Origin of the sequence: Photorhabdus sp. RW14-46 (assembly GCF_963887965.1) — a bacterium.
GTDB classification, from domain to species: Bacteria; Pseudomonadota; Gammaproteobacteria; order Enterobacterales; family Enterobacteriaceae; genus Photorhabdus; species Photorhabdus laumondii.
Window position 1 is genome coordinate 1 of the sequence record NZ_CAWPHH010000035.1, and the last position, 49,345, is coordinate 49,345.

The following is a 49,345-nucleotide window of genomic DNA, read 5'->3' on the forward strand; positions in this document are numbered from 1 at the left end:
AACGAGGTTGTTTGCCCACTGGCCGCTACTATGGGGGCAGGCTTCAATGGGAAGAGCCGGATGAGCGGAGACGTTCACGTCCGGTTCCGTGAGCGCCTTGGGGGGAGGTTCCCCGGGGCGACTCGACTTGTCATTTCCGGGAGTTCGAAAGAAGTACTGGAAGAACGGGTGAAACCTGCTGTAGCTGCCTTTCTCAGAGAGCGGGGTCTGGAGCTCTCAGCAGAGAAAACCCGGATAACGCATATCGACGAGGGCTTTGATTTTCTCGGCTTCAACATATGCAAATACCGTGGCAAGTTGCTGATAAAACCAGCAAAAGGCGCAGTCAAACGTATGCTGAGGAATATACGAGAGCTGATCAAAACCAATGCAACCGCCAAAACGGAAAACCTGATCCGGCAACTCAACAGAAAGTTGAGAGGCTGGGCCAATTATTACCGTCATGTTGTGTCGAAAAAGACCTTTGCTTACGTTGACCATCAGGTGTTTCAGGCGCTGCTTATCTGGATAAATCGACGACATCCAAACAAATCAGCCCGATGGAAGCAAAAGCGTTACTTCCGTCGCCATGGTTTACGTCAATGGGTGTTCTTCTCGATGTTCAGGAATGTGAAGGGAGAACAGGGATATCTCGACCTGTTCTCAATGGCGAGTACCCCGATCGTCCGCCACATCAAGATCAGAGCTAATGCGACCCCTTATGATCCGACATACCGGCAGTACTTTGAGCGTCGTGCGCGGATCAGATAGCCCGAAGCGGAGCATAAGGGAAGGGATTTATCCAGGAGTAAAACACGTTGGGTTACCGGGTCATTATCAGGCCTTGGTAAGGCTTGAGCCGTGTGCGCTGAAAGGTGCACGCACGGTTCTTAGAGGGCTGGAGACAGGTAACTGTCTCTGGCTACTCTGCGAGCTTGCATTTACCTTTTTCGGCTTGCATTTCATTTCGACCGGCTCACAGTAACTGCAAATGAAATTTTCCGCTTAAACCAATCTATTGGATTGTATGGGTTTACCCCATAAAGACAATGCAATGAGACAGTTTTTGTGTCTTATTAGGGTCGATTTCGGTCACTATAAATCGACAACGCATGGAACTATATGGGAGCTAAACATTTATGCCACGGAGACAGATACTGAGTAATGAAGAGCAGGATCGCTTACTGGTTATTCCGGATGATGAGATTATTCTGACCAGAATGTGTTTTTTGAATGCAAATGATATTGCACTCATTAATAAACACCGACGGCCAGCAAATCGCCTAGGCTTTGCTGTATTACTTTGTTATCTGCGTGGCCCCGGGTTTCTGCCGGACAAAAACAATGCTCCTCACAATGGCGTTGTATCCAGAATAGCTTCCCAACTTAAAGTTTCGTCTGATTTATGGCATGAATATGCATCGAGAGAACAAACCCGCTGGGAACACCTAACTGAGCTTTATCGCTACCTCACTTGAAGAAAAACATAAATTAGCATTGGACAGCCTGCTTATATCGGAGGGTGAACAACCTTCCCGTCTGGCCTGGCTGCTTCAGCCGCCGGGTAAAATCAACGGTAAAAACGTCTTGCAACATATAGAGCGGCTTAATGCTATCTCAGCGCTGGGATTACCTGAAGGTATTACACTTTCCGTTCACCAAAACCGGCTACTTAAACTGGCACGTGAGGGCCGGAAAATGAGCAGCAGAGACCTGACAAAATTTGCCGATGCTAGACGTTACGCCACGCTGGTTTGTGTTATTCAGGAAGCCCGGGCTACATTGACTGACGAGATTAAGGCCCGTTGCTGTTCTGCATTGAACTTGTGTGGCACACCGGTCGGTTTTTATAACTGAAGCCATTGTGGTGCAGCCATTTATTCATGCCGGGAACGGTGTAACGGATATCCCACCACGCTTCGACAAGACGGATAACAGCCTGTGTGGTGGGCAGAAGATTCGCGGTCAGATAAGCGATAAGTTCCTGAGTCTGTGTTTCGCTGAGATAACTCTGAGAGCCGCCATTTTCGGGTTTCAGTTTGCGGTGATTAAGGTAATCGCTGATATGACGGTTAACGGTCGTTTCATGAAGACGCAGGGCCTGAGCGAATCACTGAACTCCAGCCTTCAGAGGCCAGCAGAACCGCTTTGATGCGATCACACTCCCTCTTATCACGGCAGGTGTGATGGAGATGTTCAAGTTCGGCTTTTTGTTCATCGGTAATGAATATTTTCATAGCGAGGATAATGATCTCCATTTCGGATAAAATCAAGCATCTTCAATGATTACGGGTATATATCATTTTCTGAACAAAACTTTTTTTGATTCATGCTCAAAAATTGACAAATCCTGGCGAAAAAGAAAAAGGTCAATAGACACAAAATTGATTGTTCTATTTCTCATGAAAATCATATCAGGGAAAAATAACCACGGATACTCTTATATTATTTCGGAAAATGATATTAATCACAGAGGTAACGATAGCGACTGCATTGATAGCAGAGAAAATAAACAGAAATTGAATTTCAAAAACTGTTTGTTTCTCGTTGTAAAACACTTGTCTTTGCTGATGCAGGGGATAAAAAAACATTTAAAATCATTTTATTGTGCTCTTTCAGAGGGACTTGCCGGAATGACTCAACGGGTGAAGCCTGGGAGACACTATCCACGAAAATCTATGCGTCCCAGAACCCGATGGAACTCTTTTGATGCCCCGGCAAGAGTTTAACCGAATGCCATTGTCCGGCGTAGAACCCCAACTGGATATTTTTTAACAGTGAAACTCAACCTTTCTTATTATATTTTTTCAGGAATTAAACTCCACAATCTATCAGATTTCTCAGGGCCCAAAATTGCACTTGGAATGTATGCAATTTGTGATGGTATACGCAAAGCCTGTTTTTCTTCACCCAGAACCCGAATAAAATAACGGTTATCTAGACCTACCACTGTAAAAGGTATGTATTGTCTCTCACTATCAAAAGCCAAATCTATAGCTTGATAATCAACTCCATTTATCTTCACGCTATGCTTGGAAGTCAAATGTAAATATTGTCCATTAATGGATATGCTTATTGGTCTCGCCTGAAGCCCATCCATTTTTTGATTTATAATCCAGATCGACCGAACATTATGAAGATTTATTTCTTGCTCAGAAAACCCACCAACAGTATAAGATCCATTATCATTCACTTTAACGCCTAGATAGTATTCTGATTCATTACTGAAGAGTCGAAAAGTAGCCATCATATACTCCTTAATACATTTAAATTCGACCATGCTCAATGTTTACTGAGTGGCCATCTAACAAAGAGAGTAAATTATACAGGACTCTGAATAGTCTCTGTACTACCAAAAAATATCCGCTTATTTCCATCTTCACCATTTTCCAGGACAATGGTGTTCTCCGTTTCATTTTCGATGGTTCTAATATGTGTTTTATTAGCTGTTTGATATTTCCTCTTAAAAAATAACATCACTATTTATTGATATGAATTTAGTAAATTCATATGTACAGTTTTTTTTCAACAGTGAAATTATAGATGATGACAATGAGAGTCTTAACCTCATTTAATGTCAGAGGGTTTGGGATAATAAATAACCTCAGCTTCGTTTAAAAATAGCGATCTCATTATCCCGTAGATTCAAGGGTTCTGTCGTATTAAGCAGTGTCCGGGTATCATGCCGTTTTTTTGTTGAGTGATTCACCGATGTCCCTTATCCGAAAAGCATTCAAATGTCTGCACTATCCTGTTGATATCATCGCTCAGTGTGTTCGCTGGTATCTGGCCTATGCACTGAGCCTGCGTGACCTGGAGGAAATGCTAGCTGAGCGGGGGATAACCGTCGATCATTCCACGCTCTCCCGCTGGGTTCATCGTCTGATCCCGTTGATGGTCAAACGCTATCGGCGGAGCAAGCCTGCTGTTGGGCGTCGGTGGCGAATGGACGAAACCTATATCAAAATCAAAGGGAAATGGAGTTACCTTGACTGTGCTGTGGATTCAGACGGCGATACGGTTGATTTTTTGTTGACAGCCCATCGAGATAAGGAGGCCGCCTTGCGTTTCTTTAAAAAGGCGATGCGTCAGCATGGACAACCCGACGTGGTGACGATGGATAAAAGTGGCACCAATAAAGCCGCAGTGGACGAGTTAAATCAGGGAAAACCTAAGGATAACGACATCATTATCCGGCAAAACAAATACCTTAATAATCTGATTGAACAGGATCACCGCAACATCAAACGGCGAACACGTCCTATGCTGGGGTTCAAAAACTTCAGACGGGCCCAGACCGTGTTGGCAGGGATTGAATTGGTCTGTATGTTGCGCAAAGGACAATACCGACAAAAAGAAGGGTGTCCGATTTCACCCGCGGCATTTTTCTATCAATTAGCTGAGTAAAAATCAATCACCTCATCTTCACTCGTACTTTCTTTGTTAATGCGACAGAATCGTACAGATAACTACCCGGGACAAGGGCAGAAGAAGCCTGTTTACTGACTGCCCGGCCTCCGGCACAGAGGTGGCGTGACCCAGCATCAGGCTTACGTGCGGAACGTGAGAACCTGTCATCTGAATGTTAAGGGAGCCACTCAAGCAGAAGACCTGCAAGAATCAGAGTACCAATGTCGGGTAGTACTTGAGTTGTTTGGTTTAGCGGGACGATTTGTTACGCCATTGATTTAGGCAACAATTAAACGCCTTGCAATTTACTATAGTTTGCACTATAAATTACAATAGTCCATGTGGGGAGTCCATAAAATGAAATTTATTGATTTTATTGAATTGATAAAAGATAAGACTGGTGAGAACTGGGAAAATGTTCAATTGGAAGTTCCAGATGAGTTTAACGGTGGCTGGCTCACGATTGAGCCAGAAAATGTTGTCGTAGATGAACTTCACCCTAGCTCAGGGAACCAGTTTATAAAGTTAGACTGTTGGAAAACATATCCAGAAGAGCAGAAAGAACAGTGAGTTTTCGTACCATTGAACGTCAACCCCTGAAGCGGGATTGTGAAATATTTAGAAATTGCGAGGTGACAACATGACTGAAACTATTGACCACGGCACCCTCTCCCATCTTGTTGAGGCCGGAGCCGTCAGAAGAGCGCACATTGTAGGCCAACTAGGTGGCTGGGCAGTCATGGTGCGCTATGGAATGCACGAGCGACCACTGGCTGCACAGCGCAGCCGTAATGTACGGCTGTTTCGCAAGTTCGAGACGCTGGTTTCCTACCTTAAAAAAATGGGCATTGTTTGCTTTGATGTGGATTCATCAAACTACGCCCCCGACACCCTCAATACCTCAAGGCCCGATCGAGCCGAAGCGCTCAAGCGTACCCACGAGGCCGCTGCCTATGATGCGTGGTTTCGTGAACAGGTGCAGCAAGCTATAGACGAACCTGGACCGGGTATCCCTCACGCTGATGTCAAGGCCAAATTTGCCGCCAAACGTGAAGCCTTGCGTAAACGCATTGTACAGGGTCGCACATGAAAATCATTTGGCGAAAGATCGCGGAAGCAGATCGGGAACGTATCTTTGATTACATCGCACAAAACAACCCTAAAGCCGCGCTTGAGCTTGACGCAGACTTTGATGCTAAAATAGAACTCACTACGCAGCAGCCTAAACTGTACCGCCCCGGTCGCATGCGCGGCACACGTGAAATCGTCGTGCGACCTAATTATGTGATTGTCTATCGCATCAAGGACAGAGGTACGATGGTTGTGCTTCGCGTGCTCCATGCTGCCCAGCAATGGCCCCTGACCAAGCCCTCACTCTCCTAACGAGCTTTAAGCTCAGAGCATAAATCAGGTTTAGCAAGTCACGGTCTTACCTGTCTTTGTCATCATTATCATTGCCTTAGCAATCTTTCTGCATTCATCCTTGTCATTAAAAGTGAAAGTTGATCAGTGAAACACCTCAGTAAGGTCTGACACTGATGTAATCTTTTTGGTATTCCTGCTGATGGGCGACCAATGCCCAAACGGTGCGAGCCAGCTTATTGGCCATCCCCACAATCGCCACACAGACCGGACGGCGTTTTTTTAGCGCCGTCACCCACGGCAGCGGGGTTTTCGTCAGTAAGGTGGTCACTCTTGCACCGTGAATAAACAGGGTTCTCAGGTAGGTATCTCCCCGTTTACTGATGCCCAGTAATTTGACCCGGCCTCCCGTTCCCGTTTGTTTCGGTACCAGGCCCAAATAGGCCGAAAATTCCCTGCCCGACCGAAATGCGCTGGGATCGCCCATCGTCGCGATGGCGGCGGTCGCAATCAGGACACCGACACCGGGAATTTTCATAATCCGCTGACAATCGGCATTCTGCTTTGCCCACGCCGTTAGTTGGTTTTCCATTTGTTCAATTTGTTCGTCGATTTCGGTCAAACGATGATATTGCTCTTCAAGCAGAGCAAGCAGGAACGGGGCCAGTTTTTTTCTGAGTCGCTCAAGTACCTCAGGCATGGCCTTATCCAGAGAAGCCCTGCCTTTATGCACGGTTTCACCAAATTCCAGTAGCAAACCATGCAGCGCATTGATTTGTGCGGTTCTGAATTTGACTAATTGGTGGCGCATTCGGTGTAATGACAGAATGGCCTGTTGCCCTTCATTTTTAATCGCGATCGATTTGCCGGGTTGCTGAACCGCCAGCCAAATGGCCCGGGCATCCTGAACATCGTTTTTATTTCCCATCCGGAACGCTTTAACAAATTTAGCCTGAAGCAAACGCACGTCATGCCCCAGCTTCCTCAGCTCCCGAGCCCAATAATGCGCACCGCCACAGGCTTCCATGCCAATCAGACAAGGTTCGCGGTTACTGAAGAACGTTAAAAAATCCGGCCTCCTCAGTTGCTTATCAATAAGTTCACCGGTGTATTCATCGACAAAATGAATTTGCATCAAATGTTTTGCAATATCGACGCCAAAAGGAGTAAATTTCATGGGTGGATCCTCCAGTCATCAGGGAGCAATAGTCTCCCGCTTTTAGGCACTATAAGGCCGGAAATCTGTGAGGATCCACATCTCATCTCTCAATTCCAGCACAATGCCAAAGGCTAAGTGGTTGGGATGCGTTCATTACATTCTCCTTCCACTGAGCGACAGACTCCTTATAAAATTACTATCGACGACTTCGAATTTGATATTGGTAATATATGTACAATTTTTTCGAGGGCATGAAGCCGAGGGGATATGAAGCGGAATGTATTGGATTACTGGCATTATTATAATTTTAACTCGCTTACACATAGCGAATAATCATTTATCGCCTATCGAATATGAAGTGTCCTTTAAAAAAGCGTCCGGTTTTTCTTGAGCAGAACATGGTGCAGGTATCTTCTGAAAATGACAGAGCTGTGTGTAGTTTATTCTTTTATGGAAAAGATTTCAATAATAGTGAGGTGGTAATTATTATGTGAATCCAAGGCGAGAAAATATTTCTCGCCTTATTTATTAGTGTTTCAAGTAATACAAAGAGAACTTTTAATTATCCATAAGTAGGAAAGGGGCGATACCAACAATTTTTTCTGTTATGAGATTATAATGCAGATTTACTGCAATAACAGAATAAATTATTGCTCCGTCGGGCGTGAGAGTCGCCGAACGTTTTGAACGAGAAAGAACCACCGTTGGTTGTAGTTTGGGTTCATAACCACCGCCAAGGCCGGTATCATGTACTGATTTCATATTTATTCTGTTCAATTCTTCACGACAGGCAACAAAGGTTATTTCATCATATTTTGCCATCCTTTCGTTGGTTTTCAGCAGCGTAAAAATATCGGACAATTTTTTACGATTCCCCGCTTCCGGGCTGACTAATAGTGCGTCATATTTATTGATATTCGTACTGTCTGTCCTATTTTTCCATACTGCCGCTTTCACTTCCTCATCAGGCATTTTCTCATAATATTTGATACCGTAATTTCTTACCCTACCATGATTAACTGTATTGGCTTCTACTCCAGTGGCTAGCAGATAATTTTCAATATCATTGGTAGCCATATTCTGAATATCGTTCACGGTAAACGTCTTATCATCTATTCTTACATTAGCCAGACTTGCTGTGTTGCCTGCTTTAATTGTTGCATAAGGTTGTACAGTCAAGCCGCTATTACCCAATGTAACATCAAAGGGAGAATTTAATGGATTTTCCGGTGATTCCAATAATGTCTGACCGTGGGGACCAAGAAATTGAATCGTTTTTCCCGCAGGGACTTGCGTCATTGCACTATCAGAGAAAAAATATCCATGTGAACTCAGCATTAAGCTATTCGCCGGTTCATTAGGTACTGTCCATAATTCGAATGCACCACCAAGCTCAATTTTTTGTGGTTCAAGTTGAGGATATTTTTTTTGTAAAATCTCAATTCTGAATTGTGCTTTTCTTTTTCTCATATCAGCTGATCCAATATCTATATCCATCCCTGGTTTTTTATTCCCTTTTCGCCATTCCTTCACTCTATTATGGTAATCAGTAGCTGATTCACCGGGCATTTTTTCAGGTTTTCCACTACCCACACCCATGACATTGCGGGATGATTCATTTGTGCTTATTCTAGTACTTGTTAATGGGATTTGACTATCTCCTTTACCATAATAAGGTTGAATAACATACTCGCTTTCACCTTTGAATATGGCATATTCTGCTCTGAATCTATTTTCAGTCAATAAAGCCGAATTGTTTTCTAATAAATAGCCAGAATTACTGAAATCAAATAACGTATTTTTATCATTGGCGTAATATTTTGTTCCCACAATGCGTGATTCTTCCAGCAAAGAAAAACCGCCACTGACTTTTTGATCAATTATTTTATTATCGATAGAAGTAAACCATGTTGGGTAACGATTATAATAGATATGTAGCATCTCATGATATAAAGCGATAGCAGGCTCACGGGAACGCCAAGGCTCCTCGACAAGTTTTTCTTCTGTGCCAATCAAGTGATTCTCTGGGTCAAAGGCAATACTGCTACCGGCGCTATTATGGGCATAAAATTGACCATTTTTCTCGCGTACAATGGCATCCATCGTTGGTGGTTGTATATTTAAACCCTGTTTTTCAAGCTCCTGAATAACGATATTTCCGGAAGGGATTTCACTTATTTCATCTAGTACGTGAGTGACTTGATTAATAAAGAGATCATTACCTGTTATTGTGATCCCGATAGGGGGAATATTTACGCGGTTACTCTCTATGGATGTGTATTGTATCGTTTTTTGGATATTACCCGAAGAGTATTTTGGCATCGGTGTGTTAGGTATTTCTTCAATAGCTAGGGCCATTTTATTGATTGCCGATGCATTAGGTAATTGATTTCCAACAGGATAGATTTCCCTCAATAGATAAGGTAGTTCGGTTTTGATGGCATTAATTTTTTCAGCCGAAATACTTAGGTTTTTTGGTAATAGATTGTTTTGTAATGGTAAGTTGACTTCACGTATCCAAGCTTGTTGGATATTCACTATCTCTGTGTTGAGTAGGGCTTGTTTATCTCCAAGTTTTAAAGATTTTTCCAAGAAATGGGTTAATGTATCAGTAATATCTGATAGTTTATCGATATCATACTTTTCATGATTTTTGAATGCGGTATTGATATGAATAAATGCATCCAATATTTTATCGTTATTAATATTACTGCGTGCTGCTTCAAGTTCCTGATCTATTTTTTTACTTTGCTCCAGGATAAGAAATTTATTAGATACATCGGTATGAGTAATCCAATGTCCATTTTTATCTAATTTCACCGCAGGCCAGTAACTAAATTGTTGCGGATAAGCTGGATTGGCTACGCGCCAGGTGTGGTTTGTTTCATCCCATTTGACTTGGTAATTAGCACCAGATTCCTTTATATAGTAGTTCTGTTTAATTTCGGTTTCCACATTAGCAGGGCGTATTGAATAGATTCCTTTATATATTCCCTCATTTGCATGAGCTACCATTCGGTCGAGTGAAATATTGCTGACTTGCCATTCATTTTTCAATTTACCAAGCCCTCTGGTGCTTTTGTTAAAAATATCGGCGAAACTTTTCTCAAGTTTAATGCTATTTTTTATCACACCTACTGCGCTTACGACTCCTCGGTAAGTTAAGGTCAATGTTGATCTAATGGGCAAAGGTTCGATTAAATCGATTAATCCACCGAGCAGAATGCGGGAAGATTGGCGTAAAGTGATTACGCCATGCTCTGGTAATGTTCGGATAACCGCTGTAATTAGAGCTCTTCCGGTCAGACCGGCTTGTCTGAGGCGTAATGTAGTTTGTGTGACTTTAGCGGCCATTGATTCAGTCAATGACATACCTAGGGTAGCAACAACTAACAGCACATTCGCGGTATCAAAGATAATTGAACCGACATCCTCTCCCGTTAATGTATATTCACTATCGGTTGTTGCTTTATAGATAACATTATAGAAAGGAATCAGAATGGTTGCCGCGATATGCCAACCAGAGGTAATATCCAGAGATTGTTTACTTTTTATTGCAATATCGTTTAAGCCTTTCTGCACTATCGTTGTGGTAACAGAAAGTAAGTTATCTTCTTTATAAAAATTAAATTTAGGTGAGCCTGTGAAACTAATTCCGACATTCATTCCTGAGGTTATACCATAATAATCATTCCAAAATGCGTCATAAGAATATTTATATCGGCTTGTTTCTGAGAAGCCGCTCAAGGTTTTGGCCCGTTCATAGCCAATCGGGAAAAGTCTTTTTCCTGTACGAACCATTCTATTTGCCATTAATATCCCCATGCCTATCTCTATTTTTTGCTCAATTAAAAATAGTGCATTGGGTCTAGACATAGCACGTAAGGTGGGCTGGCTATCAACTTGTTGTTGGGAATATTTTCTTGCCTTCACTCCTCCTTGTATTGTTGAGACAACCAACCAATTACCCTGATACATTTTTATCATGGCGACATTTCCCATACCCTGTTCGACTGAATAGAGAAAAGCTTCTTCTGGTGGATTAACAATCTCTTCGGTAGTTAATTGCGCAGCCGGAGATGAAAGTATTAATTTACTAAGTAAAATGGATTCATAATCACTGTATTTGTTTTTATAAACATTAAATTGCTCATTAAAATTATATTGTGAATCAAATTTATCTCTCTTTTTAAAATCGATAAAAGAAAAGTATCCTGCTGGCTTTACGTTGTTTTTATTGAAAGGATTAAGTTTTTGCTTGTCATTTTCAAATAATTTTATTGTTTCTAATGTAGAATACTTAAGTGCTTGTTCCACATTGGCATTCTCTTTTCTCATTCGATAAATGATTGCGGCTGTTAAAATAATACAGCCTTCCATTTCAATATGTTTTGATTCTTGATAAAGAACATGATCCGTATCATAGTGAATATTATTTTTTTTAAATAATAATTCAGCTTGATCTTGGGCAAAAATGATATCGCGATAATCACCATGACCTTGAGTCATTTTTCCGATTTTAGGAGCAATCTGATATAATAGGGCACCTAATGAAGATAAGACTAATAAATGATACTTAGCAGCTTGTAGAGTTTGCAGGTCAAGAATATCTTTCTGGCTATACTCGGTACGATGTTGTTTTTTTAATGCTACCTCTTCTTTGGCTAGTAGAGCTAATAGTATGTCATCTCCAATGCTGATACTTTGGTTTATTTCTGGATGAATAATGGGAATGCCTGGATTAATATTATTAGCAGAAATTAAACTATTCACCTTTTCAATACCTTCTTTATAGGATTTGAAAAGATCTTCTTTATCTTTGATTCGTTGGTTATAATCTGATTTTTCTTTATCATTTAATGCTACATTGCCATCTGACATAAAAGTTAGCAATGCATCTGAATAGACCTCATCATCGATATCTCCGGTAGAGAATGCCTGACGATATATTTTCAGCAAAGGTTCTTCTGCGTTAATCTCCAGATCCTGCCATATATCGACTTTAGTTTGATCTGAATCGACTTTATCCTTATTTATGCTTGCTAATTTTTCGTGAATTTCTATTTTTGATATTAAGATATTGATTGCTGTATCGATATCAGAGCTGTTATAATTTTTTATAAAGAAAAGGTTAAATATATTATTAATGTTATTCAGTAGCTCAGAATATTTTATTTCGGAATATTCATTGAAAACAGCGTCGACAGCTTGTTTCAAAGTCTGTTGTAATTTAGTTGAGTATTTATTATAAGAAAGTAAATTTTCTATAATATATAGAGCCATTTCTTTAATATCAGAGGTTATCCAAGTTGGATAGTCTTGATTGCCTTTCAGTAGGTGAATAAATGGCTTATTTTCATTTTCATCTCGCTTATACTCCCAATATTTTCCATTGACCGCAGTATATTCATTTTCTTTTAATTGATAGGTGTCGTTTTTATTTTCGATATCATATTCAAAATGTGACATATAATCCTCCAAGTTGATTAAATTTATTATTTATTTAGCTATATAGCGACTGTATCCATTTGATTTATAGAAATGATTGTTCATATAAAAATATTATTTTTTGATTTTAAAGTCACAATCATAAGGTAGGGTGATTATAGTTAATCTCAATTAATATAAAATATCAATTAATAACATTGTAAAATTATTAATTAGTATAACTATATATAACTATATATACCCAATGGATTTCAAGATGGATCGCGGCGGCAAGGGAACGAATCCCCGGGAGCATAGATAACGATGTGACCGGGGTGAGAGAGTGCAGCCAACAAAGAAGCAACTTGAAAGATGACGGGTATAAATATTTATTTATAGCTTTTTATAATTATGGTTAGGACAATGTATCTGCTGAGGCGTGGGCTGATAAGGTCTCTGTGGCTAATACGGGATGTTTATTAAAGGCCCTCCATAGCGAGTAGTAAACAGTAGAAATAGTAAATATTTGTAAAGAAATGGAAAGGGAAATGTTATCACTGTGAGGGGATGATGCTAATTATATCCAATGGATTTCAAGATGCATCGCGACGGCAAAGGAGTGAATCCCCGGGCGCATAGATAACGATGTGACCGGGGTGAGCGAGTGCAGCCAACAAAGAGGCAATTTGAGAGATAACGGGTATATAAGGCTTCAGTTTGGTGATTGTCCTAAAGAGATGAAAGTGGGATTTGGAGAACAGTGTTTCTATTAGTTAAGTGCACGTTGTAGGTTAGGATTTTTTAAGCTCGTAGTTGAAGACTTCAAATTGTTGTCCCAGACCGATTTCCAGGTTGTACCAAGATTTTGGCCAGAAATCGTCAGTGAACCAGCGAGAAAACGAAGTTATACTTGGGAAGCTGAATTCGCCGAAGTTGGGATCAAAGAAGATGACACCTTTCTGATCATTCACATAGGCCGCTACAGTATGTCCAGCCATTTTTCCGAGAAAACTAATTTTCTTGTAGCCTGAGCCTTTATCACCCGTATCCAGAATAGCGCGTAATAGGTCTGTTGTACCTTTGTTACCGGTTTGACCGACTACCTTGGATGAGTGTTCGTCCACATCGTTTTTTTGCATGATTGGCTGAATGCCTTGCGTACCAAGCCAGTACTCTGTCATGGTACTTTGTTCATCATCTAGATAACTGTCCATCTGTAACTGCTTAATGGAAACTAGTGAGTCGATATGAAATTTTCCCTTTTGTCCCCCGACATAGAGTTGGTCAAAGATGCTTTCACCCTTGGCATGGGCGCTTATCCAATGAGCAGATATAGACTCGCAGACACCGCCTGAGGTGTCTTTGTGTTTCATGATTTGGTCTAGGAAGGTCCCTTTGGTTTGGGCAAATTTGAAGGTGACTTGCCCCCCGTGTTTACTCGCCGAATTTCGGACTTTACCTAATCTGGTTCTGACCCCGAAATGCATCATTCTGTCCATTATCATGGCAGGGGAGAATCGACTTTCTTGGTTTTTCATGCCATCGGTGGTTAGCTCCCGATCGAGCATAGAATGGCCTGGCAGGTTGCGTTGCAAAGTGGTCGAGAAACGTTCCCGTAACCCAGCTCTTTTTCTGTTAGTGTATTGAGAATTAAGTTCCAATGGAGTCGTGGTATTTATATCCTCCTTATCATGTTCGATAGAATCCCTTAATTGTATTGGGCATTTTTGGGGTTTTTCTTTTTCACTGTATTCATGTTCCATATATATTACCTCTAAATTAATCTTCTAATTGTTGAATATTAGTTCTGATATTTCAAAAAAATAGTTTTTAAGGCTTGGTTTAGCTTGTTTTTTATCAACTTTCAGTGAGAGATCTTATATTTCTCGGTTTTTTGCGTTTTGGAAAAATAAATGATTCTGGCGATATATTGGCGTCACTGTCATGTTTATCGTATTCGTACACCATAATTATCACCTATGAGTTTTTAGTGAGAAGTGTTTATCTTGTGGCCTGTTATATTGATAATTGTACTGTAGCTAAGATGTTAATTGAATACGGGGTAATTCAACCACATCATCATAACGTTTGCGTTGGTTGATATTATCGACCTGAGCGGTAAAACGATTATTTTCATCTACCTTGAGAGCCGGTAAACCAAGACGATGGGTAATGCCGGGTAAAAAGTGATCAATACCTTCATGGGATTGCAAATGAGCATTACCATAAATGGCAACGAACTTCTCTCCCGCAGGCAATTGCCGTAAACGTTCAACCGCCACGTTATTAGCTGCCCCTGCACGATACATCAGGCCATGTTGTGTTCCTTCCACGGTAGGGCGAGTTGTGCTGTTGTTATCTAGTGCAATGATTTTCATCTGCTTGCTTCTGGCTTGTTCAAACAAATTCGCAGATAAATGTTTAGTCTTAAGCAGTGCGGCCAGTTCAGCAGGCATGGGTTCATTTCCACTTGCCAGGAATTTATCTATCAACGGTTGAGCTAAATCTGAGCGTAAGTGTTCCAGCCCAATGACTGTCACGCCATGCGCTTTTAATACTTCCATCTGCTCTTCGACAAAACGCAATCCGTTCAGATCTGAGCCATGACTTTCACCGATCAGTAGCCCTTGACGATCTTTAAGTAAAAGAGATAACTGGCTGTTCAGATCCACGGTGTTATTCAGTTGATGATTAAATTGCGTCAGCGCATCTGAGGCAAATTGCTGATCCCAGGCAGTCACATCAGTGTCATGAGAGCTGTGATATATTGCTTCTATTTGTGCCAATCTACTGTGTTCCAGTTGGGCCAGATAGGTAGGATTAGCAAACCGGTGGAGCAAAATGTCCTCTTGCGATTTAGTAGAACCCGGTTCGGCTTGTTTGGCAGCTTCTTTAAGGAAATAGACCGCCATTTGCACGCTTTCAACGCCAGTCATATCTAACAGCTCATTATAGCTGTAGCCAAGATGGACCTGTTTATTCTGTTCATCAAGCCGGGTATGAGTCAGCAATTCCTTACTCTGGGCGGTGTCCAACCACTTTTTAAAGTCATCAAATTGAGCACCTAGCTCCACGTGAAACTTAGGTTCAAAAGGTAGATCGTTGGGAATTTTTCCTTGATAGCCGGTTTTAGCAGCAAGATAGGGATCTTCTTTTACCCAGCGTACCATCAGATCGGTTAGCCCGGGGGTATTGCCTTTGACCTCTTCACGAGCAATCTGGTAGATATGCGATGCCATTTCAGGGCGAGTTTCCGCCATTTCCAACAACGAGTGGCGTATTTTCTGCAAAGTACCGGTAAACATCAGATCCCCAAACTGCGTTTGTGTCCTTCTCAGGGCAGTATTACGTTTAGAATCAGGATGTTCCTCTAGGTAACGGGTAATGCGTCGATGCAATTCGAAACCTGCCGCCAATTGCTCATTCCCACTTAGGTGATGGAGATGCTCAAGTTCATCCAGAATTTCCTGATAGGAGGGACCAATCCGTTTGGCAAAAACCGCAGCCTCTTTACGTAAATTATTGCTGGTAATGAGATCGTGGAGTAATGGATTATTTTGAGACAATTCTAATGCCTGTTCAGATGATTTTTCATTATTATTCAATTGTATCGACGGATTTCTTCTTCTTTCGATGGTTTTATCGTATTCATATACCATATTATCACCTGTTAATTTCCGGGAAGAGATATACCCGTCATCTTTCAAGTTGCTTCTTTGTTGGCTGCACTCACTCACCCCGGTCACATAGTTATCTATGCTCCCGGGGATTCGCTCCCTTGCCGCCGCGATGCATCTTGAAATCCATTGGGTATATGTTTGAGATAAATACTATATGGATTAACTATTGTCATTTTATTTTTCAAAAATAAAGTTAAGTATATTTTAATATATAAGTAAAGTTATTTTATAAAAAATTTTCAATTGGTGTTGTAATGTGTTTTTTTATAAATTAAAGGTTTTAAATTCCTATTAATTGATCATATTTATCTTCTGAAACAATAATACCAATGTCATTTATTCTGACAACGGCGCGATGACTATTTTTCCATGTTGTAAGAATACCTTTTACTCTAGGTAAATAATCCAAATGGATAATACCAGAAACTTCAAGTATGACGTTTTGATTATTTTGTTTTTCATTATTTTCCTTAGTCGGCTTGGTTGCCAGATTCATTTTCGCAAGGGCAAGGCGGACATCTTCTGTGCCACCTAAATTGGAGCACAATTTGGTAAATAAGGCTTGGTCTATTTGCGAATTATCCAGATTTGATTTTTGATCCACAGAAGTGGAGATTTGGCTAACGGGTTTTATGATATCTTTAATATTTTGTAGTTTTACTGGTGCGGTAATTGAATATAATAAAGAAAGGCGAGGGCGATTGCCGAGTGCTTGCCAAAAGTTACCTAAGCTATTTAGGTTTTCTTGTGGTGGAATGACTCTGGTATATGCGCCAGGAATTTTAGGTAATTGTCGGTTGTTAACCAGTGCATTTAAAATAGCTGTCATGACGCGTGCAGCTTGATTATTGGGCTGACTGTCAGGATTGGAGCCGTCTCCTGATGGTTGGTTTGAATGCCAGTAAGTAATTAAATAGTTATAATTAATATTTACCCACCCAGACAATAATGAGCTAGTAATAGGGTTATAACTCTTTGGCTCCGCAGAACGTAATTGTAGATCTTCATGTATATCATAAAGAAATACACTGACGGTAGGTTTAGCCGGAGTTGAGTTAATTTCCGGCAGATCAAAACGGATATCAATGATTTGGTTAGAGGTGTTTAGATGTTGAGATAAAATTTCATGCAATGCGGTATTAACTGCAATAATTGCATTATTAGGATCAATTATATTTGTCATATCGACTCCAATCTTATTAAACGTTTAAAAAAACAATCGGCCAGTTTTATTCAATTCGAGAATAATTGCCCGTTCTATGTGTTTATTGTCAATTTTTTCACTATTATCATTTGCGGCTAATATTGATGATAATAAAGCAATATTACGGATATTTGCACCTGTCAGATCTGTCTGTTTAGACAAATGGTCAAAATTAAGCTCATCTGATAAATTAAATTGCTTAGGCCAAATTGCTTGCCACATCTGTTTACGTAATATTTCATCGGGATAAGTAAAATGGGTAATAAAGGTAAAACGGCGATTAAAAGCACTGTCTAAATGGCTACGATTATTGGTGGCTAAAATCACTAATCCGGGATAATCTTCCAATCGTTGTAACAAATAAGAAACTTCAATATTGGCATGTCTGTCTTGAGCATCTTTGGTTTCACTGCGTTTACCAAATAAGGCGTCGGCTTCATCGAAAAACAGCACGCCGGAATCGGCTTCGGCCAGATCGAAAATTCGGGAGATATTTTTTTCCGTTTCACCAATATATTTATTCACCACGGTAGAGAGATCGACTTTAATCAGATCAACGCCAAGATGCCCGGCAATCACTTCTGCGGCCATGGTTTTTCCGGTACCTGACTCGCCGTAAAATAGGGCGCTAATACCGGTACCATAACCTATTTTCTCTTGAAAACCCGCGTTTAATATTTGGTTTCGGTAATTAATAGTGGCAATAATTTCTCTCAGTTGTTGAGTTAATCCCTCTGAAACGACCAAATCATTAAAACTGCGTTTGGGTGTTATCCGTTGAGCTAATTTACCGAAATTTTGTTGAGCGCGGAAATTTAATGCCTTACGCAAATCGATCTCCTTCAATTGGTCTTCCGGTTGCCGGAGTATTTGATATTGGCCGGCTTCTTTAATAATTAACGGTAATGTTTCCGGTGTAAATGAAAAACGTTGGCATAACTGAGTAAGATTAATTTCCCGATCAGCATTATTTGGCAGATTTTCTGTCAGTATCGCTTTTTTCTCTGCCAGTGTGGCTACTGGCATCTCAATTTGTACCATTGGTAAGTGTTGAATCCATACGAATGAATCTCCCGGTTCTACCAGACAAACTACACGTAATTTGGATTGATTCAGCAGGGTGGATAATTTGCTTAGCCATATTTGCTTTTCCTCTGCAAGTAAAGAAAAATTGCGGATTAATAAGCAGGCATCATGTAGCCGGGCTTCCCGTATTGCGTCTGTTAACAAACAAGGTTTAGTGTTGGTATTCTCTTCGTCTGGTAGATGAGCTAAATCGACAATTAAGGTACTGATATTATGCAATGCCATAATATTACTGACCGCTAATTCTCTGGCGCTGTCCTGTTTTCCTTTGAGGATCACCAGTGGGCATATTTCATCTATTTCATTTAATAATATCTTGTTAAGTGAATGATAAAGGGTTTGCGGATACCAAGTCTGTGAGGTAGAAGAGTGCCAATAAGCACAGGTTATCAGGGGAGGTAAAATAACCCGTTGGTCGGATAAAAAATGCCAGACAGCACTGTGCGTTAAAAATTGCGTTTGTAACCAAATGGGTTCCTCATGGTTATTAAGCCGTAATAGATGGTGATTGATTAATGGTGTTTGCGGTAGAAAGCTATTTTGCAGTAATTGCCAATCATTTTGGCGTTGGCTAAATAATTCAATTGCCAAAGCAAAACTCGGCCACTGTTTTTTACTGTTACCGTGCAGAAAAGCAAATAGTGCATGATAACGACTGTCAAAATGGGGTAATAAACCTAATAATAAGGTATCACGCTCAAATTCAGTCAGTTCAAAACGTTCTATTAATAATGATAATCTACCGGTGATGGGTTTATTCTCTATGTTCTTATAATCAATAATATCCCTCTGTTTTAACCAATGAGGCATGCCTAATGGTTTTACCAAACGTTGTTCTATTTCATCTTCGGTCAGTAAAAAACTCTCCGGTAAGGAGTCGTACCAATCTCTCTTTTGATAATAGTAGCGCTGTAATAGCAGATCAATACGCTCCAAATGGGGATAAATCCAATCTGATTCTACTGCCGTACAGTGGTTATTTTTCAGAGGAAAGTTCATATAAACCTTTTAAATGTTTTGCCAGTTGATTAATAAAGGACGATCCAGCCAAGGCAGTTTGGCGATATTTAATGGCCAGGGCCAGTCAGTTAATAGTGCATCAAACGGTTGATGTTGAATTGTGATGTTGATTTTCTGTTTATCTATTCGTAATTCTCCTGGCCGTTGTAAAAATAACTGGCGGGCATCATTGCGGCTTAATTTTTTCCAGGCAGGAAGTTGAGTGATAACCGTATCTAGCCATTGTTCTGTTGCCAACTGTTTTTCTGGTTCAATGGGTACTGACTCAATATTCTCATCAGCCATGAGTCCACATAAAATAGGATTTAATCCCTTGTGTTCTATTGGTGCCTTTTCGGTTCCCCAAATGAGATAATCAAGGAAGATAACGGCACTGAATTGAGCTTGACGATGGATAAATTTTTGCTTTTCAAGTAGACCGAGTTGATTAAACAGAGCCGGTAATATCGGCCATAAAACTAATATTCCAGCATTATTTACCTGACGTGGAGGAGAGTGTTCAGGCGATAAAACGGGTTCAGAAGACACGGATGGTTTTTTACTCGATTTATTTTTATCCCCGTGTTTAGGAATAAAGTATTCTGACAGATATTGGTATTCTTCAACCGATAGATATTTTTTACAGTATTGTGAAACGGGTGCTGTTTGCCAGAGTGGTTTTAACCAATTATTTAATGGAGAATTACGGGTTGCAGTCTGGTGAAATAGCGTAATAATAGATGCTATATTAATCGCTCCGTTATTAAGTTCAGTCGTGATACGTGAGATAATTTTTGCGTCGGGGTCAGGTATTTCTTGTGCATTATGTTGTTGTATATATCTCAAAGCATTCAGTATTAATTGCCAGGAGGAAACGGGTTCCTCCTGATGCTGCGGTGTGATTATGTTTTCCGATAACTTGTGATTAATGACAATTAACAAAGAGGGATCTCTGATAGCTAGAAGTTTTTTTAAACTATGCTCAGATAAACAGCTTTTTGCTAATAAGAGTGTCCAGTTTTTTTGTATCTGGGGTAATTGATTAATTAATTGTTTAATGTTGACATCAGTAATTTCACTATTCTTAATATCCTCTATTTGATTTGGTATGGAATTTTTTTGCTGTAAGTAATGAATAAATTTCTCAATATCAGTCTGATTATTTACCTGATATTGGTTTAATGCTTGACTTAATCTAGCATTAAGTCGAATAGGAAACAGTGAATTAAAATCTTGTAAATTTATTTCACCAAGGTTCAGAGTGAGTGTTTCTAAATAGATATTTTTGTTAATGATATATTGGTTGAAATGGGAGTTGATTAATTTATTTATATTGGATTGATTAAGCAGGGAGCCATGTAATACTTTTTTAGCTACCTGCGTGTTATTAGCTGTGATAGTAATAATAATTCGATTTAATAGATTTGGTTCTGAAACCATATTAATATTCTCTTTGTAATATTAGGCATCATATCATAATCCTTATGAAGCTATTATTTCTTCACTGTATGCTTCTATTGAAGCAGAAGGTTTCTTTCCTAGTGTTAATGTTTCTAGAATTTTATATGCGTGATCGCCTAAAGGAGCACCATTATTTTGCCAAAGTTTATAAGTACTGGCAAATTTTTTGAATTCTTCCGATGATAGCCAATGAATAACGAGTGAGATATGAGTAGGTAATTCAGCTAAAATTTCAGTTTTCACCCAAGATTCTAATTTGTAAAAATCAGTAGTACCGCTCCTAATGCGTTCTCGATTCAGTACTATGCTGACTACAAATGAAAAATGGTCAGATTGGATATATCTTTTTCCTGAGAAGTACCAGTAAGAGTGCGACTCATTGTTTTCCAATGGAAAATCATTTATTTGATCTATGTTTTTTTCAACTAATATTCGTTTCTCTATGCGATCAAATTCTTTTACCTGCGTTTTAAGTTCATAATCAGGGTCAAATTTTAGTGTTATTTCATCATCCGCTTCGAATATATCAAAAGGAAAACTATTGTAAGGAGTATCATCGGGTTGTTTTCTGATGGTAATCCAGAGTTCATTTTCATTTGAGGTTGTATCGGTAGAAATTAATTTACATGTGCGTTCCTCTCCGTATATGTAGTCATATCTTGTGTAGGACAAGCAATAGTGTGATATATATTCTCTTGGTGGAAATTTATTTTTTGAATTTATATCTTTTCTAAGTAATATCCGGTTATTAGCACTATCAAGTTGTACAATTTGGGTTGTAAGTTCATAATCGGACTTGGTTCTTATTGTGATTTCATCATTGTTTTCGATCATGGCAGGGAAGGAGTTTTGATCATTAAGGGTAATCCATCGTCTATTTTCGGTTTCTTCTTGACTCTTTTCACTGTCATAAACGAGTTGATAATCCATATCTTCTATCCACACGGCGCTATTGCACCAGTGCAGGCTATTGCGCTGCTTAAATGCGTTTTGCAATTTGTCCAGATTGTTTCTTAGATCATTATTGTTATTGGTATTAATAGTGAATGTATCTCCTGTCACTTCAGTGATCATTAGGTTCAGAAATTTGGATATATTGTAGCCTTCTCTAAATTCCAGATTAATAACTTGACCTTGCATTAAATGGCCTGCTGTATCAGTTTGTGTAATCATGACTTGATCATTTTTAATTTCTAGATTATCAGGTGTTTGGTCATTATTGAATTTTTCATTAGGTTTTATTGGTAAGAGTTGACGATGTTCAATTAAATAAAAAGGGAGTTTATCCAGTTCTGGTGTTTCTTTGAAACACTCTCCTCCCAGACCCAATCGGGCAGCAATGCGTTTTTGCAGTGCTGACACTTTATCAATACGAATATTATTACGTTGATAGGCTAAACTAGGTTGTTGAGAAAGATATTCGCGCTGAGTAGATAGAAAATCTTCCTGAGAATTTGAGTCTTGTGATAGAAGAGGGGTTGCACATTGCGCACCAAAATATCGCAATAGATAATCTAGTATTACCAACTCTTTAGTATAGTTTTTATCATTATTATTGATTTTAGCTTCATTATTCATTTGATTAATTAAATGAGGTTTTATGTTTTGATGAACATTTTGAGCGACAGTATTTTCTTTAAAAGGCCATTGAGCACCATGTACAGTATCTCCTCGTTGTTTAAAAGCCAATAGTTTTGGTAATAAGGCGAGATTGGCACAGTTATTAGCGAGAGTTTGTTCAAAAGGTAACATAAACTGATGTAATTGTATTTGCTGTTGGGTATTAGTTTGTAATCCATAGCAAGCGGGTAATTTATTTCTTATTGGATAGTAATCCAGGATCTTACGATATTTACCCCAATCCAGTAATTCAGGTTGTGTCTCAATCAGTGGCTCTACAATGAGCTTTTCCTCTACATCTTGTTTGGAAACAATAATTTTAACGCCACCTTTGGCTGTAATGGTGAGTGGGCTATTTGGTGAGGTGATCGATTGTAAGGGATCGTTGCCCCATAGTCTGGGATAGTACCCATGAACGATTGTCCAGGACCAATTATCGTTTGGTAGTCTAGTAATTCTTTCGTTATGCCCATCTAACGTGAATCGGGTAACTTTCTTGACTCCTTTGATTCTCAGTAATTGGTTAACTAAGGGACTTAAATTTAGTTCTTTAGATTTGGTGTAATCTTTAATTGAAGGCAATTGGGGGATCCAACCATGACGTAAATAGGGGCCATTAAAAATTTCTTCATTACTGTAACCCATTTCTTTCATCGCTTGGGTGGTATAACGTAACGGTTTTTCAAGAACCATTTGTTCTGCCGTTGTATAAACTTTAGCGAATATATCAGTGATATCTTTAACGTCATCATCAAGTTGAATATCAATCTTCAATGGTAGATCGATGGGTTCCAGCCAAATAATTTTACTGACTGACTCTCCTAAGTTGCGATTGTCCCTCAGAAAATTCTCCAACTTTTTTTGAGCTTGAATTTTATTATCTTGAATTTTTTCAGTTTCCCGGCTAGGGAGCAAATAAAGCCAATAGTTTCCCCTCAATGTTAATTTTAACTGTGTTGAATTGTTATATCGGTTTTTAATAATGAAACTGTATTGCCGTTCTTGTTGGTTATACCAGTATGTATAGCGTTGATTCTCAGGTTCACGAATAAGCTGGGCATCATTAAAGAAAAAATAGCCATCATTTTTGTCGTTGCTATGTAAATCCAATAAAGCTCGGCGATAATCTTCTTCAGTGATGGGGCCACAGGTTAATATTTGTTGTGGGCCAAACTCTTTAGGGAAAATACCGTCTCTGGATGTTTGTTCCTCTTGTTTAGGAGTAAGAAGATCTTTCAGGGGTAATGAATGGCGGTAGGCTAAATCAGATGCGCCATAACAACAAGCTTCTAATAAGGTGATACCCGGATCATTTTCCCCCATATCGTTCCAACATTGGCCGGATTGTTGCTCAATAACGGTTTTTGCCTGGGCAAGTAAAGTCTCAAAGGCAATATCATCTTTAACAATGGGAAATAGCATATTTCGATTATTCATTTGTGAACTCCTTCGTTTAGGGGTTTTTATTTCCAGACTAAAATCAATACTTCGTCATCGTCGGCTTCTACACTTTTACCTATGACATCAGTGGATGGACTGCCTTTTTTTAAAGTCAAACTAGTGACCCGTTCAACCCAAGGTGATTGTTGAATCGTGGCTAATAACTGGTAATAGTCAATGCGATTACCAGGTGTTACGCCAATAGCCGTATTTTCTCCCCACGGCATGTAGATTCGACTCAGCTCCTGTTGTAATTGATGGCGGCCGTAATCGGGATTAACTCCTGAAGCAAATATCAATTCATAGCTAATCGGGACATCAACGTATGTGGGATTATTAATTTCAATGGTTGTCCAAGGGCTGCTTAATCGATCTAACCATTCGACCATTTCAGTTAATCGGGCTTGGTTCAATTCTGGGCGGAGTGAATCACCATTATCTTTGTAACGATTATCAGGGATGACGATTAATTGGCGCTTTTCTGGCGCGGGTATTTTGGTTAATTCATTGGTAGAAGGATATTTGACATCAAATATGCTGATAAACCGCTCTTTTAGTAAGGTGACAATATCGCCCCAATTCAATGCTCGGTTACGATGGGACAGCCGTGCAGGAACCTGTTTCAGGAAGGTTTGCTCATCTTCTTTCGGACGACTATTCCAAGATGCCCAAGGTTGAGCCACTTCACTGATTGCAACGGATGAGTTCACCGGCTGTTTAATGCTGTTGGCGGCTAATCCGTTTAACAAGTGATCCGACGCAATGGTTTCTACGTTAATTAGAGTAGCGGTTATAGCGTTATACAGCAGACCTTTAATTTTTGGATAATTAGGCGATTTTTCACCAGATACCTTTGGTATCATTTCGGCTTTTAGCCAGTATTTATTTGTTGGCATGAGGGAGGTTTGATTTGAAGCATCCTGAGGTAATAGGGCACTCCAACTTCCTTTATCAAACAGATTGCGGGTTTGGTCATGAATTGGTTGAGTTAATGGCTGCCAAGTATTATTTTTATTAAGATAAAACCAAGATAAAGGGAGTTCTCTAATACCTTCTAATTGCCAGTACAGGGATAAAGTTTGCCCCGGTAATACATCGGTAAAACCTAAATAAAATGTGTCATGGGTTAACGACGATATATTTGCTTGGTCCCAGGTTTGGTCGCCTGATTGAATACTGGCATCATTGGATGTTTTACTAAAAAGTCGAATACCGTTTTCAGGTAATTCAATATTATCTGAGTCGCTTAATAGTATTGCTGATTTCCAGCTATCGTTATCTTTCCGATACCAACGTAGGTCGGTGAGTTTTCCCTGATTCGCCAGTAAATCAGCATCTGATGCATATTGTAATGGGTTTCCAGCGCTATCTTGCCCGGCATCAAACAGGGTTCCTTTAGGGATAAGATATTCTGCATTATCTGGATTTAAGGTAATGCCTAAAGCAACGTTATCCGCTTGGGCATTTCTGGGTTTTAAACCTAATAATTCCCGATAATAAAGATCACGATGTCGTGCCGGAAAAGTATTAAATAAAACTTTGGTTGTTTCTAACAGTTTTAAAAAAGCTAATATAAAAGCTTGATGAGCCGGTAAATGTCCATCCGCTTTATTAATGTTTTGGTAAATATCCGCTAATTTTTCAGGAGTATTTTCCTGAATAAAGTAGAAACTGTCCCAGAATTTATTTCTATCTTGATCAAAAGGGATTTTTGCCGCATATTCTTTAAGCCAGTTTAAAATATCCAGTGTACTTCTTTCATCAAGTTTAAAGTCTGTCTCTGGTACGATAGCGGCGAGTTTATTTTTTAATTCGGTAAGTCCCATATTATACCACCTGTTATTTGAATATATTGCTGATAGCTTTGTACAATAGGATGGTTATTTAATAATGAATTTTAAGGCGTTATTTATCCGGCACTGACAGCATATTGACTGGCAATAAAACGGCCTTTTCCCATACTGGGTGTTGTTATATCCGGTACGCCTGACGGATTAATCGCTGGTTGTGTCGGGGTAAAACGAGCAGTAAATTGTTGCCCGACAATAATCACTGAGTCAGGGCTACAGCAAAAGTTTACTTGCTGGCTGGTATCCAATTGGGCAATGGTGACTATACCCATACCGAGTGTTGGATGGCTGGAAGTAATGTATTGCGCTTGAAGTTGTACCTTTTTTTCATCACCCACAATGGCGATCTTTTTGCCCTGGATTTGCGCGTGTCCGCTGCCTTTAATAATTGCCGGTCCCAAAATGGTGACCTGCCGGTTACCAAATAATGGCTCAAATAGCAGACTATCACCATCGACGATGAGTTGTTTGCTCATAGACTCACCTTTGCCTGACCTTCGTTGATTTCGAGAATGCTTTCAAGTTGTTGAGTGATTGCGCTGCCTCTTAAAGCATAAGTCACTTGAATATGTAAGGTATTCGGTGAATTTGTTTTTTGGGTTACCTGAATATCGATGATTTCTGCGCGGGGTTCATAGCGTAATACGCGTTCTTCAATGCGGGTTTGAATCTCCGATAACAATTCATCACTGATATTTTCAAACATATAATCATTCAGACCACAACCATAATCTTCACGCATAATCCGCTCACCGGGTTCAGTTAAAAAAAGGATTTTCATACTTTGGCGAACATTTTCGGCTCCTTTGGCCATTTCTACGCCAGTCTCAAGAGAAAACTGTGGCGGAAATTTCCAGCCGCGACCATAAATATCGGCTAATATTTTGTTTGTCATTTCAATACCTCATTACTGTGTTAAGTTAATTTTCGCGCCTTTAATATCGACGCCAGATTTTCCCGTGGCCGACAGAGATTTTTCCGCTTGTATATTAATTTCTTGGGCTTGGGTGATGAGATTTTTCGTTGCATTGAGCGTAATATCTTTATCCTGTTGCAGAGAAACTTTATTTTCTCCGCTATTAAGTGCCACGGTGTTTTCTTTGTTATCGAATATTAATGCCTGTTGTTTATCTCCTTGCTTAATCACTAAGGTTTTCACCGGATTTTTTTCGCTGGGTTCTAACGGTGGTTTATTTTTCGGATTGTGCATGGAACCTAATATCACCGGAAAACGGGGATCACATTCAAAGAATCCGATAATTACTTCATCTCCCGGTTCTGGATAAAAGCAAAATCCACTTTCATGACTGGCATAAGGTTTACCTAGCCGGGCAAAAAGGACACCTTGAGTTAGGTTTAATGCCGGTATTTTGACCGGAATACGGCCAAGCGATTGGCTGTCTTGCTGGTATTTTTCCACGATACCGATATGTAACTCTTTCACTTGTGGCACCGGAGGTTCGATATCTGGCCGCATGCCTAAAGTTAATCGAGTGCGCCAGCCTTGCTTCTGATTAATTATCTGATTTATGCCAGTGATAATCCCTTGACCATCCATTCCTTGACCAAAGCCATTTAATGCCAGAATATCCCCCGGTTGATAACGGTGATTACCTTCGATTTCAAAACTACCGGATATATTATGACTGCGTAAGTTATCCATAATGCCTTGAGCAAGATGTTTGGCTTGTTCATTATCCAATGGATAGCTGTAAGCCCATTGCCACTCTTTATCGGCCGGTGCGGCGATGCTGTCCACGGCCAATTTATGACTGCCAAGCTTACTGTTTTGGCTATTGATTGCTTGAGAAAGCTTTTGTTGAGTAATATCCCAGGCACGGATACTCACCGTTTTAGGGCTGTATTGGTTATTCCACTGGAGATCCGCTTCAAATAGCACAATATCTTGAGCATTATTGGTATGTCGATGAAGGGTATGTACCGTTGATTTATTCAGGGCCTTGGGTGTTATCAAGGTAACCGATTCATTGCCGGGCAACAGCCAGGTGTTAGTGGCGGTCAATCGGCTTTTTAGAAATGCCCAGTCATTACAACGAAATTGCACCATTTGTTCATGAATGGTTTTGAGTTGTGGTGCCTGCTTTATCGTCGTTTGGATGCCATTCTGATTGAAGAGTTTTTTGATAATTGCTTCATCACTCTGTTTATTGAATAGCTGTGAGTGAAAGCTATGGGTTAATTTTTGCAGGTGATGTTTTGCTGTCAGGGTAATGATGCTGTCCTGACCTTTAAGCCCCAGTGTCTGCCGAACGATGATCCCCTTAAACAACACGGTTTTTTGCATTTGTACGATAACTTCATGGTTCGGGCGGCAGCTTGCCAATTCAGCCTGTGTCTTGGTGTCAAAAATAGGGTTGGCATCACCGGCGATACCTAGAGTGATGTTGGCCGAAGGGATACCATTGATGTGATGGTTGGTTGTCAAGCTGATTACGGTGAATTGGTTGAGTGTCTTACCACCTATTTTGAGGGTTACTGTGGGTATTTTCATGTATCCCCCCGAGCTTGTAGGGTCTGTCCGGGGGTAAAGTCATCAAGATTATCCAGACCGTTTTGCCATGCCAACGAGAGATAGTCGATACCCCCGGCCAGCGAAGCGCCAGCACCTAAGGCGATTAAGGGTAAGGAAAGCATGTCAGTCACGCTAACCGCAGTGGCCGGAGGCGATTTTAACTGTCGCTCGGTAGCCTGAATAACAAAGCTTTCGTCTGCCACCAGAGATAAGGTCGCACTGGCCCGTAATGGGGTGGCGTCTCGGTCAAATAAGGTGTAGCTGATGGCAAGGCCACTGGCCCGGCAGGCAAAATAACCCTTGTTTTCCCAACGCATTTTTCCCCATTTGATTTTAAGAAAGTGAGGTACTTTGGTGCTGGCATCAACCGCACACAGGGATTTCAGCGTTGCAAGCTGTGTTTCTATTGGTGTGTTATTGCCGGGCATTGATGCATCAAACAGCAGGACTAAGGATAATCCGGCGGGCTGAGATAGCACATAACGGCTGCTTTGGCTGGCACGATTAACACTTTCATCCTGTTGGTAACGGGTTTGGTAATCAAGCTGAATGGTATCGGGGTTATACATCGCCTGTAAGCTCCCCACGGAAACTTTTCCTTCCCGGTCTTTGAAGGCGGAAAGGGTGAGTCTGGATAAACCACGTTCAATTAAACTCATAAGCACCTCCTGTTTCACGTAATGCTTCTAATACCTCCCGTTTCACCATCTCAATTAAACGGGCGTTATCCAGTTTTTCCTGAGCTAATGTTCGGGGGGAGAGTTGATCACTCGTCGGATCGATGACTTTTGCCTGAATAATCAGTTCTTTAATTTCTACCGTCATGCTTTTACTCCTAACCAGCGCATATCCTGATAACGTAATTCCAGAGAGTTCACCAGTACGGTGTTGCTATTAGCATCGAAGTCGCTGGTGGACCAGCGAACGGGTAGCGCGTTACTGACCGCCCAGCTTGCTACGGGCAATGAATGTTCATTCAGTAGCATGATAACGACATCGGCATACATCGCTTTCTCACCACGCAGAACACGATCAAATATCAAGGTGAGCGGTGTGATGATCATGACACCACGCTCTAGCATCAGGCTGCCATGTTGGATCTTCTCGGCTAGCCAAATATTTCTGGCGTTTTCTCCACCTTGGCTGTGTTGGGTGGTTTGTAGTTCTCGGCTCAGGCCCGATATGCGCTGAAAGGCGATATCAAGTGGGCTGGGAATGCTGTTAAACAGAAAACTGGCGATAAAACGGTGCGATACTGATGGGGTGTATAAGTTGTGCATGTTTTTCCCCTGTTTGGATTAGTTACGGATATCAAACGTCAGACTCAGCTCAATAAATTCCGCCGGAATTAACAGGGCCAGCCTGATTTTCATGATCATCTTTCCGGCCAAGATATCGGTTTCACTCATTGATTCATTAACACCCAGTAACACCTCAAATGCTTGATCTTCCTGAGTGCCTCGTAATCCACCTTTTAGCCATAATTGACGTAACCAGTTGTGGGCCTGACCTTTAAATTTCATCCAGGTGATGGCGTTGTTGGATTCAAAGACAAAGGCTCGACCGAGTTGGGTTATATGAGTTTCGATATAGGAAACCAGACGGCGAATTTGGATATAGCGCCAAGGGGAACCCGGCGTGTTGTCCAGCGTGCGGCAGCCCCAGATTTTAATACCTTTGCCGGGGAAGCTGCGAACCAGATTCAACGAAGTGCCTTCTTGATTAAGATTAAGGAGGACACCTGCTTCAATGTAAGAGCGTACCGGGCTGATCACTTTGGCTAAAGCAACATTGGCGGGAGCAGTCCACACCCCTTTTTGATGGTCATTGCGTTGAATGACGGCGGCGATCGCAGCAGTAGGTGAAAGTACGATATGTTTATCTTCTTCCTGATAGGTACTTATCAGTCTTGGCCAGTATACGGCCCCCCATTGGCGATCACTTGAGGAAAAATCAGCCAGACAATCAGCAGCTAGTGTTGGATCGTCCGGGGCATCCAGTAACCCCATGATCCCGCGCCGACTTTTACAAAGTTCAAGTATTGATTGCCATGCTTGTTGCCAAAGGCTTTTTTGAGTGTCGGGATCATTAAAACGGGTAGTATCAGGCACAACAATCAATGTGATTTCACTTTCTGCGGAAATGGCTTGTTTTACCCATGCTTGTTGTAGGGTGGTGATCAATAGTTGGAAGTGGGTTGACGATTGATAATCACCCAATGACAGTGCATAGGCTTGTTGCCCGCCGTTTTCAAAGAAGTGACGCACGGAGTAGTACATTAATCCTGATTCACCAAATGCTTGGATAAATTCGGTCAGGCTGTTTAGTTTGACAGCGGTTTTATTGCTTGGGTTTTCTTGGGTATAACCAATGAAAACGGGGACACCGATAAATTCATTGTTTGGTGGCAGGGATATACGGCTTTCCGTTATCGTGACGCCCGGCTGTTTTGTCTCTGTTGTCATTATCATCTCCTCAATGATTGAATAGACGCGGTGTTAAACCGCGCCTCAATAAGGTTACTGTGCTACGTATTGTGAAAATTGAAGGATAATAAATTCAGCCGGAAGCACTGCGGCCATACCCACTTTGACGATCATTTTGCCTTGCTGAATGTCAGTGTCGGACATGGTGATACCTTTACCGATCTGGACAAAGTAGGCTTCCTGCGGCTTATTTCCCGCTAGGGCACCTTGTTGCCAAAGTTGATAGAGGTAGTTGTCAATGGCTGCTTGTACTCGTTTCCAGGTGGGTTGGCTGTTAGGCTCAAAGACGGCAAATCGCATTGCCCGCTTGATGTCTCGTTCCGCTGCATTAAATAAACGTCGTACTGGAATGTAGCGCCAGTTGTCTGTTTTATCTAACGTACGGGCCCCCCAAATTAGCGTACCTTTGCCGCTAAAAGCACGGATGGCATTAATACCGGCTTCATTCATGGTACCTTGCTTATCATCTGTGATCGGCTCGGATGGTTTGGCATTATTCAATGCCACATTAGCGGGGGCTTTCCAGACGCCACGACTGGCATCGGTCGCCGCATAAATACCCGCAACAGCGGCGCTTGGGGGTAAGGTAATTTTAGTGGACTTTAATTTGTCATCGACGGCTTTTTTAGCTTTAGTGTATTCCCCTAGAGAAGCCGTTTTCAGCTTGGCTAGAGTTTCAACACCGCCATAGCCATCTAGATTAATATCAGCATCTGCTGGTTGGCTATAAGTAAAAGAGGTCTCTAGATTAGGGTAATAGACAGCGGTTTTATCCGGTTGAGTAGTGGGTTTATTTTCCCCATCTGTACTATCAGCGAGTAGGAAGTAACCTACTTTTTGCTGTAATAAGGAGTTTACCGCACCGTAGACCTTTTGTTTTAGTGTTACATCTGTTTCAGGGCAGACCAATAAGGTGATCTCTTGTTGTTTTTCAATCAGGTCTGGCAGCTTTGCTAATTCTGATTCATCTGTCGTTATCAATGGCAACAGATAACAGACTCCACCACCATGACTAAAATAGTGCTGTACAGCAAAGGCACTGAGAGAAGTGGCTGTGACGGTAGCGGCGTAGGTATAGGTTTTTGCGGCATTTCCACCCACATTTGTAGCCTTTACTGATACGGCCGGTGAAAGTGAAAATTGTGAGATAAAATCTAACCAACTGGTGATTCTAATACAGCTTCCCTTTGCAGGTTGATTCCCGTCTTTGTCAAAAAATTTACCAATAAAGACGGGAATGGCGGTTGGACTATTGCTAATTGATAGCGATAGTGAAGCGTCCTCTTCAATATAAACGCCCGGTGTGGCATAGGTTGCGGAAGTCATGGGGTTTTCCTTAAATAGGATAAGTATGTGGTGATCTTGAATCGATTATTCGCCCCATTAAGATTGGGCAACATTTTGGGTAAATTGCAGAATAATAAATTCAGCAGGACTAACCGCGGCCATACCGACTTTGACAATCATTCTGCCCTGTTTGATATCGTCATCGGTCATGGTTATCCCTTTACCGATTTGAACAAAGTAAGCCTGTTCCGCTTTGTTACCGGCTAATCCCCCTTGTTGCCAGAGGGTATAAAGATAGTTATCGATCGCACGATGTACCGCTTTCCAAGTGGGTTGACTGTTAGGTTCAAATACCGCGAAACTCATGGCATTTTTAATATCTCGCTCTGCACTATTAAATAGACGGCGAACCGGGATATAACGCCAGTTATCACTATCATCAAGTGTGCGAGCGCCCCAGACGGTGACACCGGTATTTGGAAATTCACGGATCATATTGATGGCTTTACCGGTGTTATAGGTACCTTGCAAATCATCAGTGACTTTAAATTTCGGTTTCACCCCGCCTTGTAATACAACATTTGCCGGTGCTTTCCAGACACCTCGGCTGTTATCGACACTGGAATAAATACCGGCCATCACGGCGCTAGGTGGAATATCAACGCTGGCTTTATTTTCTCCCCATTCAGCGGTCAGCCAAGGGTAATAAACGGCGGCAAAAGAGCTTAGCTCATAATCATTTTGGGATGAGCCATTAGAATTTAACTCTGTGGTTGGACCATCTAGAATGGCGAATAATCCTTTGCCCGATTGGCAAAGTGTACTTACCGCATTTTTGATATCTTCTCCGGCAGCAACCAGTAAGGTGACATCATCCAGTTTTGGAATTTGGTTTGCTAAGTCGTTGGTTTTGACAAGATAGCCATATCCACCGCCGTTAATAAAATAGGCACGCAGTGAAATATCAAGTTTGTCGTTAGAATTAAATTGCCCGCTTTTTAGTGTCAAATATTCCAACCAACTATTAATTCGGATAAAAGGATGTTTTGATAATAATGAATTGCTATTTGCAACCGCAAAAACAGGCACTGCCGTTGCACTGGAACGAACGGAGAGTGATAGTGAGGCGTCCTCTTCAATATAAACGCCGGGATGGGTTGGTGTTATTGGCATATATTGCCTCCAATTATTGAGCGATATTTTGCATGAATGGTAGAATGATGAATTCAGCCGTTATTCTGGCGTTTTAGGCGGCCTGAATCATTACTCTATCCGCAGTGAGTTTTATCTCTTGAACTGCGATATCATTGCTGGTGGCATCAAAAGAAGGGGAGGTTAATGACGTTGGGAACGCATTTGCCACGCTCCAGCTCATTAAAATTTCGGTGCCGGCTTCATTGGTCAGGCTAATTGAAACATCTTTTTTCTCAACCTGATTAAGCTGAATGGAATTAAGCCAGTCAAAAAGTTTAGTATCCCCAGGGAATACCCCTTTACGCAGCGTAATATTGATCAACTGACGTTGGCCCGGCATTTTATAGTGATTACCGGTACCATCTTTATATTCTATTACATCATAAGTGATATCTAGCCCTGAAACGTTGTTGAAAGGGATTTGTTCATCACCAACGGAGACAACGAATCGATAAGTTGGTATTGGATAATCAACAGCAATTTGTTCTGTAGTTACGGACATAGTTTATTTCCTTAGGTTGGTAGGTCAGTGCGGTTATCGCTTTATTTCTCTTGGCATTTAGCGATAGACAATAGCTACCGCACTAACCTGTTTATATAGGAATGTTACTCGGTGAATTTAAGATCACATGATGATCACTTTGGATTATAGTTAACTCACGTTATTTTCAAACATCAATTATTAATATTTAAAATTATCAACCAATGAAATTATTTAAATATAAATCATTTCATAATCACATTGTTATATTTTTCTATGAAAGGATGAATAAATAGTGTGTTATAAATTTTGATATATAAATGATGATGCGTTTCAGAAAAGAGTTTTATTAACAGAAGGTTATGTATGCTTTTTTTATCGGATTTAATTTGTCAGATTATTGTATTTTAATAATGAGGTATGGGGATTAATGTTGTTATTTATACCCGTTATCTTTCAAGTTGCTTCTTTGTTGGCTGCACTCCCTCACCCCGGTCACATAGTTATCTATGCTCCCGGGGATTCGCTCCCTTGCCGCCGCGATCCATCTTGAAATCCATAGGGTATATACCCGTTATCTTTCAAGCTGCCTCTTTGTTGGCTGCACTCACTCACCTATAGGGTATAGTTTTCATATCATAGAAAATATTTTGCGTTGATTATAATAGAGATGACTTGGTTTTTTTGCTTATTTCAATATTACTATCTATTATTATCAGGCTATGGTTTATATTGTTTTGGTTTTTATGGGTAAAGTTATTTCTAGTTTTAATAATCTACCTGTCTAAAGGAATATTATCTTATGAATTACAAATACTTATTAACCATTTCAACTGCAATTTCCATTTTTAGTTCTTCATCATTGAGTCAAGATAAACTTGCCCTTCCTGCAACGGAAATTACTAAACAAGTTAATGCCATGATGGTATCAACTTTACCCTTCAGCGATAAATCTGATTTTGATGATGCGAAGCGAGGTCTGATCGCTAGGCCGGATTCTCTGATTATTCGTGATGATAAAGGTAAAGTTATATTAGATCTCGATAGTTATCGTAAATTTATTACGGATAAAACACCTGCACCGGACACGGTTAACCCCAGCTTATGGCGTAATGCACAACTTAATATGGAATATGGGCTGTTTAAAGTGACTGATCATATTTATCAAGTACGTGGTTATGACATAGCTAATGTTACTTTTGTTGCAGGAAATACCGGGTGGATTGTTTTAGATCCGGCTACATCCACGGAAACAGCAAAAGCAGCTTATGAGTTGGTCAGTAAACACTTGGGTAAAAGGCCGATAGTGAGTGTGATTTACAGTCATTCTCACGTTGATCATTACGGTGGGGTGCGCGGTATTGTCAACGAGGATGATGTCAAAGCCGGAAAAGTGCAAATTATTGCACCAGAAGGTTTTATGGAACAGGCTGCTAGTGAGAAGGTGATCGCCGGTAACGCGATGAGCCGTCGGGCTGTTTATATGTTTGGTTCTGTATTGCCGCGTACTCCGCAGGGGCATGTAGGGACGGGATTGAGTGCAGAAGTGGTGTCTGGAACGATAACGTTAATCCCGCCAACACGTATTATCAAACTCACGAGCGAAAAAATGACGGTTGATGGTGTGGATATGGTATTCCAGGTGACGCCCGGCACAGAAGCTCCAGCAGAAATGAATACATGGTTTCCACAGTGGAAAGCGATGTGGATGGCGGAAAATACGACTAATACCATGCATAATATTTTGTCGTTGCGAGGAGTCCAAGTACGCGATGCTTTAGCTTGGTCGAAATATATTGATCAAGTTATTGAGTTATATGGAGATCAGGTAGAGGTAAAATTTCAGAGTCACCAATGGCCGATGTGGGGTAAAGAGCGTGTAGTGGATTACTTTAAAAAACAACGCGATTTATACAAATATATTCATGATCAGACCGTGAATCTGATGAATAAAGGTTACATCGGTGAAGAAATTTCTGAGATGATCAAACTGCCATCAGAGCTTGCAAATTATTTTCCGAATCGAGGCTATCATGGCGCACTAAGCCATAACGTTCGTGCGGTTTATCAGTTCTATATGGGATGGTACAGTGGAAATCCTTCTGATTTAAATAACTTGCCTCCGAAACCTTCTGCGATTAAATATGTGGAATATATGGGAGGCGAAGCTGCATTAATAAAACGAGCACAAGCTGATTTTGATAAAGGAGAATACCGTTGGGTAGCACAAGTACTTAAGCATGTTGTTTTTGCTAACCCTGATAGTATGGCAGGAAAAGCATTACTAGCTAAAACCTATGAGCAATTAGGTTATCAATCTGAATCAAATTCCTGGCGTTCGATCTATTTGCAGGGTGCATCGGAACTGCGTCATGGTGTGCCTAAATCTGGTGGCCTGAATACTAGCAGCCCGGATACGATTCGTGCCATATCACCGGAGATGTTATTTGATTATTTGGCAGTGCGGTTGAATGGACCTAAAGCTGCCGGTAAGAAATTGGTAATGAATATTAATCTCACCGATCTCAATAAGCGTTATACACTGACCGTGGAAAATGGGGTACTGAATTATACGGATAAGCAGGTGGCACGTGCCGATGTCACATTGACGTTAACGAAAGTTGTTCTGGATAAGATGCAGTTGGGTAAAGAGGGATTTGACAGTGAGGTGCAAAAACAGAATGTGCAGATTACGGGAGACCGAGGCAAGTTTGATGAATTTATCGGTCTGCTGGACAGTTTCCCATTCTGGTTCAATATAGTGACACCCCGTATCGAACAGAACGAGATGTAAGGTTTCGTCCTTTTTAAAACAAACTACAGCAATTAAGCTGTAGTTTGACGCAGAAAAGGTTCGATTAAGAGAAATCAGGCTGTAGGGCGGGCGACAATATTACGCGTTTCCATTCTGACTTCATCAATACGAACATCAATAATATCGTTCAATTGGTAAGCGACTTCACCTTTGATAATCACAGTACCGGTCTCTTGGCTACATTGCAGTTCATCACGCACGGCATGCAGGAAGGGTGCTGGTATAAAGGCCACTGCACCGTTATCGGCCAGTCGGACACGTAAACCACCACGGGTGATATCAATGATTTCTGCGGTAAATCGTTGTTTGGTTCCTGCGTGTGGTTGCAGGAAGCGGGCATATAGCCAATCCCCCACATCACGTTCGGCCATACGATTCAGTCTGCGACGTTCAGCCAGTTGTAAACAGGTTTCTTCTGAGGGCTGTTCTACATCGGTTTTTTGAATAATCGCTTTCAGTAAACGATGGTTAATCATGTCGCTGTATTTACGGATCGGTGATGTCCAGGTGGCGTAAGCATCAAAACCGAGACCAAAATGAGGACCGGGTTCAGGTTTAATTTCTGCGAAAGTCTGGAAACGACGAATGCGACTATCAAGGAATTGTGTTGGTTTTTTATCCAATTCACGGCGTAATTTACAAAAGCCATCCAGAGTCAATAATTCTTCTGTTTTGGCATCAATATCATTTTCTTGCAGTAATTCAACCACTTGTTCGATTTGCAGTGGCTCAAAACCCATATGGACATTGTAAATACCAAAGCCTAACTTATCGCGCAGGATTTTTGCGGCGCACAGGTTAGAAGTGATCATGGCTTCTTCAACAATACGGTTGGCTGTACGGCGTTGTTCTACCACGATATCCAGTACGTAACCATTCTCATCGAGGATGAAGCGATAATCAGGACGATCTTTGAAAATAAGCGCATTTTGGTGGCGCCATTGGTTACGGCGATCACTCATTTCCTTCAAAAGCGTGATTTGAGTCTTAATCGCTTCGGAAGCGGGTTCCCAAGTCCCGGTTTTTTCCAGCCAGTCAGAAACTTCGTCGTAAACCAATTTAGCTTTTGATTCAACCCAGGTAGAGAAAAACGCAATATCATCACCTAGTTGACCATCTTCCAGAATAGAAACCTGACAAACTAATGCCGGCCGGCGGGCGTTAGGACGCAGAGAGCATAAATTCTCTGACAGGTCGCGTGGCAACATGGGGATATTAAAACCCGGCAGGTAGTTAGTGAAAGCACGTTGATGGGCGATTTGATCCAGCTCGCTGCCAGCCGCAATATAAGCGGTTGGATCAGCAATGGCGATACTGAGTTTCAGGCTACCGTCATCTTGCTTAGCAATATGCAAAGCATCGTCCATATCTTCTGTGGTTGCACTGTCAATAGTGACAAAATCCAGCGACGTTAAGTCAATACGCTCAAGATCGCCATCGTTCATCTGGCAATCGGCAGTCATCGCCGGAGCATCACGTTCCAGGTTATGGCGCGTGAGTGTTACCCACCAAGGGGCGTAGTGATTGTCGCTTTCAGTGATATAGCCGGTAATTTCTGCATGAAAACCCCGGCTGCCTTTCAATGGATGATGACGCATTTCAGCGACGGCCCAATCACCATGCTGAAATGGATGAGTGACCTGATTGGTCGGCCGGCAAGGGATAGCATCTTTTAGCAGTGGGTGATCAGGAATGATCCATAAACGGTTATCATTTTCTTTTTTCTGGATACGACCGACGAAGCGATTTAGAAATGGTTCAATCAATGTTTCTGGCTCGGCGATCTCTCTTTCTTTATCAGTATGAATAGCGGCAGTCACTCGATCGCCATGCATAACTTTTTTCATGTGTGGGGGAGGAATGAAATAACTTTTTTGCCCATCGACTTCTAAGAATCCGAATCCTTTTTCGGTACCTTTGACCAAACCTTCTACTCGAAGTGTTTGGGAATGAAGTTGCTGTTTTAGCTGTGCAAGCAGCGGGTTGTTTTGAAACATAATATCCGCGGAGAAAGTTGAGGGTTATTATCAGATAGTTTTTTGGAATAACAGTTTTACGCGAATTGATGGTGTCGAGCAAGCAACATCTGCAAAATAGCGTAAAACAGTACGGGAATTGCAATGAAAATTACAATAGTTACTCAGGGTAAATTTTTTCTTTAAATTCACATAGATCTTCAATAATACAGGAACCACAACGAGGTTTACGGGCTATGCAGGTATAACGACCGTGCAAAATAAGCCAATGATGACAATCAACTTTAAATTCGGCCGGGACAACTTGCAGTAATTTATTTTCGACTTCATTGACATTTTTACCGGGCGCGAATTGAGTACGATTACAAACACGAAAAATATGGGTATCGACTGCAATAGTCGGCCAGCCGAAAGCGGTATTTAACACCACATTGGCGGTCTTGCGGCCAACACCTGGCAATGCCTCCAATGCAGCACGATCTTCGGGAACTTCGCCAGCATGTTTTTCCAGTAATATCTGGCAGGTTTTAATGGTATTTTCCGCTTTGGTGTTATACAGACCGATAGTTTTTATATACTCTTTCAGCCCATCTACCCCCAGATTTAGAATTGCCTGAGGCGTATTTGCTACTGGATAGAGTTTCGCAGTGGCTTTATTAACACTGACATCTGTTGCTTGCGCTGAAAGCAGTACTGAAATAAGTAACTCAAATGGTGTTGTGAAAACTAATTCAGTGGTTGGCTTTGGGTTGTTATCCCGTAAACGCGTTAAAATTTCGATACGTTTCTGCTTGTTCATATCAAATAGAACTCTCCGATTCTGGTGACATTGTTATTGCACGGCTTTTTTCTTTTATTGCTCTCGTTTTCATTTTTTCATCAATAAGATATTTCACTGCCAGCATTAATCCCAAACCGATAAAAGCGCCGGGTGGTAAGATGGCTAATAGGAAAGGGGAATCCATATGAACGATTTCTATTCGTAATACCTTAGCCCAATTGCCCAGCAGTAAATCAGCGCCATCAAATAGGGTTCCATTGCCGAGAATTTCTCTAATAGCACCAAGAACAAACAGGGCAAAAGTGGCTCCTAATCCCATTGCTAAGCCATCAATCGCAGAGGGCATGATCGGATTTTTCGCGGCATAGGCTTCAGCACGGCCGATAACAATACAGTTAGTCACAATCAGTGGAATGAAAATCCCCAATGATTCATACAGACCAAAAGCGTAGGCGTTAATCAACATCTGGACAGTACTGACAACCGAAGCGATTATCATAACATAAATGGGAATACGGATCTCATTGGGTACCCAACGACGCAAGCTGGAAACCGCAATGTTGGTACAGACTAGAACCAGTGTCGTTGCCAGCCCTAAGCCGAGCGCATTGGTTGCAGTGGAAGAGACGGCTAACAGGGGGCACAATCCTAGCAGTTGTACTAAAGCGGAATTGTTTTTCCATAGCCCTTGGATAAATAAATTTTTGGTTTCACTCATGATTTTTCTCCACAGGATTCTAGAGAAGAGAGATGTTCAGGTATGGTCTGTAAATAAAGTGCAGTCCGTTTGACTGAGTTTACCACGGCGCGTGGGGTAATAGTGGCACCGGTAAATTGATCAAACTCACCGCCATCTTTTTTCACTGCCCAGTGCTGGTCATGATTGGATGTGATGGTTTTCCCTGAAAATACATTAATCCAGTTTGAAATCCGGGTTTCAATTTTATCCCCTAGCCCTGGGGTTTCATGATGTTCTGTAACCCGTACACCAAGCACTTTTCCTGAGAAATCTGCGCCAACCAGTAATTGGATAGCACCGGAATAACCATCCGGTGCAGTACTTTCTAGCGCTGCCGCCACGGGGTGACCATTTTTACGGGCCAGATAGAGACGATGAGGCAAGTTATTGCCCAGAGCATCCGCATTAACTAGATAACATTCGTTTTGTATGTCGTTGTCGTACAGGGCAGGCGGAATAACCTGATCAAGCAGCGACTTGTGCTGTAGGGCGGCTTGTTCTGCAATAGTACTTTTGGTGAGTGAATTCACGACAGCCGTTAGCCCGGTGGTAAGTGCCGCAAAAATGGCGAGTGTGATGCCGTGACGTCGCATGGTTTCTAACATAACGGCTCCTTATTTATGCCCGTAAACGCGGGGTTGGGTGTAATGGTCAATGAGTGGCACGGTGATATTCGCCAATAAGACCGCAAATGCTATGGCATCAGGATAACCACCATAAACACGGATAACCCAGACTAACAGGCCAATCATGGCACCAAAAACCAAACGACCTTTGGGTGTTGTGGAAGCACTGACGGGATCGGTTGCAATAAAGAATGCGCCTAGCATGGTTGCACCGGAAAACAGTTGTAATAATGGCGGCGAATAACGGGATGGATCAATCAACCAGCTAGTGAGTGCACATAAACCTAATACCAGGATAAATGCCACAGGAATTTGCCAGGTTATCACTTTTCTGTTCAGTAGAATCAGCCCACCAACAAGATAAGCAATGTTGACCCATTGCCAGCCGATGCCAGCCAGAGATCCTTGCAATATAGGTTGATGAAGAACGTCATCAATATGGTGAGTCAATAAACCGGTTTTGAAACTATCCAGCGGTGTAGCTTGGCTGATCCCATCGAAACCTTGTTGCAATTGCTGCAATGTTGTTCCATCGGGAGTCTGACCGGTGAAGATCACCATCAGACTGTCTAGCGGAGTGATTTGTGTTGCCAGTAAATCCATCGGTGGCAACCAGCCGGTCATTTGCACTGGGAATGATATTAGCAGTACGACATAACCGACCATTGCCGGATTGAATGGGTTTTGACCAAGGCCACCATATAAATGTTTGGCAATAATCACCGCAAAAGCAGTTCCCAATACAATCAGCCACCAAGGAGCCAGCGGTGGAAGGCTGATCCCTAAAAGTAAACCTGTCAGTAATGCAGAATTATCCTGCAAACGAGGCATAATTGCCTGTTTACGCAGAGATAGGGCAAATGATTCTGCAAGCAAGGCGGTAATCACTGCAAGCAGGAGCTGGAACAAGGTACCGTAACTAAAGAAGTAAGTTTGTACCGCAATACCGGGGATTGCTGCCAGCACAACCCACAGCATAATGCGGCTGGTACTTTGCTGATTGTGTGTAAAAGGCGAACTTGCGACTTTTAGTTTTTTATTGTCAGTCTGAACGGGTCTGAATTTCATTTATAACAATCACTATTCTATTGAAATTTTCTGTTGTTCCTGAGCGTCTTTTTTGGCCTTAACCCTAGCAATAGCGGCAGCGACAGCAGCTTTACGCGGATCGGTTTCTTCCGCTGGCGGTGTTTCTACCTGGGTTTCAGCTAATTGCTCTGTTTGGGCTTTTTTGGCTTTGACACGGGCAATAGCAGCTGCGACGGCAGCTTTACGTGGATCAGTTTCTTCCGCTGGCGGTGTTTCTGCCTGAGTTTCAGTTAATTGTTGAGTCTGAGCTTTCTTGGCTTTGACACGGGCAATGGCAGCCGCGACAGCAGCTTTACGCGGATCGGTTTCTTCCGCTGGCGGTGTTTCTGCCTGAGTTTCAGTTAATGGCTGTGTTTGGGCTTTTTTGGCTTTGACACGGGCAATGGCAGCCGCGGCGGCAGCTTTACGCGGATCGGTTTCTTCCGCTGGCGGTGTTTCTACCTGAGTTTCAGTTAATGGTTGAGTCTGCGCTTTCTTGGCTTTGACACGGGCAATGGCGGCAGCGACGGCAGCTTTACGTGGATCAGTTTCTTCCGCTGGCGGTGTTTCTGCCTGAGTTTCAGTTAATGGTTGAGTCTGAGCTTTCTTGGCTTTGACACGGGCAATGGCAGCCGCGACGGCAGCTTTACGTGGATCAGTTTCTTCCGCTGGCGGTGTTTCTGCCTGAGTTTCAGTTAATGGCTGTGTTTGGGCTTTTTTGGCTTTGACACGGGCAATAGCGGCAGCGACGGCATCTTTATGAAGATCTTGTTTTTCACTAGTAGTAGTTTCTGGTTCTCTCGCTTCCGGTGATGGTGTTTCTGACTGATTTTGAGCTGCTTTCTTCGCTTTAGCTCTGGCAATTGCTGCTGCTAATGCGGCTTTGCGTGGATCTTCTGCACTTGTTGGTTCAGATGGAGTAATACTCATATTTTCCACCGCCTGTTTTTCCGCCTGACGAGCGCGAAGCTGCTCTTTTCTTGCCTGACGAGCCGCTATTACTGCGGCATTATCAGGTAGTTGCCCCGGTTCTATAGCAACAACTTTACCCGCGTTAGCCTGTTTTTCCTTCACGCGGGAAAGCGCATCTTGCACAGCGCTCTTATCTTTATTATCAACTTGAACGGCCGATTTTTTGTGTCGTTCATCTCGGGCCAGTTTTTCTCGTTCCATACGGGCCTGCTTAGCTTCGAAACGAATTTTGGCTTCGGTTGAACGGCGGTTTTCCTGATCCAAGGCCCGAATTTCGGCTTTCTCTTGGCGATAATATTGCACCAGAGGAATATTGCTTGGGCAGACATAGGCACAGGCACCGCATTCAATACAGTCGAACAGATTGTGATCTCTGGCTTTTTCGTGCTCTTGCCCACGACTGAACCAATAGAGCTGCTGCGGCAATAAACGGGCAGGGCAGGCTTCCACACATAATCCACAACGGATACAAGCCTCTTCCGTTGTATTTGAATCCATTTCCTGATGGGATGGTGCCAGAATACAGTTACTGATCTTAACGATGGGCACGTTGAGGTCAGGCAGCGTGAATCCCATTAAGGGACCACCCATAATGACCATCTGTTCTGATTGTGGTGCAAAACCGGCTAACTGGAGAAGAAATTGTACCGGAGTACCAAGCCGCGCCCAAAAGTTACCCGGCGAGGTGACTGCTTCGCCGGTAATTGTGACGACGCGCTCAATTAAAGGTTCTCCATCAATAATGGCCCGTTTGATTGCAACCACTGTCCCCACGTTCTGCATCAGTACACCGATAGTAGAGGAACGGCCACCGGAGGGGACTTCTTTACCGGTCAGTATCTTAGTCAGTTGTTTGGCACCGCCGGAAGGATATTTGGTTGGGATAACTCGGACGATAATCGATTTATCGCCCTTTAGAACGGTTTTGAGTTTTTTTATGGCTGCTGGTTTATTATCTTCAATACCAATCAGGATCTGCTCCGGTTTAAGCAGATGTTCCAGAATACGAATGCCCTCAATAAGTTCGTTGGCATGCTCCTGCATCAGGCGGTCATCAGCGGTGATATAAGGTTCACATTCTGCGGCATTAATGATCAGTGTCTTAAGACCATGACGGCCGCTTTGTAGTTTGGCTGCGGTAGGAAAGCCAGCTCCACCTAAACCTGCGATACCGGCCTGATGGATTTGGTTAAGAATCGTATCTGCATCCAGTGATTGATAATCAGGTGTTTGAATGCGTTCACCCCATTGATCTTTCCCATCAGGGCGCAAACGAACGCATAACTCTTTCAACCCGGATGGGTGCGCGGTAATACACGGTTCAATGGCAATGATGGTGCCGGAAGTTGATGCATGAACCGGTACGGTACGACCCGTGCCAAATGTTAAGGGCTGGCCTTTAAGCACTTCATCACCCACTTTGACCAGCAACTCGCCTTCCGTCCCCAAATGTTGTTGCAATGGGATGATTAACTCTTCCGGTAGTGGCGTAATGCGTAAAGGGCTTTGGCTGGATTGCAGCTTCATTTCAGGTGGATGAATACCGCCGGCGAAATCCCAGATTTTATTTTTATTGAGCAAATTGAATAAATTAAACATGGTGTTCAGCCTCAATATTTTTGATCGGGATACTTTTAATGGAAATGGCGTGAGATGGCTGAACAGGAATATTTCTAACTGGAATGGTTTTTAAATCCCATTTCCAGTTGGAAGTGGTTGTTGCTACAGGGATCATCGTAATACAGTCGGTTGGACAAGGAGCAACGCACAGGTCACAACCAGTACATAAATCTTCAACAATGGTATGCATGGCGCGGGTAGCACCGACGATAGCGTCTACAGGACATGCTTGGATACATTTAGTGCAACCAATGCAATTCTCTTCATCAATAAAGGCGACTTTGCGTGCAGGGTTTTGTAGGTTTGCATCACCATCCAATGGTTGTGGATCGATACCGAGCAGCTCTGAAATTTTCAGCATGACTTGCTCACCACCCGGTGCACATTTATTAATCATCTCGCCATTGTTCGCTACAGCTTCAGCATAAGGGCGACAGCCTGGGTAACCGCATTGCCCACACTGGCTTTGCGGCAGAATATCATCAATGTTTTCAACAATGGGGTCCTCTTCCACCTGAAACCGGCGGGCAGCAAACCCTAGGATTAACCCAAAAATTAACCCTAGTGCACTGAGTGCACCAATAGCAATCCATAACGATGTCATCAGAATTTCACCAAACCACTAAAGCCCATAAAAGCCAAGGACATTAAACCCGCAGTAATAAGACCAATAGATGACCCCTTGAAAGGGGCGGGTACATCAGCAACAGCCAGACGTTCGCGAATAGCGGCAAACAGTACCATAACGAGAGAGAAACCGGCGGCAGCACCGAAACCATAGATAGCGGATTGTAAAAAATCGTGTGATTGATTGATATTCAGCAGCGCCACACCCAGTACAGCACAGTTCGTCGTAATCAACGGCAAGAAAATACCTAATAACCGGTATAACGTCGGGCTGGTTTTGCGTACAACAAGCTCTGTGAATTGCACCACGACCGCAATGACAAGAATAAAGCTCAGAGTACGCAAATAGATTAAGTCCAGTGGTAATAGAATAAAAGTATTCACCAGCCATGAACATACAGAGGCTAGTGTCATAACAAATGTTGTCGCAAATCCCATCCCGATGGCAGTTTCCAGCTTTTTAGATACGCCCATGAAAGGGCATAAGCCGAGGAATTTCACCAAGACGAAATTGTTAACCAATACGGTTCCGACAAATAAAAGAAAATAGTCAGTCATTGCTGTGCCTGAAAATGAGTTTGTTTACTTTTTATTAAATTGTTTACTTTTTATTAAATTATCAGTATGCCCTCGTTTTACTAGGGCAATCTATTGTTAATGATAACAACCAAAGAAAGTTGAGGTTATCGATCTTGTGTGAAAGTCATTTTGACTCGATGAGAGCGTTTAATGTAGGGGACAAAAATAGCGGCTGCCAATAGTGGCCATGCTAATGCACGCAAAGCCATTTGATCGGGAATAGGGGAGAAAGCGAAAGTTTTCAATGCAATTAATACGGTAACAATAAGCCAAATAATAAAAATGTGGGGAAATTTTTTTGATCGAATGAAAAGCAGTTTCAATACCCATAGGGTGAAACACCACATTACCGCAGTAATGGCGACAGAAAGAAACCACATTAAAGTAAAGTGATTATTCCCTGCGCTCAACATATTGTTTTGACTGAAAAATGTCATAATATATAGAGCGAGCATTACACTGGCACTGAGAAAGGTCATAATCAGATAAGCTGCCGGAGCCAGAACCCAACCATTAATTCGGTGATAATCATTGGTTTGATACATAAATCATTCCATTTGAAGCTATATGAAAAAAGAATAATAGGCGATTCGGATGGGTTAGGAAATAGATTGATTGAAAAATCTTCAAGGGTAGATTCAGAGATAATTTGCGAAATGGTCATCACCGATGATATTTTTTACGGATGCTGAATTGCTGCATATTATTAATGAGTTTGAGAGGCTGTTATGCGTGAGCTGTTAAAGGTTGGGTTGGTGGGGTATGGTTATGCGAGTAAAACGTTCCATGCACCATTAATTGCTGGCACTGCTGGTGTTAAATTGGCCGCTATTTCCAGTAGTGATGCTGAGAAAGTGAAATCAGATTGGCCAAATATCCCGGTGGTATCCCGCCCTGAGGATCTTTTTAATGATCCTGACATTGATTTAATCGTTATTCCGACACCTAATGATACGCATTATCCTCTGGCACAGAAGGCATTGGCAGCGGGTAAGCATGTGGTGGTGGATAAACCATTTACTATCACCGTTGAACAAGCTGAATCTTTAAAACAGCAGGCAGAGAAGGCGGATTTATTACTTTCTGTATTTCATAACCGGCGTTGGGATTCTGGTTTTCTAACGATAAAATCGTTAATTAAAGAGAATCGTCTAGGTAAATTAAAATATTTTGCATCTCATTTTGATCGTTATCGCCCGATTATCCGTCAAAGATGGCGTGAAGCGGCGGGGCAAGGAAGTGGTATTTGGTATGATTTAGGCCCTCACTTACTTGATCAGGCGGTTCAACTGTTTGGTAAACCGCAATCTATTACCGCTGATTTGGGAATGATCCGTCCACAAGCGGAAGCGGTAGATTATTTCCATGTACTGCTAAATTATCCAGATATCAAAGTAGTTCTTCATGCAACAACACTGGCAGCGGCTGAATCTGCTGTTTATACCTTGCATGGTATGGCAGGTAGTTACGTAAAATATGGTCTTGATCCTCAGGAAGAGCGATTGAAAGCGGGGGAAAGGCCGCCACATGCTGATTGGGGATATGATATTCGTGATGGTATTGTGACGCTGTCACATGGAGAGGAATTAGTGACTAAACACGTGCCGACTCTGCCTGGTAATTATTCTGCTTATTATGCGGCTATCCGTGATGCAATTATGCTCGGTAAACCTAATCCAGTTACGGCAAATGAAGCCATTCAAATTATGAAATTAATTGAGGCTGGTATTCAGTCGGCAGAACAACAACGTACAGTGGCAATTTAAGCCTATACCCGTCATCTTTCAAGTTGCTTCTTTGTTGGCTGCACTCGCTCACCCCGGTCACATCGTTATCTATGCTCCCGGGGATTCACTTCCTTGCCGTCGCGATGCATCTTGAAATCCATAGGGTATATATTTTGTTGAGACTTTTTATTTACTACTTAGCCTGGCTTGCCGGGCCTATTATTTGAAATAGCAAGGAAAATGATCAATGACTTGGTGGCAAAAATTAAAAATAGATCCTTTTTTGATGATATTAGTGACGGTAGTTGTTATTGCGACATTCTTTCCTTGTGAGGGGGAAATTAAAGTCTGGTTTCAACGATTAACCACAGCGGCTATTGCGCTGTTATTCTTTATGCATGGTGCTAAATTATCTCGTCAAGCCATTATTGCCGGCATGGCACATTGGCGGCTTCATCTGGTGGTCTTTCTCAGTACCTTTGTTTTATTCCCGATTATTGGATTAGGGTTGAATTTGCTCGTACCGGAAATCATGACATCAACAGTTTATTGGGGATTTCTCTATCTTTGTGCATTACCGGCAACGGTTCAGTCAGCTATTGCTTTTACCTCAGTTGCTGGTGGCAATGTTGCCGCTGCTATTTGCAGTGCTTCGGCGTCCAGTATTCTGGGCGTATTTTTATCGCCAATATTAGTCGGGTTGATGATCCATACACAAGGTGAAGGCAGCGCTGATACTCTGGAAGCCATAAAAGCCATAATTCTGCAATTGATGGTTCCCTTTATTATCGGACATCTATCGCGGCCATTGATTGCCCGTTGGGTAGAGAAACATAAAAAACTGCTTAATATGACTGACCGGTCATCGATTCTTTTGGTGGTTTATGTGGCTTTTAGTGAGGCGGTGGTAGAAGGTATTTGGCATAAGATTGATGGTTATTCACTCCTGACGATTGGGGTGGTTTGCTGTGTTTTATTGGCGGTTGTGTTGGTTATTAATACTTATATTGCTCGTTGGTTGGGTTTTAATAAAGAAGACGAAATTACGATTGTTTTTTGTGGTTCGAAGAAGAGTCTGGCTAATGGTGTGCCAATGGCAAATGTTTTATTCCCTGCGGCGACGGTTGGCGTAATGTTGTTGCCGTTGATGATTTTTCATCAAATTCAGTTGATGGTGTGTGCAGTATTGGCGCAACGTTATGCCAAAAGGTTAAAATAGAAATAGGTATAAATCTATGATAGGGAATTGTTGTAAATATATATTTATACCCGTCATCTTTCAAGTTGCTTCTTTGTTGGCTGCACTCACTCACCCCGGTCACATCGTTATCTATGCTCCCGGGGATTCGCTCCCTTGCCGCCGCGATGCATCTTGAAATCCATAGGGTATATATATTAATGATATTTACAACAATGTAATATTTGACTACGAAATTTAAATCGTAAACTTCTATTTGAATTTTATATTTCCCCAATGAATACAATTTCATATTTTAAATAGTTTTCTTTAGAAGTCTAAATCTTTGATTAAGATCACTAAAATAGTCGTTATGATGGATTTTTTAAATCTATACTTAATTTGCTGTGGTATATATTGGAACATTGTTAAATTAGACCTAGATAAATCGACGTTAATATTACTCAAGGTGATGATATGATTATTGTTAAAAATTCTTCAAATAAGGTGACTAAAGTTTCAATTAATAAGTGGGGGAAAGATGGTAATACAGGTTATTGGGATATTAATCCGGGAGATACAGCGAGTTGGAATCGCACTGATGGTCGTGGTTTTGTAATGTCAATAATACGTGAGAATGAGGACCAAAAGTCATATTTTGTCTTAGCAAATAGCAACATTATTATTTATGATAAAGATGCTACTGGTTACGGTAAAAATGTTCAGGATAATGGTCGTTGGATATATCCTTTAAATTGAATCATGAGAAAAAACTTATCATTTTTATTGTCATCCTAAAATCATCTCCTAGGGAGGTGGTCTTTTACATTCAGCTTAGTATTCAATTTTATTGGGTAGATTCACATAATAAGTGCAACATCGTTAATCTGGAAGTAAACATGTTCGTATTCCTTTAAATAATTCATTCGGGGTTTTCCCACCCCGTGTTTTTCGAGGGCGATTATTTAATCGGTTTACCA

Annotated in this window: 40 protein-coding genes and 2 pseudogenes; 12 read left to right on the top strand and 30 right to left on the bottom strand. The window is 41.6% G+C overall.

Going from position 1 to position 49,345, the window contains the following annotated elements:
• Both AACQ38_RS20055 and AACQ38_RS20060 read left to right on the top strand, forming a co-directional pair.
• Positions 1–750, top strand: a 750-nt coding sequence (locus AACQ38_RS20055) for a group II intron maturase-specific domain-containing protein (RefSeq protein ID WP_278249267.1), incomplete at its 5' end; no start/stop codon positions are given.
• Between the two features lie 368 nt (positions 751–1,118).
• Positions 1,119–1,776: pseudogene (locus tag AACQ38_RS20060) on the top strand (DUF4158 domain-containing protein); the annotation flags it as partial.
• Here AACQ38_RS20060 and AACQ38_RS20065 read toward each other — a convergent pair.
• Positions 1,773–2,216, bottom strand: a pseudogene (locus tag AACQ38_RS20065) (helix-turn-helix domain-containing protein); the annotation flags it as partial. The pseudogenes AACQ38_RS20060 and AACQ38_RS20065 overlap by 4 nt on opposite strands.
• Positions 2,217–2,776: 560 nt before the next feature.
• Positions 2,777–3,226 (bottom strand): hypothetical protein, encoded by a 450-nt coding sequence (locus AACQ38_RS20070; RefSeq protein ID WP_165578910.1) that lies wholly within the window; start codon positions 3,224–3,226, stop codon positions 2,777–2,779.
• A gap of 464 nt (positions 3,227–3,690) precedes the next feature.
• Between AACQ38_RS20070 and AACQ38_RS20075 the strand changes: the two genes are divergently transcribed.
• The 5 genes from AACQ38_RS20075 (at position 3,691) to AACQ38_RS20095 (ending at position 5,772) form a co-directional block, all read left to right on the top strand.
• On the top strand, positions 3,691–4,386 hold the full coding sequence (locus tag AACQ38_RS20075) for an IS6 family transposase (protein WP_165578935.1): 696 nt from the start codon (positions 3,691–3,693) through the stop codon (positions 4,384–4,386).
• Between the two features lie 126 nt (positions 4,387–4,512).
• Positions 4,513–4,671, top strand: a complete 159-nt coding sequence (locus AACQ38_RS20080) for a hypothetical protein (protein ID WP_207631939.1) — start codon at positions 4,513–4,515, stop codon at positions 4,669–4,671.
• 75 nt (positions 4,672–4,746) lie between these two features.
• The gene (locus AACQ38_RS20085; RefSeq protein WP_165578912.1) at positions 4,747–4,959 is read left to right on the top strand and encodes a hypothetical protein; all 213 of its coding nucleotides are present in this window, start codon (positions 4,747–4,749) and stop codon (positions 4,957–4,959) included.
• 70 nt (positions 4,960–5,029) lie between these two features.
• A complete protein-coding gene (locus tag AACQ38_RS20090) occupies positions 5,030–5,479 on the top strand; it encodes an antitoxin PaaA2 family protein (RefSeq protein WP_165578913.1) in 450 nt (149 codons plus the stop codon).
• Positions 5,476–5,772 carry a type II toxin-antitoxin system RelE/ParE family toxin gene (locus tag AACQ38_RS20095; RefSeq protein WP_165578914.1) on the top strand — a complete coding sequence of 99 codons (297 nt, stop codon included), beginning with the start codon at positions 5,476–5,478 and terminating at the stop codon, positions 5,770–5,772. The genes AACQ38_RS20090 and AACQ38_RS20095 overlap by 4 nt, the downstream gene beginning before the upstream one ends.
• A 136-nt stretch (positions 5,773–5,908) precedes the next feature.
• On the opposite strand, the gene AACQ38_RS20100 is transcribed toward AACQ38_RS20095, so the two are convergent.
• Both AACQ38_RS20100 and AACQ38_RS20105 read right to left on the bottom strand, forming a co-directional pair.
• On the bottom strand, positions 5,909–6,928 hold the full coding sequence (locus AACQ38_RS20100; protein ID WP_165578915.1) for an IS110 family transposase: 1,020 nt from the start codon (positions 6,926–6,928) through the stop codon (positions 5,909–5,911).
• Positions 6,929–7,468: 540 nt separating this feature from the next.
• Positions 7,469–12,379: a putative adhesin gene (locus tag AACQ38_RS20105; protein WP_165578916.1), complete on the bottom strand. Its 4,911-nt coding sequence runs from the start codon at positions 12,377–12,379 to the stop codon at positions 7,469–7,471.
• Positions 12,380–12,984: 605 nt separating this feature from the next.
• Between AACQ38_RS20105 and AACQ38_RS20110 the strand changes: the two genes are divergently transcribed.
• Positions 12,985–13,110: a hypothetical protein gene (locus AACQ38_RS20110; RefSeq protein ID WP_278249268.1), complete on the top strand. Its 126-nt coding sequence runs from the start codon at positions 12,985–12,987 to the stop codon at positions 13,108–13,110.
• Positions 13,111–13,128: 18 nt separating this feature from the next.
• On the opposite strand, the gene AACQ38_RS20115 is transcribed toward AACQ38_RS20110, so the two are convergent.
• From AACQ38_RS20115 to AACQ38_RS20195, 17 genes are all read right to left on the bottom strand, one after another.
• Positions 13,129–14,100, bottom strand: coding sequence for a YopT-type cysteine protease domain-containing protein (locus AACQ38_RS20115; protein WP_165578917.1), 972 nt, complete (start codon positions 14,098–14,100; stop codon positions 13,129–13,131).
• Positions 14,101–14,376: 276 nt separating this feature from the next.
• On the bottom strand, positions 14,377–16,083 hold the full coding sequence (locus AACQ38_RS20120; RefSeq protein WP_339367075.1) for a membrane-targeted effector domain-containing toxin: 1,707 nt from the start codon (positions 16,081–16,083) through the stop codon (positions 14,377–14,379).
• A 214-nt stretch (positions 16,084–16,297) separates the two neighbouring features.
• Positions 16,298–17,200: a DUF4255 domain-containing protein gene (locus AACQ38_RS20125; protein WP_165578918.1), complete on the bottom strand. Its 903-nt coding sequence runs from the start codon at positions 17,198–17,200 to the stop codon at positions 16,298–16,300.
• A 24-nt stretch (positions 17,201–17,224) separates the two neighbouring features.
• Positions 17,225–19,306 (bottom strand): ATP-binding protein, encoded by a 2,082-nt coding sequence (locus AACQ38_RS20130; protein ID WP_165578919.1) that lies wholly within the window; start codon positions 19,304–19,306, stop codon positions 17,225–17,227.
• Positions 19,307–19,315: 9 nt separating this feature from the next.
• A complete protein-coding gene (locus tag AACQ38_RS20135) occupies positions 19,316–20,746 on the bottom strand; it encodes a contractile injection system tape measure protein (RefSeq protein ID WP_165578920.1) in 1,431 nt (476 codons plus the stop codon).
• 42 nt (positions 20,747–20,788) lie between these two features.
• Positions 20,789–23,824, bottom strand: coding sequence for a hypothetical protein (locus AACQ38_RS20140; RefSeq protein ID WP_165578921.1), 3,036 nt, complete (start codon positions 23,822–23,824; stop codon positions 20,789–20,791).
• Positions 23,825–23,850: 26 nt separating this feature from the next.
• Positions 23,851–25,653, bottom strand: a complete 1,803-nt coding sequence (locus AACQ38_RS20145; protein ID WP_165578922.1) for a hypothetical protein — start codon at positions 25,651–25,653, stop codon at positions 23,851–23,853.
• 83 nt (positions 25,654–25,736) lie between these two features.
• Entirely contained in the window at positions 25,737–26,153 is a 417-nt protein-coding gene (locus AACQ38_RS20150; protein ID WP_165578923.1) for a hypothetical protein, read from the bottom strand.
• Positions 26,150–26,572, bottom strand: coding sequence for a GPW/gp25 family protein (locus AACQ38_RS20155; protein WP_011146628.1), 423 nt, complete (start codon positions 26,570–26,572; stop codon positions 26,150–26,152). The genes AACQ38_RS20150 and AACQ38_RS20155 overlap by 4 nt, the downstream gene beginning before the upstream one ends.
• A gap of 12 nt (positions 26,573–26,584) precedes the next feature.
• The gene (locus AACQ38_RS20160; RefSeq protein WP_165578924.1) at positions 26,585–28,189 is read right to left on the bottom strand and encodes a phage baseplate assembly protein V; all 1,605 of its coding nucleotides are present in this window, start codon (positions 28,187–28,189) and stop codon (positions 26,585–26,587) included.
• Positions 28,186–28,869 (bottom strand): CIS tube protein, encoded by a 684-nt coding sequence (locus AACQ38_RS20165; protein ID WP_113026745.1) that lies wholly within the window; start codon positions 28,867–28,869, stop codon positions 28,186–28,188. The genes AACQ38_RS20160 and AACQ38_RS20165 overlap by 4 nt, the downstream gene beginning before the upstream one ends.
• The gene (locus AACQ38_RS20170) at positions 28,856–29,035 is read right to left on the bottom strand and encodes a DUF5908 family protein (protein ID WP_113026746.1); all 180 of its coding nucleotides are present in this window, start codon (positions 29,033–29,035) and stop codon (positions 28,856–28,858) included. Before AACQ38_RS20170 ends, AACQ38_RS20165 begins: the two co-directional genes overlap by 14 nt.
• A complete protein-coding gene (locus AACQ38_RS20175; RefSeq protein WP_165578925.1) occupies positions 29,032–29,490 on the bottom strand; it encodes a phage tail protein in 459 nt (152 codons plus the stop codon). Before AACQ38_RS20175 ends, AACQ38_RS20170 begins: the two co-directional genes overlap by 4 nt.
• Before the next feature lie 18 nt (positions 29,491–29,508).
• The gene (locus AACQ38_RS20180) at positions 29,509–30,675 is read right to left on the bottom strand and encodes a phage tail sheath family protein (RefSeq protein ID WP_165578926.1); all 1,167 of its coding nucleotides are present in this window, start codon (positions 30,673–30,675) and stop codon (positions 29,509–29,511) included.
• Positions 30,676–30,729: 54 nt separating this feature from the next.
• Positions 30,730–32,022: a phage tail sheath family protein gene (locus AACQ38_RS20185; protein WP_165578927.1), complete on the bottom strand. Its 1,293-nt coding sequence runs from the start codon at positions 32,020–32,022 to the stop codon at positions 30,730–30,732.
• A 57-nt stretch (positions 32,023–32,079) separates the two neighbouring features.
• Positions 32,080–33,156, bottom strand: a complete 1,077-nt coding sequence (locus AACQ38_RS20190; protein ID WP_165578928.1) for a phage tail sheath family protein — start codon at positions 33,154–33,156, stop codon at positions 32,080–32,082.
• 73 nt (positions 33,157–33,229) lie between these two features.
• Positions 33,230–33,679, bottom strand: coding sequence for a phage tail protein (locus AACQ38_RS20195; protein ID WP_011146620.1), 450 nt, complete (start codon positions 33,677–33,679; stop codon positions 33,230–33,232).
• A 781-nt stretch (positions 33,680–34,460) separates the two neighbouring features.
• Between AACQ38_RS20195 and AACQ38_RS20200 the strand changes: the two genes are divergently transcribed.
• Complete coding sequence (locus AACQ38_RS20200; protein WP_165578929.1) at positions 34,461–36,452, top strand: alkyl/aryl-sulfatase; 1,992 nt, start codon at positions 34,461–34,463, stop codon at positions 36,450–36,452.
• 74 nt (positions 36,453–36,526) lie between these two features.
• Here the strand turns inward: AACQ38_RS20200 and AACQ38_RS20205 are convergent, their stop codons facing one another.
• From AACQ38_RS20205 to AACQ38_RS20245, 9 genes are all read right to left on the bottom strand, one after another.
• A complete protein-coding gene (locus AACQ38_RS20205; RefSeq protein WP_165578930.1) occupies positions 36,527–38,470 on the bottom strand; it encodes an exoribonuclease II in 1,944 nt (647 codons plus the stop codon).
• 139 nt (positions 38,471–38,609) lie between these two features.
• On the bottom strand, positions 38,610–39,248 hold the full coding sequence (gene nth / locus AACQ38_RS20210) for an endonuclease III (RefSeq protein ID WP_011146618.1): 639 nt from the start codon (positions 39,246–39,248) through the stop codon (positions 38,610–38,612).
• A 1-nt stretch (position 39,249) separates the two neighbouring features.
• On the bottom strand, positions 39,250–39,948 hold the full coding sequence (locus tag AACQ38_RS20215; RefSeq protein ID WP_011146617.1) for an electron transport complex subunit E: 699 nt from the start codon (positions 39,946–39,948) through the stop codon (positions 39,250–39,252).
• On the bottom strand, positions 39,945–40,574 hold the full coding sequence (gene rsxG, locus AACQ38_RS20220) for an electron transport complex subunit RsxG (protein ID WP_165578931.1): 630 nt from the start codon (positions 40,572–40,574) through the stop codon (positions 39,945–39,947). Before rsxG ends, AACQ38_RS20215 begins: the two co-directional genes overlap by 4 nt.
• 9 nt (positions 40,575–40,583) lie before the next feature.
• Entirely contained in the window at positions 40,584–41,663 is a 1,080-nt protein-coding gene (gene rsxD / locus AACQ38_RS20225) for an electron transport complex subunit RsxD (protein ID WP_011146615.1), read from the bottom strand.
• 12 nt (positions 41,664–41,675) lie between these two features.
• The gene (rsxC, locus tag AACQ38_RS20230) at positions 41,676–44,234 is read right to left on the bottom strand and encodes an electron transport complex subunit RsxC (protein ID WP_165578932.1); all 2,559 of its coding nucleotides are present in this window, start codon (positions 44,232–44,234) and stop codon (positions 41,676–41,678) included.
• Positions 44,227–44,859 (bottom strand): electron transport complex subunit RsxB, encoded by a 633-nt coding sequence (rsxB, locus tag AACQ38_RS20235; protein WP_011146613.1) that lies wholly within the window; start codon positions 44,857–44,859, stop codon positions 44,227–44,229. The genes rsxC and rsxB overlap by 8 nt, the downstream gene beginning before the upstream one ends.
• On the bottom strand, positions 44,859–45,440 hold the full coding sequence (gene rsxA, locus AACQ38_RS20240; RefSeq protein WP_011146612.1) for an electron transport complex subunit RsxA: 582 nt from the start codon (positions 45,438–45,440) through the stop codon (positions 44,859–44,861). Before rsxA ends, rsxB begins: the two co-directional genes overlap by 1 nt.
• 125 nt (positions 45,441–45,565) lie before the next feature.
• Positions 45,566–46,006 carry a DUF2569 domain-containing protein gene (locus AACQ38_RS20245; RefSeq protein WP_011146611.1) on the bottom strand — a complete coding sequence of 147 codons (441 nt, stop codon included), beginning with the start codon at positions 46,004–46,006 and terminating at the stop codon, positions 45,566–45,568.
• Positions 46,007–46,189: 183 nt separating this feature from the next.
• Here AACQ38_RS20245 and AACQ38_RS20250 point away from each other — a divergent pair, with 183 nt between their 5' ends.
• From AACQ38_RS20250 to AACQ38_RS20260, 3 genes are all read left to right on the top strand, one after another.
• Positions 46,190–47,227, top strand: a complete 1,038-nt coding sequence (locus tag AACQ38_RS20250) for an oxidoreductase (protein WP_165578933.1) — start codon at positions 46,190–46,192, stop codon at positions 47,225–47,227.
• A 208-nt stretch (positions 47,228–47,435) separates the two neighbouring features.
• Complete coding sequence (locus tag AACQ38_RS20255) at positions 47,436–48,407, top strand: bile acid:sodium symporter family protein (protein WP_058588680.1); 972 nt, start codon at positions 47,436–47,438, stop codon at positions 48,405–48,407.
• A 435-nt stretch (positions 48,408–48,842) separates the two neighbouring features.
• Positions 48,843–49,124 (top strand): hypothetical protein, encoded by a 282-nt coding sequence (locus AACQ38_RS20260; RefSeq protein WP_165578934.1) that lies wholly within the window; start codon positions 48,843–48,845, stop codon positions 49,122–49,124.
• The last annotated feature ends 221 nt before the right edge of the window (positions 49,125–49,345 follow it).

Excerpts from the sequence above, each read along its gene's own strand:
- AACQ38_RS20245 (WP_011146611.1), bottom strand. The coding sequence starts at position 46,006 with ATGTATCAAACCAATGATTATCACCGAATTAATGGTTGGGTTCTGGCT.
- AACQ38_RS20165 (WP_113026745.1), bottom strand. The coding sequence starts at position 28,869 with ATGAGTTTAATTGAACGTGGTTTATCCAGACTCACCCTTTCCGCCTTC.
- AACQ38_RS20140 (WP_165578921.1), bottom strand. The coding sequence starts at position 23,824 with ATGAATAATCGAAATATGCTATTTCCCATTGTTAAAGATGATATTGCC.
- AACQ38_RS20090 (WP_165578913.1), top strand. The coding sequence starts at position 5,030 with ATGACTGAAACTATTGACCACGGCACCCTCTCCCATCTTGTTGAGGCC.
- AACQ38_RS20185 (WP_165578927.1), bottom strand. The coding sequence starts at position 32,022 with ATGACTTCCGCAACCTATGCCACACCGGGCGTTTATATTGAAGAGGAC.
- AACQ38_RS20170 (WP_113026746.1), bottom strand. The coding sequence starts at position 29,035 with ATGACGGTAGAAATTAAAGAACTGATTATTCAGGCAAAAGTCATCGAT.
- AACQ38_RS20145 (WP_165578922.1), bottom strand. The coding sequence starts at position 25,653 with ATGGGACTTACCGAATTAAAAAATAAACTCGCCGCTATCGTACCAGAG.
- AACQ38_RS20070 (WP_165578910.1), bottom strand. The coding sequence starts at position 3,226 with ATGGCTACTTTTCGACTCTTCAGTAATGAATCAGAATACTATCTAGGC.
- rsxB (WP_011146613.1), bottom strand. The coding sequence starts at position 44,859 with ATGACATCGTTATGGATTGCTATTGGTGCACTCAGTGCACTAGGGTTA.
- AACQ38_RS20135 (WP_165578920.1), bottom strand. The coding sequence starts at position 20,746 with ATGGTTTCAGAACCAAATCTATTAAATCGAATTATTATTACTATCACA.
- AACQ38_RS20095 (WP_165578914.1), top strand. The coding sequence starts at position 5,476 with ATGAAAATCATTTGGCGAAAGATCGCGGAAGCAGATCGGGAACGTATC.
- rsxG (WP_165578931.1), bottom strand. The coding sequence starts at position 40,574 with ATGTTAGAAACCATGCGACGTCACGGCATCACACTCGCCATTTTTGCG.
- AACQ38_RS20255 (WP_058588680.1), top strand. The coding sequence starts at position 47,436 with ATGACTTGGTGGCAAAAATTAAAAATAGATCCTTTTTTGATGATATTA.
- AACQ38_RS20175 (WP_165578925.1), bottom strand. The coding sequence starts at position 29,490 with ATGCACAACTTATACACCCCATCAGTATCGCACCGTTTTATCGCCAGT.
- AACQ38_RS20190 (WP_165578928.1), bottom strand. The coding sequence starts at position 33,156 with ATGCCAATAACACCAACCCATCCCGGCGTTTATATTGAAGAGGACGCC.
- AACQ38_RS20180 (WP_165578926.1), bottom strand. The coding sequence starts at position 30,675 with ATGACAACAGAGACAAAACAGCCGGGCGTCACGATAACGGAAAGCCGT.
- AACQ38_RS20215 (WP_011146617.1), bottom strand. The coding sequence starts at position 39,948 with ATGAGTGAAACCAAAAATTTATTTATCCAAGGGCTATGGAAAAACAAT.
- AACQ38_RS20085 (WP_165578912.1), top strand. The coding sequence starts at position 4,747 with ATGAAATTTATTGATTTTATTGAATTGATAAAAGATAAGACTGGTGAG.
- AACQ38_RS20100 (WP_165578915.1), bottom strand. The coding sequence starts at position 6,928 with ATGAAATTTACTCCTTTTGGCGTCGATATTGCAAAACATTTGATGCAA.
- AACQ38_RS20260 (WP_165578934.1), top strand. The coding sequence starts at position 48,843 with ATGATTATTGTTAAAAATTCTTCAAATAAGGTGACTAAAGTTTCAATT.
- AACQ38_RS20160 (WP_165578924.1), bottom strand. The coding sequence starts at position 28,189 with ATGAAAATACCCACAGTAACCCTCAAAATAGGTGGTAAGACACTCAAC.
- AACQ38_RS20150 (WP_165578923.1), bottom strand. The coding sequence starts at position 26,153 with ATGAGCAAACAACTCATCGTCGATGGTGATAGTCTGCTATTTGAGCCA.
- AACQ38_RS20200 (WP_165578929.1), top strand. The coding sequence starts at position 34,461 with ATGAATTACAAATACTTATTAACCATTTCAACTGCAATTTCCATTTTT.
- rsxC (WP_165578932.1), bottom strand. The coding sequence starts at position 44,234 with ATGTTTAATTTATTCAATTTGCTCAATAAAAATAAAATCTGGGATTTC.
- AACQ38_RS20130 (WP_165578919.1), bottom strand. The coding sequence starts at position 19,306 with ATGAACTTTCCTCTGAAAAATAACCACTGTACGGCAGTAGAATCAGAT.
- AACQ38_RS20125 (WP_165578918.1), bottom strand. The coding sequence starts at position 17,200 with ATGACAAATATAATTGATCCTAATAATGCAATTATTGCAGTTAATACC.
- AACQ38_RS20115 (WP_165578917.1), bottom strand. The coding sequence starts at position 14,100 with ATGGAACATGAATACAGTGAAAAAGAAAAACCCCAAAAATGCCCAATA.
- AACQ38_RS20205 (WP_165578930.1), bottom strand. The coding sequence starts at position 38,470 with ATGTTTCAAAACAACCCGCTGCTTGCACAGCTAAAACAGCAACTTCAT.
- nth (WP_011146618.1), bottom strand. The coding sequence starts at position 39,248 with ATGAACAAGCAGAAACGTATCGAAATTTTAACGCGTTTACGGGATAAC.
- rsxA (WP_011146612.1), bottom strand. The coding sequence starts at position 45,440 with ATGACTGACTATTTTCTTTTATTTGTCGGAACCGTATTGGTTAACAAT.
- AACQ38_RS20105 (WP_165578916.1), bottom strand. The coding sequence starts at position 12,379 with ATGTCACATTTTGAATATGATATCGAAAATAAAAACGACACCTATCAA.
- AACQ38_RS20075 (WP_165578935.1), top strand. The coding sequence starts at position 3,691 with ATGTCCCTTATCCGAAAAGCATTCAAATGTCTGCACTATCCTGTTGAT.
- AACQ38_RS20250 (WP_165578933.1), top strand. The coding sequence starts at position 46,190 with ATGCGTGAGCTGTTAAAGGTTGGGTTGGTGGGGTATGGTTATGCGAGT.
- AACQ38_RS20155 (WP_011146628.1), bottom strand. The coding sequence starts at position 26,572 with ATGACAAACAAAATATTAGCCGATATTTATGGTCGCGGCTGGAAATTT.
- AACQ38_RS20195 (WP_011146620.1), bottom strand. The coding sequence starts at position 33,679 with ATGTCCGTAACTACAGAACAAATTGCTGTTGATTATCCAATACCAACT.
- rsxD (WP_011146615.1), bottom strand. The coding sequence starts at position 41,663 with ATGAAATTCAGACCCGTTCAGACTGACAATAAAAAACTAAAAGTCGCA.